The following is a 57,671-nucleotide window of genomic DNA, read 5'->3' as shown; positions in this document are numbered from 1 at the left end:
CATCAGCTTGTCCGCCACCGGGTCGAGGAAGGCGCCGAAGGGCGTGGCCTGGTCCCAGCGGCGTGCCAGGTAGCCGTCCAGCCAGTCAGTTACCGCCGCCAGGGCGAAAAGGCCGGCGGCTATCGGCATGCTCCAGGCGAAGGGCAGATAGAAGAACACCACCAGCAGCGGGATGAAGGCGATTCTAGCCAGCGTCAGGATGTTGGGGATGTTCATTGACAGGGGGATCCTTGCCTGAGGTCAGGGTTGCCGAGAAGGCCACCATTCTATCCGCAGTGGCCTCTTTCATCCATGCAGCGAGCGATGAATCGTCTCGGCCAGTGTGGCGCTGATGCCGGGTACCCTCTCCAGCTCCTCGCGGCTGGCCTGCTTGACGCCCTGTAGGCCGCCGAAGAAGCGCAGGAGTTCCCGTCGGCGCTTGGGCCCGATGCCTTCGATGTCTTCCAGTGTTGAGCTGCGCCTGGCCTTGTCGCGCCGGGTGCGGTGCCCGGTTATGGCGAAGCGGTGTGCTTCGTCACGCACATGCTGGATGAGATGCAGGGCCGGGGAGGCGCTATCCAGGTCGAGCGTGCGGTCGACGGTTTCCACGAACAGGGTCTCCAGGCCGGCCCGCCGCGTGGTGCCCTTGGCCACGCCAAGCAACAGAATATGCTCGAGCCCCAGCTCGGCCAGCACCTCACGGGCCTGGTTCAACTGTCCCTTGCCGCCATCCACCAGCAGGATGTCCGGCGCCACGCCTTCTCCCTCGGCGAGGCGACGAAAGCGACGGCTCAGGGCCTGGCGCATGGCGGCGTAATCGTCGCCGGCCGGCACGCCCTCGATATTGAAACGCCGGTAGTCCGATTTCCGTGGCCCGCTCAGGTCGAAGACCACGCAGGAGGCCACGGTGGCCTCTCCATGGCTGTGGCTGATGTCGAAGCACTCCAGCCGCTGCGGCGTCTGGGTCAGTGCCAGGGCGTCACGCAGTGCATCGAAACGGTGGGTGATCTGCGCCTGGCTGGCCAATTGCCCCGCCAATTGCTGCTCGGCGTTAGTGCGTGCGAGCTCGAGCCATTGCTGGCGATGGCCACGCACGCTGTGTGTCAGGCGAACGCGGCGCTCGGCGCGAGCCGCAAGCGCACTTTCCAGGATATCGGCATCGGCAAGCGCCAGGCTGGTGATCACTTCCCGGGGAATTTCCCGACCCTGGCCGAGGTAGTACTGGCTGACGAATTCAGCCAGCAGGTCGCAGGCCGCCAGGCCCAGGCTGTTGCCGGGCTTGTGATGGCGTGCCCCAAGCAGGCGCCCCTGGCGCACCGCCAGCACGGAGATGCACAGCGAGTCCTCGCGCTCCGCCAAGGCGAAGACATCGGCGTCGCCGCCCTCGGTATCGACGAACTGGCGCTGCTGAAGCTGGCGCAGGTGCTGGACCTGGTCGCGCAGGCGTGCGGCGTCCTCGAAGGCCAGCGCCCGGCTGGCGGCCTCCATGGCCTCGGTCAGCTCGCTGGTGACTTGCTCGCTACGGCCTTCCAGGCACATGACGGCATGCTCAAGATCGCGCCGATAGTCGGCTTCGCTGATATAGCCTACGCAGGGGGCGCTGCAGCGCTGGATCTGGTACTGCAGACAGGGACGTGTTCGATGCGCGAAGACACTGTCCTCACAGTTGCGGATGCGGAAGATTTTCTGCATCAGCGAAAGGCTTTCGCGTACCGCACCGCTGCTGGGGTAGGGGCCGAGATAGCGGCCATCCTCGTGACGCCTTCTGGCTCGCTTGTACTCGAGCGCCGGATAGGGGTGGCGATCGGTGACAAAGACGAAGGGATAGGACTTGTCGTCGCGAAGCAGGATGTTGTAGGGCGGCCGCAGCTCCTTGATCAAGGTTTGCTCGAGGAGCAGCGCTTCGATTTCGCTGCGGGTGACGGTGACCTGAACGTCTGCTATACGCCCTACCATGGCTTGCGTCTTGGCGTTGAGGGCGCCGCGGAAGTAGCTGGCCAGGCGGGCCTTGAGGCGCTTGGCCTTGCCCACGTAAAGGGTGTCGCCTTGCGCGTCGAGCATGCGATAGATGCCCGGTGCCTGGGTCAGGTGGGCGAGGAACTGCCGGGAGTCGAAGGTCATCTTGGGACTGGCTGGAGCGTGAGCCTCCAGCTTACCAGATCGTTCCCATCAGGTGGTGGTGTCGAATCCATCGACCAGGCCATGCTTCAGGCCCAGGTGGGTGAGCTCGACGTCGGTCTGCACACCCAGTTTCTCGAAGATCCGGTAGCGGTAGGTGTTCACGGTCTTCGGGCTGAGGAAGAGACGGTCGGATATCTCGGCGACACGCTGGCAATTGACGATCATCATTGCCACCTGCAGCTCGCGCTGGGAGAGCTGGTCGAAGGGGTTTTCTTCCGAGTCGAAGCGCGACAGTACCAGGCGCTGAGCGATGTCGGGGCTGATATAGCGATGGCCGGCGAATACGCTGCGGATCGCATCGACCATATCGGGCACCTGTGTGTCCTTGCTGATGAAGCCTCCGGCTCCCGCTTCCAACAGGCGCTGGGCGAAATTGTCTTCCATGAAGCCGGTCAGGGCCAGTACGCGGATGTCGGCGCTGTTGCGCATGATCTTGCGCGTGGCTTCCAGGCCGCCGATACCCGGCATGCGCAGGTCCATCAGCACCACATCGGGATCGAGCTTGCGGCTCAGGGTAATGGCTTCCTCTCCACTGGCTGCCTCCCCTACCACGTCGATGTCTTCCTCCTCCTCCAGCAGGCGAGCGAGACTGGTGCGAACCAGGTGATGGTCGTCGACAATGAGAACCTTGATCAAGGCTGACGTTCCTCGTCGTTGCTGTTGATCACGGGGGTGTCCGTGAAGAGAGCGGATGGTCTAGCAGCCACCAAGCTTGCCATACTCGTCGTCCAAGGGAAATTGGCTAAGTGCCGGTACTAAACGATATCGTCAACGGGGGGTGAAACCTTGTTGGTGATATTGACGGGCCAGGTGGGGGTCGGTATTATTCGCCTCGTTCTCGAAAGAGCAACAATGTGGGGCCTTAGCTCAGCTGGGAGAGCGCAACACTGGCAGTGTTGAGGTCAGCGGTTCGATCCCGCTAGGCTCCACCATCGAATTTCATGAAATGCCGCCTGGCGTAAAGCGCCAGGCGGCATTTTCGTATACCTGTGGTTCGTCGACGGCTATCCCCGCGCCGGTTGCCAGGCGTCGACGCCGCTAACTTGTCAGATGGCAGACATTTCCCACACTCTATACGGACTCACTGGAAAAATTGGAGGTCCGTGTGAGCGATACCGATCTGGGAACCATGGATGCCAGCCAGCTGCGAAAATTGTTCGAATCCCATGAGGCTTCCCCGCTGGAGGCCACGCGAGCCGCTCTCGACCGAATCGACCGCTTCGACGGCGAGGTCAATGCCTACGTCTACGTCGACCAGGAGGGCGCCGAAGCCGCCGCCCATGCATCGGCACGGCGCTGGGGGCAGGGGCGGGCGCTCAGCCCGATCGATGGCGTGCCGGTTTCATTGAAGGACCTGACTGAGGTCGCCGGCATGCCGGCCAGGAATGGCTCGTTGACCGCGTCCGCTGCCCCCTGCGAGAGTGATTCGCCTCCAGCTCGCCTGCTGAGGGAGGCCGGGGCCGTGATCCTCGGCAAGACCAATACGCCGGAGTTCGGCTGGAAGGCGGTCACTGACAACAGGGTGCATGGCGCGACGGCCAATCCCTGGGATACACGGCTGACGCCCGGTGGTTCTTCTGGGGGGGCCGCTGCCGCTGCCGCGCTCAATATGGGAGTGCTGCATCAGGGCGGGGATTCAGGAGGGTCGATCCGTATTCCCGCTGCCTTCACCGGTGTGTTCGGCTTCAAGCCGACCTTTGGGTGGACGCCTCAGTGGCCGCCTTCGAAGGAGCCAACCTTGTCGCACATCGGCCCCTTGACACGAAATGTCACCGATGCGGTGAGCATGCTCAACGTCATCGGGCGCTACGATTATCGCGACCCTTATGCCACGCGAGGTCAGCCCGATGACTGGGGCGAAGAGATGGGTCAGGGGCTTCAGGGGCTGCGAATCGCCTATTCGCCGGACCTGGGCTATGCCAGGGTGGATAGCCAGGTGGCGGAGAGGGTGCGTGCGGCTGCCCACAAGCTGGAGGCGCTGGGTGCCGTGGTGGAGGAGGTCGACCCCGGCTTCGAATCACCGTTGGAAATCTTCAATAAGCTCTGGTTCACGGCGTCGCTGGCGGTCTACTGCGAAATGGATGAGCGCAATCGTGAGCTGCTCGACCCGGGTATGGTGTCCGATGCCAGGCGGGCAGAGCAGTGGAGTGCACTGGACCTGTTCCGAGCGCTGCGTGGCCGAGCCCGCCTGACCCAGCAACTGGAACATTTCAACCAGCAGTACCATCTGGTGATGACCCCCTCGGTCGCCATCTCACCGTTCGAGATCCTTCACAATGTGCCGCCCGACAGCGATATGCGGGACTGGGAGGAGTGGGCACCGTTTTCTTATCCGTTCAACCTCAGCCAGCAGCCCGCAGCATCGGTGCCCTGTGGCTTCACCGATGCGGGCCTGCCCGTTGGTTTCCAACTGGCGGGTGGCAAGCATGACGACGCCCGCATACTGCGGGTCGCCCATGCCTTCATGGAGGCCTATCCGGCTCGCTATCCCGCCGTGCCTAACCCGTACCAGAGTGGATAGGTGTATCGCAGTGAATAGGGCGTCGAAGGGTGGCTAGCCGCGGGCTGCATGGCGCTCCGCAAGCCACCGATCCAGCTTCTCTGCCGGCAGAGCCGGGCAGTAATGGTCGCCCTGGACGCGCCTGAGGGAGAGGCCACTCACGGCGGATACCTGCGACGGATCGTCGATATCCGTGATGACCGGCTCGATATGGAGTGCCTGCAGCAGCTGGCATAGCGCATCCGCCAGGTTGCGCTCCTCCAGGAGGGGCGTCATGGCCAGGCTGACGCTGATTCTGGCCTTGTCGAAGGGCAGGCGTGACAGCCAGGTGAGGTCGATCGGGCTGGCCCCCAGATCATCGATGGCGAGCCGAACACCAAGTCGCTCGAGCCGCTTGAGCATATGGGAGGCGGCGTCCAGGTCGCTGGACAACCCCTGGCCAGGCACCTGCAGGGTTAGCCACGCCAGGTTGTCGAGGCTCTGAAGGCGCAGGAAATGGTCGAGAGGTCGGCGGTCGAGGGTGTCATTGACCAGGTGAGACTCGCAAAGGCGGATCGAGACCGGCAGTTTACCCAGCAGTGAACCGCTCTCCAACCAGCTCAAATGGTGGGCAATGACGGTCTGGATGGCCCAGCGATCGAGACGAATGCCAAGGCCCAGTCGGTCGATGGTGTCGAGCAAGGCAGCCGGCGGCTCCTGCCACTGCTTGGGCTGTTTCCAGCGCAATACGGCCTCCAGGCCGGTGCAGTGGCCGGTGTCGATATCGATTTCAGGCTGATAGTGGAGCTGGAAATGGCGCTCGGGGAGATGAATGGCTTCGCTTAGCCGGTTCTCGAGCCGATGTTTTTCCTTCAGCTTTGCCGTCAGGCGGTGATCGACAAAGGCCTGGCGTCCGGGGCCTTTCCTGCGAGCCGTATACATGGCGCTGCGTGCCGCAGTGATCAGTGTTTCCTCATCCTGTGCGTCGGCCGGGTAGAGCGCAATGCCGATGGAGGCCGTCAGCAACAGGTAGCGGTTCTCGGAGAGAAACGGCGGTTCCAGCGCCTCCTGAAGGCGCTCTGTCACGGCTTGTGCGGCTTCCGCTGTGCCATCCTTTTCCAGCAGGACGATAAACTGGTCGCCACCCAGCCTGGCCAGGGTATCTCGGCTGCGCAGGGCCTTCTGCAGGCGCTGGGCCAGCTCGCCCAGCAATCGATCGCCCTCCAGATGGCCGGCGGCATCGTTGACCGCCTTGAAACGGTCGATGTCGATGAACAGTACGGCGAGACCGTTATCGGCACGATCCGCTTGGGCCAAGGCGTGATTGAGGCGGTCGCGCAGCAGTAGCCAGTTGGGAAGGCCAGTCATTGGGTCGACGTGGACCCAGTGCCTGTCGCCGAACTGCTTGCCCTTGGGGGAGGCGAGGCTGATGAAGGTGCGCAGGTAGTGGTGAGGTCGCTGCTGGTCATCGAGCAGGGCGTCTACGGTCATCAGTACCGGCATTGACTCACCGTCGTTGCGTCGACACAGCACCTCCTGCTGCCAGGAAGTGGCGTCGTCGATGCTCGTGTCCGGGCCGGCCGGATTCGTTGCGGGCGTCCGCAGCGAAACAAAAAAGTGTTCGACTGGCCAGCCTGCGACCTCGCTGCGCTCGCAGCCGGCAATTTGGCAAAATGATTCATTGGCCAGGACGACGAGTCCGGCGGCATCGGTTATGACCATGCCGGTTTGCCCCTGCTCGAATGCGCTCAGGGTGAGCCGTGCGGGGTGCTGGTCCAGGGATTTGACCCTGTCGCCTGGTGGGCGTTTGCCGTGATGACTCATCGATTCGCTTGTGTAGCCCCTGCAACTTGGGTTGAAACGTCGAGATGGGTTTTGACGTTGACACTAGTGATTATCGACACAATCAGGCCGGACTTTAGCTCTGTGCAAGGTAAAATTCGGAACTGTCTCAAAATACGGGTCAATAAAGACATATTGACGCCTGGGCAAGCCTCAAGTTCGGAATTCTGATGCCGATTAAAGGGGGATAGGTAACGTTCCCTGAGGCAGGGTCGCCAAGGGTGGGGTTTCAGGCTTAGCGTCGTTCACGGTGGATGGATCGCTTTGCCCCCTGTTTTCACCAAAGGGGAATGCGTTGCGCACCTCGGTTCGGATAGAAGCATTGACTCGAGTCCTCTGCTCCCTGCAGGGGCGACTCCTCGCCGGTCTTGCCGCGACGTGGTTGGTCATCGTGGGTATTCTGCTGCTGCTGGCATGGCAATATGGAAAGGCGTTGGTGGATGAGGTCAACCTGGAGCACCTGCGCGACGAGTCACACTTGATTGCCGATGGCCTGACCGAAAAGGTGAATCGGCGCCTCAATGCCCTTGCACGGCTGGAAGTTGTCCTTCAGGGGGTGAGTCCGGAGCGGCTGGGAACCTTCCTCGAGAATAGCCAGGTCCTGATGGAGTGGTTCGAGGGTATCATGGTAACCGGCCCCGATGGCGTGGTGCTTGCCGACTGGCCGGTGGTGGAAGGCAGGGCCGGCCTCGAGACGGCTGAAACGGAGTATTTTCGCATGTTGCGCCGCTTGCGCCGGCCTTACGTCAGTGAGCCTTTCGTTGGCCGGGCCAGTGGCGATGACCTGGTGCTGATGCTGGTGCCACGGTTTGACGAGCAGGGGGCGTTCGCCGGGGTTGTCGGAGGGATGGTCAACCTGTCCCAGGGTGGCCTGTTCCAATGGCTGGAACGAAGTTGGCTGGGCGAGGAGGGGCGTATCTCGGTGCTGTCGGCATCGGGAGAGCTGCTCTTTCATCCCCGGCGTCCGCCCTCTGTGGCGAATGGTGAAGCTTACAATGGACTGCCTGCGCTCGATCGGGCCCTGGGAGGCTGGGAGGGAGAAACCGTGGCCCGTGGGGTTGATGGTGAGTCGATGCTGATGTCGTATCGTCAGATCCGGCCGGCGAACTGGGTCGTCAAGGTGGCGCTGCCCCGACAGCAGGTTCGTGCGCCACTGGGCGATTATCTCGTCACGCTGTGGTGGGCCTGGCTGGCGTTGGCAGTGCTGCTGATGTTCAGCATGCGTTGGCTTGTCAGGCGCCTGCTGGAGCCGCTGCATCGGCTGGAGCGTCAGATTGCTCAGGTGGGTGCGGGGGAGCGGCGCTACCTGGCGCTCTCGACCAATATGAATGAGTTGAGCCAGGTAGCCTGCAGTTTCAATCGCCTGGAGCATGAACGGCTCTTGGCGCTGGAGCACTTGCAGGATCGTCAGGCGTTTCTCGATGCCGTGCTGGGCTCCACGCCGGTAGGCATGTTTGTTGCCGATCTCAAGGGTCACGTCAACTACATGAACCCGGCGCTGTTGGAACTGCTTGGCCTTGATGCGTCGTGTGGCCCAAGCGAATGGTGGGAGCGGATCCATCCGGATGATCGGCAGGGCACCGAGGACATGTGGCGTCACTCGCTGAGGACCGGAAACGACTTCATGCGGCAGCTGCGATTCAACCACCCGGGCGGGATCACCTTGTGGGTGGAGGTGCATGCCAGCCAGGTGAGGGAGAGTGATGAGCCGCTCGGTTTCGTCGGTATGGTGAAGGACATCACTGAGCGCCGCCAGCAGGAGGCGCTGCAGCGCTGGGAGGCGGAGCACGATCCGTTGACCGGGCTGCTCAATCGTCGCGGCTTCCAGCGACGCCTCGAAGAGGCGCTGGCGGAATACTCCAAGACCGGCACGCCGTCGGTACTGATTCTGTTCGACCTCGACCATTTCAAGCCGATCAACGATGAGGGTGGGCACGCCCTGGGTGACGAGATGCTCAGGCGCATCGCCCAGGTAGTGGCGTGGGAGGTGCGGCGTAGCGATCATGTGGCCCGGCAGGGCGGAGACGAATTTGCCGTTCTGCTGCCGAGTTGTACCCTCAAGCAGGCCGGGGAAATTGCGGAATCGCTGCGTCAGGCGGTTTCCGAGGTCACCGTGGTCAATGAGAACAAGGTCTACAGCATCACCCTGAGCATGGGGGTGACCGCGTTCCAGGAAGGCGATGATGCCGTCGAAACCGTGCTGGAGCGTGCCGATGCCGCCAGCTACGAAGCGAAGGCCAAAGGTCGCAATACCGTAGTCATGGCCGCTCCCTACGATGAGAGTCTCATCGATTCGCCGTGGTAGGCCGGCTCGCCGGGGTAGGGGCTTTCCATGGCGGCATTATCGTAGCCTCAGCTCTGCTGGAGAGGCTGTTTTTTAGTGGGCGTCGTCTTTGTAGTAAATAGTGGTAGCAGTGGCAGTAATGATAGTAGTAGCGAGGTTTCTGGCGGAGACTGGCAGGTAAACGTCTAGACCGACGTATTGAAGCGTCCCGGCTGCGCTCTCACCCGACCGCTGGCGCCATAGGTCGTCTTTTCGGCGGCCTCATGAATGAACTCGAGCAGGCGCTTATTCTGGCCCATGCGCAGGCTGACAAGTTGGCCGTTCATGGTATTGAGCCGATGGGCCTTTCGGGTCCGCTCCAGGGTGTTCTCCCACTCATGGAGACAGCCGGCGTCGTCAGCCGCCTGGCGCGCACCGGCGGCACCCTCGGCGTAGCCCAGGCGGTGCTGGACGCTATGGCGCAGGGTCTCGGTGGCCTCCAGCTGCTGCAGTCGTCGCTGTTTGTGCTCGGCAATCGCGGCCAGCTGCCGCCCGTCGATATCGGCAGCGGCTAGCAGCTCGCGCTCTTGCTCAAGCAGCTCGATGACGCCGTCAAGGCGCAACTGTTGCTCCTGGAGAAGCTTCGCCAGACTCATTCCTTGCCTTTACCCATGGTCGGTTGGAGTGATTCAATCAGTCCATCGGCGATGCGGTCGGCGTGAATTTCCAAGCGACCCTCGCGAATGGCTTCACGGATCTCGTCGACCCTGGCGATATCGATGTCACGGGAGGTGTCTGCTGCGTTCTGGCGCAGGTGCGTCGTGGCCCCAGGGCCGGCATCCTGCTGGCTCGACTGGCTGGGCCCCTTGACAGGCTGAGACTCCTCGCGGGGCGTCGTCGGTGTCGGGCGCGGCAGGGGGTTCTGGCTGTTGATCTTCACTATAGTGGCCTCTTGACCGGTGCTTTTACACGCTATCGGCTGCCCCGGGGAAAACTTTAGGCATGATATAGCGAATGCGCACGCGACGCATCCGCTAGAGTCTAGCATGTGCTTGACGGTAGGTCGCTCGACATGACGTGTCGAACGTGCCCTCAGAAGTCGACGATCACGATTCCTTCGCCCGCCACTTGGCCGGTGACCACCTCGCGGGAATCGAATCGAATGCGGACGCGGTCGCCCATCCCGCCGGGCTCCAGTGCCTGCCCTTCCCGGGAGACCCGAAACCCCGCGCCTCTCGCCTCGACCACGACACGCTGGTTGCGCTCTACCAGCGGCAGGGAGCGGAACTGGTGGGCCTGCAGCGGCTGGCCGGCGCGTAGCGTACGAGTCGCGACCTGACCAATGATCTGCTCAGAATCGAGTAGCGCGTTGTTGGGTAGCTCGGCCAGATTGCCCTGCCTTTGCACCAGGTGCTCCTGGCGCACCGTATCGCCAGCATTGAGCGTGGCTGCCAGCACCGGATACTCCCCAAGAACGCCGATTTCAGCCTGCATATAGCGCACCTGGCGCCCATCGCTGCCGCAGCGTACCCCAACCGACACCCGTCCGAGAGGCAGCTCGCCTTCCCGGGTCATGAAAGGCTGGGGCGATACGCACTCCGGCAACCGGGCCGAAGGGGGGTGCAACTCAATGACGATCTCCTCGCCCAGGGACTGGGCCTCGCTGTACAGAAAACCATGCACGGCCTGAAGCAGGGCGTCGTCGTCGGCCTTGGCGATGCCGGGTAGCAGTACCAGGCTGGCGAGAAGCGGCCAGAGGGTGAGCGGAAGCTTGAAGGGGTGACGCTGCATGGCATTCGGCCGAGGTTGGTGATGGTGCCAGTGAATTCTAGCGCTCGGCGATCTCATGAAACAGTGGAAATGAATGCGGAAAACCGGCCTGTTCTTGCCATTGATGTGACACCACCCTGGCTATTCTTCAGTCTCAACAAGTTCCGCACACTGTTCATATGGGTTTCGACAACGGGGAGCGCCGGCATGATCGATCAGCTCGAGGCCGCCTTTAACTACCATCAGCAGGCGCTGGGCTTGCGCCAGGAGCGCCACAAGGTGCTGGCCAGCAATATCGCCAATGCCGATACGCCGAATTACAAGGCGCGCGACATGGATTTTGCCGGCGAGCTCAAGAAGGCGGTCGAGCATGGTCGCTCATCCGGTGGCGGTTTGTCACTGGCCAGGACGTCTGCGGGGCATCTTGCCGGTCAGGGCTTCGCGCCGCCGAGCCAAGGGCTGCTGTATCGGGTGCCGGATCAGCCGAGCCTGGACGGCAATACGGTGGACATGGACCGCGAGCGTACCCAGTTCGCCGACAATTCGGTGCGCTACCAGGCGGCGTTGACCATCCTCAACAGCCGTATCCAGGGGCTGAAGAACGCCATGCAGCCGGAGTAAGCACCCGGAACAACCAGAGAGAGATCGTTCCATGTCGATGTTTTCCGTTTTCGATATCGCCGGCTCGGCCATGAGCGCCCAGTCGCAGCGCATGAACGTCACGGCCAGCAACCTGGCCAATGCGGACAGCGTGGCGGGGCCGGATGGCGAGGCCTATCGCGCCAAGCAGGTGCTGTTCGAGTCGCGTCATCAGGGCACCCATGGCGTCGGTGGTGTGGGCGTGCGCAGCGTGGTGGAGGACACCTCGCCTATGCGCATGGAGTACCGCCCCGAGCACCCCCTGGCCAACGAAGAGGGCTATGTGACCATGCCCAACGTCGAGCCGGTGCACGAGATGGTCAACATGATCTCGGCCTCCCGCTCCTACCAGGCCAACGTCGAAGTCATGAACACGAGCAAGCAGATGATGCTCAAGACACTCACCCTGGGTGAAGGATAACCGCCATGTCCACGACCATTGATTCCAGTGTCGTCACACGCATGAACCAGGGTGGCCCGTCCAGTCGTGACGCCAGCCAGTCCGCCGAGCTGCGCAACAACTTCATGACCCTCCTGATTGCCCAGATGCAGCACCAGGACCCGCTCGAGCCCATGGACAACCATGAGATGACCTCCCAGCTGGCGCAGATCAACACCGTCAGCGGTATCGAGGATCTCAACAAGACCCTGAAAGGCATCACCAGCCAGATGAACGCCGGCCAGACGCTGCAGGCGGCTGGGCTGATCGGCCAGGGCGTCCTGGTGCCGGGTGATCGCGTGCTGATGGAGACCGATGACGACGGCAACGCCCACACCACGCCCTTCGGGATTGAGCTCGGCCAGTCCGCCGAGAACGTACGAGTGACGATCACCAATGCCAGTGGCCAGGTGGTCAATCGCTATGACATCGGCTCGGTCAAGGCCGGGGTCGAGTCCTTCACCTGGGATGGCAGGACCACCGAGGGCGAAACGGCGGCGCCGGGTGCCTATCGGGTTCGTGTCGAAGCGACCAGTGACGACAAGACACTGGATGCCTCCACGCTCAACTACGCCGTAGTGGGTGGGGTCACGCCGCCGGATGGCAATGGCGGTGTGAAGCTCGACCTCGGTGCCATCTATGGCCAGGTGGGCCTGGGTGACGTCAAGCAGATTCTTTGATTGGCAACATTGATTTCCATAATAGAACCGCGACAGCGGCATCTTCGGTAGGCAGAGGAACAAAACATGAGCTTTTCCCAAGCACTGAGTGGTTTGAATTCCCAGGCGCAGAAGCTGGGAACCATCGGTAACAACATTGCCAACTCCCAGACCGTGGGCTTCAAGAGCTCCAACGTGCAGTTCTCGGATGTGTTCGCCGGCTCGAAGGTTGGCCTGGGCACCCGGGTGGCGTCCGTGTTGCAGAACTTCAATGAAGGCAACGTCGAGTCCACCAACCGTAATCTGGATCTGGCGATCGCCGGCGATGGCTTCTTCCGATTCCAGGATCCCAGTGGCGAAGTGGTCTACTCGCGCAATGGCCAGCTTTCCATGACATCCGAGGGCAACCTCATCAATTCCCAGGGTGCGCAGATCATGGGCTTCGGGCTCAACGCCGCTGGCCAGGTGCAGGTAGGTGGCCAGCCGGTGCCATTGAACGTTTCCGCGGAAGAGCTGGATGCGAGCGCCACTACCCGGGTCGGTACCACGATCAATCTGGATGCCCGCAAGGCAATGGGTGAGGGTCTGAGTACGGTGGAAGCAACCGACTCGACGGGCAACCCGGCTATGATCGACTACCATTATTCCAATAATTTCACTGTGTTCGATTCGCTCGGTAATCCCCGCAACATCACTGTTTACTATGAAAAGACCGCGGCCAACGAGTGGACTGCCAAGATGACGCTCGACGGCACTACGCTGGACGATGGCGGGGCACCCGCTAACGTGACCGAGTATTCCGTTCGGTTCGACAGTAATGGCAAGCTAGTCAATGGTGGCGGCGACGTCGATGCCAACGGTGCAATCGCGGGTATAACGTTCGATGCAGCCGATTATCTCGGGGGCGAGCCTGAGAATCTCACCTTCGACCTTAATCTTGCCGGAACCACCCAGTTCGGCAATACCTCCACGGTCAGCAGCCTGAACCAGAACGGCTATACCTCGGGCACCCTGGTGGGCATCACCATCAACGATGATGGCACCATCATGCGCAACTACTCTAATGAGCAGTCCCGCCCGGCCGGCCAGGTCGCCCTGGTCAGTTTCCGCAACCCCGAGGGGCTGACGCCTGCCGGTGACAACGTCTGGTCGGCCAGTGCCACGTCAGGCCAGGAGTTGATCGGCGCGCCGGGCACCGGCCTGCTCGGCAGCGTGGTCTCCGGCGCTGTTGAGACATCAAACGTGGACATGGCCCGTGAGCTGGTGGACATGATCGTGGCGCAGCGGGCCTATCAGGCCAACTCCCAGACGATCAAGACCCAAGACGAGCTCCTGCAGACCGCCATCAACCTGCGCTAAGCGCCAATACCAAGCGCTAGGCTCTGTCTGAAAAGTCGGCGAGCGATGGCCAGACAAGGCAAAAATCGGCGAAAGGACGGACCGGGCTCGCGTTCGAGTTTACGAGCTGTAAATGAGTACTTTGAGCCGATTTTTAACGCCGTATGGCCGAGCGCAGGCACTTTTGAATAGAGCCTAAGGGAGTTGAGTCATGGATCGCATTCTCTACACCGCCATGAGCGGGGCCAAGCAGAGCATGGACCAGCAGGCGGTGGTCAGCCACAACCTGTCGAACGTGTCGACTGCCGGGTTTCGCGCCCAGCTGCATGCCATGCGCGCCGTGCCGGTGCAGGGCGAAGGCGCGCTGCCGACCCGGGTGTCGGTAGCGGCCACGACCCCAGGCAGCGATTTCTCGCCGGGCCCCATCAACCACACCGGACGGCCCATGGACGTGGCGTTGGAAGGCGACGCCTGGATCGCCGTGCAGGCTGACGACGGCACCGAAGCCTATACCCGCCGGGGCGATCTCGAAGTCGACGGTGACGGCCTGGTTACCCTGGTGGGGCGGCCGGTGATCGGCGACGGCGGGCCCATCGTCGTGCCGCTGGGTGCCAGCGTCTCGGTGGGTGCCGACGGCACCCTCAGCGGCATCGGTGAAGGAGAGAACCCCGAAGCGCTGGTGGATATGGGGCGCATCAAGTTGGTCACCCCAGAACAGACGCTGCTGCGTGGCGCTGACGGTCTCTTTCGTCCGGCTCCCGATGCAGACGGTGAAGTGGCAGCGCTGCCTGCCGACGAGAATGCCAGGGTTGCCAGCGGTGCGTTGGAGGGCAGCAACGTCAGCGCCATCGAGGCGATGGTCTCGATGATCGACGTGGCACGGCGCTATGAAATGCAGATGAAAGTGATCAGCACCGCTGATGAAAATGCCCAGCGGGCCAATAACCTGCTTTCTCTACAGGGCTGAAGGCTCTCTATCCGGGGCTGAAGGCTCTATTCAGGGCTCATGGTCTGACAGCTAGGCACTTTTCGAGTAGTGCCCGAGGAAACGAATATGATCAAGTCACTTTGGACGGCCAAGACCGGCCTGGAATCGCAGCAGGTCAAGCTGGATGTCATCTCCAACAACCTGGCCAACGTCAGCACCAACGGATTCAAGCGCTCGCGGGCGGTGTTCGAGGATCTGCTTTACCAGAACCTGCGTCAGCCCGGTGCCCAGAACGACGTGCAGAACCGCCTGCCCTCCGGCATGCAGGTAGGCTCTGGCGTTCGTCCGGTTGCCACCGAGCGCCTGCACACGCAGGGCGGGCTCGAACAAACCGAGAACTCCCGCGACCTGGCGATCAACGGCAATGGCTTCTTCCAGGTGCTGATGCCGGATGGCACCACCGCCTACACCCGTGACGGCAGCTTCCAGCTCAATGAAAACGGCCAGATGGTCAATGCCAATGGCTACCCGCTGGAGCCGGCCATCATCCTGCCGCCGACCACCCTGTCGGTCTCCATCGGCGAGGACGGCATTGTCTCGGTGACCCAGCCGGGCGACAACCAGGCGATGGAAGTTGGCCAGATCACCGTCTCGACCTTCGTCAACGCGACCGGGCTCGAGAGCATCGGCGGTAACCTCTACCGGGAAACCACGTCTTCCGGGCCCCGCAACGAGACCATGCCGGGCATGAACGGGGCCGGCCGCCTGTTCCAGGGCTATGTTGAAACCTCCAATGTCAACGTGGTGGAGGAGATGGTCAACATGATCCAGACCCAGCGTGCCTACGAGATCAATAGCCGCGCCGTGCAGACAAGCGACGAGATGCTCTCCCGCTTGAGCCAGCTCTGACAGACGACGGCATGACGATTTCCACTCCCTGCCATGGGAAGCGAGCAAGCATGAAAGGCGCGGGTTTTTCGATATCGAGGCTGGTTCTGGTCCTCCTCGCCCTGGCTGCGCTAGCCCTGAGCGGTTGCGCACAGGTTCCTCGTGCCTCCGTGGTGGGGGAGCAGGAGCAGATCGCCATTATGGAGCCGCCCCCTCGCCTGGCCAACGGCTCCATCTACCAGGCGCATCGCGGTTCCCAACCGCTGTTCGAGGATCGGCGGCCGCGCATGATCGGCGACATCCTTACCATCGTGCTGGACGAGCAGGTGAGTGCCAACAAGAACTCACAGTCCAACGCGAATCGCAGCGGTTCAGCAGGGCTCGATATTTCAGCGCTGCCTGATGTGCTGGAGCGGCTGGCTGAGCAAGGCATCGACCTGTCCGGCAATCTCTCCGGCAATAGCGACTTTGCCGGCGGCGGTGGTTCCCAGGCCAGCAACAGTATGACCGGCACCATCACCGTGTCGGTACTCGAGGTGATGCATAACGGCAACCTGCGAGTGCGTGGCGAGAAGCAGATCGCCATCAATCAGGGCGTGGAGTTCATCCGTTTCTCCGGCGTCGTGAATCCGCGCACCATCACCGGCCAGAATACCGTGCCCTCCACGGCGGTGGCCGACGCACGGATCGAGTACGTGGGCAGCGGCTACATCAATGAAGCGCAGCATATGGGCTGGCTGCAGCGGTTCTTCCTCAATATATCGCCATTCTAACGATGACCGAACACCGAGGCGCAGGCATGACGCTGTTCAAGACGCTAACCATGACGTTCACCTATCGGCATGCTCACCGCTTTGTGGTGAAACTAGCGCTACTGCTGTTGGCAAGCATGCTGGCACTGCCGGTACAGGCCGAGCGGATTCGCGAGCTCGCCAACTTCGCTGGCGTGCGTGACAACGTGCTGGTGGGCTATGGCCTGGTGGTCGGGCTCGACGGCACCGGCGACCAGACCATGCAGGCCCCCTTCACCGGACAGAGCCTATCCAACATGCTGTCGCAGCTCGGTATTACCGTGCCCCCGGGTACCAATATGCAGCTGCGTAACGTGGCGGCTGTCATGATCACCGCCGACCTGCCACCATTCTCGCGCCCCGGCCAGCGGTTGGACATTAATGTCTCTTCCATCGGCAACGCCCGCAGCCTGCGTGGCGGTACCCTGCTGATGACGCCACTCAAGGGCGCCGATGGCGACACCTACGCCATCGCCCAGGGCAACCTGCTAGTGGGCGGCATGGGCGCTGCCGCCGGTGGTGCCTCTGTTCAGGTCAATCAGCTGGCCGGTGGACGCATCGCCGGGGGCGCCATGGTGGAGCGGGAAGTGCCTCTCAACCTGGGGGCCGAGGCGGGGCTGCTCGAACTCGAGCTCAAGGAGGCCGACTTCGGCACTGCTCAGCGTGTGGTCAACGCCATCAACAGTGAGTTCGGCCGGCCGGTGGCCGCTGCCCGCAATTCCCGGGTGATCGCCCTTGATGGGCCCATGAACGACAACTCTCGGGTCAACTTCATGGCCCAGGTGGAGAACATTCGGGTCACGCCCATGGATGCACCGGCCAAGGTGGTCTTCAATGCCCGTACCGGATCGGTGGTGATGAACAGCGCGGTGACCCTGCGCCGTGCGGCCGTGGCTCATGGCAATCTGTCCATCGTCATCGATACCCGCTTCCTGGTCAGTCAGCCGCCGCCATTCGGTGATGGCGACACCGTGGTTGTGCCCGATACCGAGATCGAGGTCCAGGAGCAGGATGCCTATCTGCGCGTGGTCGAGGGCGCCGATCTGGTGGACGTCGTCAATGCGCTGAATGCACTGGGTGCCACGCCGAGTGACCTGATGTCCATCCTGGAAGCCCTCAAGGCCTCTGGCTCGCTGCGTGCCGAACTGGAGATCATCTGATGAGCATCCAGGACTTCAGCAGCCAGTTCGCCCTCGATGTGCAGGGACTCGAGCGCCTCAAGCAAACGGCGCGCAATGATGAGGCCGCCGGCCTGAAGGGGGCTGCCCAGCAGTTTGAGGCGCTCTTCCTGCAAATGATGCTCAAGAGCATGCGTGATGCCACACCGACCACAGGGCTGCTGGACAGCGAGCAGACCGAGTTCTACCAGTCGATGCTCGACCAGCAGTGGGCGCAGACCATGGCCGGGCGGGGCATCGGCCTGGCCGATCATCTTGTCGCCCAGCTGCAGAGCCAGGGAGTCGGGGCTGGGCGCCAGGCGCAGCAAGCCGATCGTGAACTGAATGAGCTGATTGCCGGCATTCCCCGCGGCACGCCGCGTGTCCTGAAGGATGCCCTGCAGCCCGCCGAAGGCGATAGCGCCGCAGAAGACAACGAAGGCGAGGGCCGTGTCGATAGCGTGGTCGAGGCACCACCCGCGAGCTTCCTGGAGGAACTGGTGACCGCCCGCGGGGACTTCATGTCCGCGGTGGAGGCCTTGCCTGCAACAGCAGCAGCAGCGGGGGCAGAGTCTCAGCGTAACGTCGCGGCCACTGTCGCCAGTTCGGCCGAATCACGCAGCCGTGGCCAGAGCGGCGAACACGTCAAGCGCTTCATGGACCAGCTGTCAGCGCCCGCCCAGGCGGCAAGTCGTCGCACCGGCGTGCCGGCCGAATTAATCCTGGCCCAGGCAGCGCTGGAAACCGGCTGGGGGCGTCACGAGATTGCCAAGGCAGACGGCGGGAATAGCCATAACCTCTTCGGCATCAAGGCCGGCAGCAGTTGGCGTGGCCCCACCACGGACGTGACGACCCACGAGTACATCAACGGCAAGCGAACCCGGATCGTCGATTCCTTCCGTGTCTACGGCTCCTTCGAAGAAGCCTTCACCGACTACGCACAGCTGATCGGCAACAACCCGCGCTATGCGGAAGTCACCCGGGCGGGGACTGCCGAGCAGGCGGCCAGGGCGCTGCAGGCCGGGGGCTATGCTACCGACCCGGCCTACGCCGACAAGCTGATTGCGATCATGAACACCATGGGGCCGCAGGTCGCCCAGGGTGGCAATGATTCGTTAGTCTTCCTGCGCTACTAAGGAAACACTGCCCAAATGCCTGCACGAGCGAATCGCTGCGTTGCGCGGTGCGCGGAATCCTCACATATACCCCATATGCTCCGGTTCCTATGCTCCGTGCGCCTTGCGCTTCATCTCGCTCGGCAATTTGTTCAGCGTTTCCCTAAGGCGCTAAAGTTTTTGTTCTAGGGGCCGATATTTCGGACATTGGCGAAAGGAAACAACACCATGAGCATGTTCTCTATCGGTCTCAGCGGCCTGAATGCCGCTCAGAATGCGCTGAATACCACCAGCAACAACATCAGCAACGTCTATACGCCGGGCTACAATCGCGAACTGACGATCCTTGGCCAGCAGGGTGCTACCGCGGGTGGCGTTCAAGTCAACGACATTCAGCGTCAGTTCAGCCAGTTCGTGGCCTCGCAGCTCAATGCAGCGACCAGCTCGTCGAGCGCGCTTGCGACCTACGAGAAGCAGATCAGCCAGATCGACAACCTGCTGGCCGACCGGGACGCCGGCCTGGCGCCGCTGATGCAGAACTTCTTCTCCTCTCTGGAGGATCTGGCTGGCAGTCCGTCCGATCCCGCCGCGCGTCAAGGCGTGCTGGGTACGGCCAACACGCTTACCGCCCAGTACCGCGCCTTCGACGGCTACCTGCAGGACATGCAGGAGGGGATCAACGGCCAGATCAGTGATGAAATCACCCAGATCAACAACATGAGTGAGCAGATGGCGACCCTCAATCGGGAGATCGCCCTGGCCCGGGCGCGGAGCGGCGAGGCGCCCAACAGCCTGCTCAACCAGCGCGACCAGCTGGTGCATGAGCTCAGCGAGCGCATGGATATCCGGCTCAACATCCAGGACGGCAAGTCCTACAATATTAGCCTGCCCAACGGGCAGCCGCTGGTGGCTGGCACCAATCACTATCGTCTCGAGGCCATGGATGCACCCAATGATCCGCAGCGCACCGTGCTCGGCTATCGGGACTCCGGCGGCAACCTGGTGGCCATGCCCGAGGACACCATCAAGGGTGGCACCCTGGGTGGCCTGATGACCTTCCGCTCCGAGACCCTGGACAAGACCCAGAACCAGATCGGCCAGCTGGCCGTATCGCTGGTGACTGGCTTTAATGAACAGCACCGCCTTGGCCAGGATCTCGATGGCAATCAGGGTGCAGATTTTTTCAGCATTGGCCAGCCACAAGCATATGCCCATGCGCGCAACACCGGCGGGGAGGACATTGTTGGGGCTAGTTTTGACGCGGTGAATATCGACCAGTTGCGAGCGACTGACTATACGGTGCGCTTTGGCAACGCAGGCGATCCGCCCCAGGTCTTCCGCAAGGACAACGGCCAGCAGTTGCCCGCGGATCAGATCGAGTGGGATGCTGGTGCCTCTACACTGGGCTTCGGGGGTATCAACCTGGAATTCAGTGGCACACCGGCCAATGGTGACCGGTTCGAAGTGCAGCCGTTACGTCGTGCCGCGGCCAATATGGAGTCGCAGATCATCGATCTGGATAAAATCGCCGCGGGCAGCTTCGTGGCGTCATCGGGTGACCTCGCCGTTTCGGGGTTGCGTGCCGAGCCGGGCGCTTTTGCCAACGGAACAGCGCATGACTTTACTTTGGAAACGGCGGGGGGGGTGACATCCGTCACGGCTCCGGCGGATCCCAACGAGTTCACCGTTAACGGTGAGCCCTACATTCCCGGTGTCGGCATCGTCGCGGGGGATCGCATCAACCTCGATGGCATCGAATTCGTTGTCGACAGTGTACCTGACGATGGTGAGAACGCGACCCTTTCTCTCTCCATCGCTGCGTCCGGCACCGGCGACAACCGCAACGCCCTGGCGCTGCAGAACCTGCAGAGCCAGGCGCTGGTGGCGGGGCGATCGTCGCTCAGCCAGGCATACGGCGGCATGGTCAGCGATGTGGGCAACCAGTCGAATATCGTCAAGGTCAACCTCGATGCGCGCCAGGGTCTGACCGCTCAGCTAAAGGCGGTGCAGCAGTCGGAGTCCGGGGTCAATCTGGATGAGGAAGCGGCCAATCTGATCCGCTATCAGCAGTACTATTCCGCCAACGCCCGCGTGATCGATACCGCTTCCACGGTTTTCGATACCATTCTCGGTCTGCGTAACTGATTCCAAGGAGTCCAGCGCGATGCGTATCAGCACCGTCACCATGTTCGATCAGAGCGTCTCGTCCATGAACCGTCAGCAGGGCGACTTCCTCAAGGTCGGTCAGCAGATCGCCAGCGGCCGTCGAGTGGTCAACCCCTCCGACGACCCCCAGGCCTCGTCCCGGGCAGTGGGTGTATCCCAGGCCAAGGCCATCACCGAACAATTCGCCGATGCGCGGGTCTCCGCCCGTAATACGCTGTCACAGTCGGAAAGCGTCCTCAACAGCGTCAGCGATGCGGTGACTAGCGCCAAAACGCTGTTGATCCAGGCCGCTAGCGACACCCTCAGCGATTCTGATCGCCAATCCGTAGCCTCCGAATTGCGCGGCATCTACGAGACGCTGCTGGGGCAGGCCAACGCCAGCGATGGTAACGGCCGTTATTTATTTGGCGGCTATCAGGATTCGAGTGCTCCCTTTGTTCGTAACGAAAACGGAGTCACTTATGTGGGCGATAACAATTCACGGGCTCAGCGCATCGACGCCTCTCGTGAGATGCCTGTAGCAGATAATGGAATCCGCATATTCAATAGCGTTGCGAGTGGCGCCGGTTACCTCTCGGAGGCAGGCAAGCTCGATGCAGATGGAAATATAGATGTTGGCAATGGAGGGAACGTTACGTTTTCCGGCCCGCAAGTTACGAATAACTCAGGCCCGGATTATGGCAATGCGTTTCGTGTCGATTTTTCCAGTGATGGTATAACGCATACTTATACCGTCAGAATGCAAGATGCTGATGGGACCTGGGTCGATACTACGCCGGCACAGAACGATGTACCTTATGATCCGGCTGGGCAGGCGATAAACGTAGGAGGTTTACGCCTAGAGTTGCAGGGCACCCCTGAGGATGGCGATGGCATCAGATTTGCCACTGCCGATAACATGAATCATGATCTTTTCAAGACCTTGGAAAAGGCACTCAACGTACTTGAGAATCCGGCCGCCACGCCCACAGAGAAAGCTGAGCTGAGGAACACACTTCGAACGACGATGCGCGAGCTCGACAATAGTCTCGACAACGTCCTCACCGTACGCGCCTCCATGGGTGCCCGCCTCAACGAACTGGATGTGGTGGATGCCGTCAGCGGCAATCGAATGATGAACTACGAGCAGACCCTCTCCGACCTGGTGGACCTCGACTACAGTGAAGCCATCGCCGAATACAGCTTGCGTCAGGTTGGGCTGCAGGCGGCCCAGAAGGCCTTCGTCGACGTAAAGGGACTGTCGCTGTTCAATTTTCTCTAGTTTCACCGACTCTAGCCCCGCTGGCTTGAGTCTCGTTAGCGCTAATCCCGCAGGTTGATTGCCTCTTTCCCTGAGACCGGGCACTTGCCCGGTCTTTTCGCCGCCTAGGCTCGCTTGGGCGGTTTTTTTTGCTGGTACGAAGTGCCGTGAAATCAGGTGCCCAGTGGGGCGAGCATATCGATGAGCTGGTACATGAACTGCAGGCCGTTGCTGAACAGCCGCTGCAGAAAGCGGCCCATGTCAGTCATCAGCACCATCAGCAGCGTCAGGCCCACAGTAAGGGAGGTCGGGAAGCCGATATTGAACACGGTCAGCTGCGGCGCGGAGCGGTTGAGGATGCCCATGGCCAGGTTGATGATCAACAGCGAGCCGACCAGCGGCAGGGCCAGCGACATGCCGGCTACGAAGATGGTGCCGCCGTAGCGCACCAGCATCTCGAAGGCCGCAGGATTGAAGACACCGATGCCGATCGGCAGGCTATGAAAGCTGGTTGCCAGTGCTTCCAGCACCATCAGGTGGCCGCCCATGGCCAGGAACATGAGCAACGTAATCATGAAGAAGATCCGCGACAGGATCATGGTATTGGTCCCGCTGCCGGTATCGAAGAAGGTGGCGAAGGCCAGGCCCATCTGCAGGCCGATGAACTCTCCCGCGGCCTGCACGACGGCGAATACCACGTGCATGACCAGGCCGATGGCGATGCCGATCAGTATCTGCTCCACCATCAAGCCGAAGCCGGCCCATGAGACGATCGGCACGTCGGGCATGGCAGGCAGTACCGGCGCGATGACAACAGTCACCAGGAACGCCAGGCCGATCTTGGCCTGGTTGGGTACGCTGGAATGGCCCCACAGCGGCGAGGCGACCAGAAAGGAAGTGATTCGCACGAAGGGCCAGAACAGTATCACCAGCCAGCCATGCAGCTGAGCAAAGGTCACCTCGACCATGGCGGTCTCACATCAACATGCTGGGGATGCTGGTGAACAGGTTGCGGGTGAAATCGGTGATCAATTTCAGCAGCCAGGGGCCGGCTAATACCAGTACGGTAAAGACGCCCAGGATCTTGGGGATGAACGAGAGGGTCATCTCGTTGATCTGGGTCGCGGCCTGGAAGAGGCTCACGGTCAGGCCGGTCAGCAGTGCGGTGATCAGCAGGGGGGCGGCCAGGAAGAGCGTGACGCGCATGCCCTGGTAGGCGATGCCCATTACCATTTCCGGTGTCATACTTCGCTCCTTGTCGACATCGTCGTGCCGACCCAAGTAGTTCCGCTAGATATAGAAACTTTCCGCCAGCGAGCCGATGATCAGCTGCCAGCCGTCCACCAGCACGAACAGCATGAGCTTGAAGGGCAGAGAGATCGTGGCGGGCGGGACCATCATCATGCCCAGTGCCATCAGGGTGCTGGCCACCACGAGGTCGATGATCAGAAAGGGAATGAAGATGGTGAAACCGATCTGAAAGGCCGTCTTCAGCTCACTGGTCACGAACGCCGGCACCAGGATGCGAAAGGGGACGTCTTCCGGTCCCTGCATGGGCCCGATATCACCCAGTCGCGCGAACAGTGCCAGGTCGGGTTCCCGGGTCTGGGCCAGCATGAATTCGCGGAACGGCAGCTGGGCCAACCCCAGAAACTCCTCGAAATTGATCTCTTCGGCGGTCAGGGGTGCCCAGGCCGTTTCGTAAACCATGCCGATTACCGGCGACATGATGAAGAAGGTCAGGAAAAGTGCCAGCCCGAGCAGCACCTGGTTGGGCGGCGTAGCCTGGGTTCCCATGGCGGTCCGCAGCAGGCTGAGCACGATGATGATCCGGGTGAAACTGGTCATCATCAGCAGCGCCGCCGGCAGGAAGGCCAGCGAGCTCAGCAGAAGCAGCGTCTGCAGCGATAGCGACCACTGCTGGCCGCCGTTTTCCAGCGGCTGGCTGACGATACCGGGCAGCTGCTGGGCGAGAGCCGCGACCGGCATGGCCAGCAACAGTAACGCCCCCAGCATGGCGAGCAGGGCCTTGGTCCGGGTCTTGGGCCGAGTCTTCGGTAAAGCAGGGTGAATCATGACGCTCCCCGGCCGGGGCCTCCGAGTCCGGCATTGTGCTTGAGGGCACGGGCAAAGCGGGTGGCGAAGCGCTCCCCCTGCAGGTCGGCGCTTTCAGGTTCGAGGGGACGTTCGGGCGCCTCCAGCTCATGCAGCTTGTTGATTTGTCCCCCGCCCACGCCGAGCAACAGCCAGGTACCTTCGACCTCCACGATCACCAGGCGCTCGCGGCTGCCCAGCGCGGTGCTGCCGACGATCTGAAGGTGACCACCGGCGGCATGACGCTGAGGCCCCCAGCGCTTGAGCAGCGCTGTGCAAACCAGGATGATGGCGATGACCAGGCCCAGGGCGGCAGCGGTCTTGCCCAGCGTCGCCATGCCAATCAGGGCATCGCCGCCGACAGCCAGTGCGTCGAGCCCTGTTGACTGAGCCTCGGAGGAGGGAGTGTCTCTCATCGGTTCAGTTTCTGGACCCGTTCGGAGGGTGTGATGATTTCGGTGATGCGGATACCGTACTTGTCTTCCACCACGACCACTTCGCCCTGGGCGATCAGGTAGCCGTTGATCAGGATGTCCATGGGCTCGCCGGCCAGGCCATCCAGCTCGATCACCGACCCCTGGGCGAGCTCCAGCAATTGCTTGATGGTGAGCTTGGTGCGGCCCAGTTCCACGGTCAGCTTGACCGGGATGTCCATGATCATTTCCAGATCGCGGGCCGTACCGCCTTCGCTACCCTTGTCCAGCGGACGAAAGATGCGGTCGCCGGCAGCCTGGGCCTCCGGTGCCGCCACGCTCCGGTCGGCCGCTGCTGACTCCTGTTGGCTGGACTCGGCGGCTTCCTGCTCGGCCAGCGCACCGGCCCAGGGGTCATCGTCGGCAGAGGTGCCGCCGGCCGCTTCCTGCTCGGCCATGGCTTCTGCCCAGGGATCGTCTTCGGCCTTGGCTTCCGCAGCCTCCTGTTCGGCCATGGCTTCTGCCCAGGGGTCATCGTCGGGAATATTCTGATCGGGCTTCTTGGGATCAGTCATGCTTGGATTCCTTGGCTTGAGGCACAGGGCCCTTCTTGAAGGCATCGGGTGAATTCTGCGCACCATGATCGATGATGCGGATGACACGCAGCGCGCGCTGTTCGTGCTGGCTGCCGTAGTCGCATTCCATGACCGGAACCCCGTCCACACTGGCGGTAACGGTTTCCGGAAGCTCCAACGTCAGTACATCCCCGACCTTCAACGCCATCACATGGGCGATGCGGCTGGGAACATCGGCAAAATTGGCGATAAGCTCCACCTCGGAGTGGCGGATCTCGCCGGCCATGCGTTTCGACCAGGTGCCGTCCTGATCGTGATGGCTGTCATTGAGCGGGTTGGCCAGCAGATCGCGCACTGGCTCCACCATCGAATAGGGAATGCAGATCTGGAAGTTGCTGGAGAGATTACCGACCTCGATATTGAAGCTGGTATTCACCACGATCTCGTTGGGCGAGTTGGTGATGTTGGCGAACTTCGACTGCATCTCCGAGCGCAGGTACTGGATTTCCAGCGGATAGACCGACTTCCACGATTCCTCATAGGCCTCGATGGCCAGCCGCAGCAGGCGCTGGATGATGCGCTGCTCGGTATTGGTGAACTCCCGACCCTCAGACTTGGTCAGGAAGCGTCCGTCGCCGCCGAACAGGTTGTCCACCACCATGAAAACCAGGTTTGGCGGGAACACGATCAGCGCCGACCCGCGCAAGGGCTTCATGGCGATGATGTTGATGTTGGTCGGCACAGGCACGTTTCGCGAGAAGTCGCTGTAGCTCTGGTAGCGTACCGAATCCACCGTGATGTCGGCGCTGCGACGCAACAGGTTGAACAGCCCCATGCGGAAGTGCCGCGCGAAGCGTTCGTTGATAATGTCCAGCGCCTGCAGGCGCTCGCGGATGACGCGATGCTGCGATGCGGGATCATAGGGACGGATGCGAGACGTCTCACCACTGCCTGCGGCAGGTTCGTCGTCTCCGCTGACCCCCTTCAGCAGGGCGTCGATCTCATCCTGTGACAGTAGATCGTCTTGGGACATGGCGGCCAGGGCACCCGGTTATTGCACGATGAACTCGGTGAACAGCACGTCCCGTATATCAAGAGGCGGCTGTGGCTCGGTCAAGGGGTCGGACAGAATGGCAATGACTTCCTCGCTCAGCCGACGCTTGCCTTCCGGTGAGGTGAGCTGACTGGCCTGCTTGCCGGAAAACAGCATCAACAGCCGGCTGCGAACCTGCGGCATGTGCTCGTGGAGGATCTCACGCGATACCTCGTCGCCGACCTTGAGCGACAGCCCGGCATACAGCAGGCGGGAACCGAAATCGTCATCGGCGAGGTTCACGGTAAAGGGGTCGATCTTGAGGAAGATCGGCGCCTGACGCTCGAGCTGCTGCTCCTGCATGTTGCCTGAGCTACCGTTACGGTCGTTCATGACCAGATAGATCGCTACCCCGGCTGCTGCCGTGGACATCAGTACCAGCAGTATCATCAGCCACAGCAGCTTGGATGAGCCACCCGTCGATTTCGCCATTGCCTTGCCTATCGTGAAGTGTTGGTCCAGCCGGAAAAGGGCAGTATGCAGAAATCGCGCGGGTCATGATGAAAGGAACAGACCGCGCGAACAGCCCTATCTTGGCAATTTGTCTCAGGCGTAGAGATTCACCCGACCATCCAGGCTGACGCCCGTTGTGTTCTCAGCCATGCCGATCTCGACGGCGGAAGGCAGCTTTCCTTCGCCCTCATTGGCGCCGTTGCCCCCCTGGCCGTCCTGGTTGGCGAAGGCCTGACCCTCCTGCTGACGCTGTTCGCCCACGGAGGTTTCACCCAGGGAGATCCCCTGTTCGGCTAGTGCCTCGCGTAGCTGTGGAATGGCCTGCTCGAGTACCTGGCGTACCTGAGCATGGGCGGAGAGAAACTGCGCCTGCGCGCCCTGTTCGGTCATCTTCAGGGTGACGGAGAGCGGGCCCAGTTCGGCAGGGTTCAGCTTCATTTCTATCTGCTGCTCGCCACCGTGACGCGCGAACTGAACCAGCTGCTGGCCAAGCTGGCTGGGCCAGGCTTGGGATTGCACCGGCGCGGGCAGGCTTGCCTGGGCTGCCATGGGCTGTGGTGCGGCCCCGGCGGGCTGGGTCGTCGCCTGCAGGCTCGGTGTGGTTGGCTCGATGGCCACAGGGCGATAAGTCTCTGACGCCATACCACGCAGTTCGCCGGCGTTCGGCTGCGGGGCCATCTCGGTCGAGCGAACGAACTCGGCGGCGCGCGGCGGCCGCTCGGCCGTATTGGTCTCCAGCTGTGCGAGCAGCGCCGCACGAGGCGTTGACTCCAGGGCATCGCGGCCGGCAGCTTGCTGGGGTTGCTGGGCAAGGGGTGCATTCAACGCAGCCTCGGGGGAGCTCGCAGGGCGTGTCTCAAGTGCGCGCATGGTTTCGCTGGCGGCCTGACGCAGGACATCGGCAGCGGCGAGGGCGGTCTCGGCACGTGCGGTGGGCTTGGAGGCCTGTTCCGCAACCGTCGCCTGAGGGGCAGCGAGATCGGCAAGCGGGCGAGCCTCGGCTTGCGCAGGGCCGTCGATCAACGCCAGGCGCTCCATGATCTCGGTAAGCGACAGCGAGTCGGGCAGGGGAGTTGCCTCCAGGTCCGCGGTGAGATCTGGGTCGTGGGCGCTCAAGGCCTGCAGCATCGCCTGCTGCGCCGCCATGGTCGGCGGCAGGTCGGGCTTGAACCCGTTTGTTAGCGGGGCTGGCAGCTGGACAGGCAGCTCGATCGGGGCGTCGGCCAGCGGCCGGCCTGCGCTGGCCAGGGCCAGAGCAAAGTGGCCATCGGATAGGTTGGTTCCTGGATCGGCCTTGCCCATCGGCTTGCCCGGCAGGGCGGACAGAATCATCTGTATATCCATTACGATCTCCTGGCTCGGATCACGAGTCGCGCTCGGGGCGCTGGCGAAGCAGCCGTCCGGCGGCCATTTCGTCACTGTTGCGTTGCTCGCGCCGCGCTTCGTGCTTCTGCAGTTCGGCGTTGCGGCGAGAGGAAAGGGTGTCGTAGGCCGAGAGGCGCTTCTGCTCCTGCTGCCACTGCTGTTGGCTCTGCTGGACACGGCGCTGCTGCGAGTCCAGCGCGTCCCTCGCGCGCTGGAGCGCGGCGTCCAGGGAGGCGAGGAACTGCTGGTAGTTGTGCATGCTGGCAGGATCGATACCATCGCGCATGGCGCTTTGCAGCCGCTCGGCGTATTCCAGGCGATATCGGCTGAGAGCGTCGAGCTGGGACGCTACCTGGCGTTCGCTGATGCGTTCCCCGGCCAGCAGCTGGCCAGCCTGGTCGCGGGCATCCCTGGCGAGATCGCCCAGCATGGCGAGTTGTGACGATGCACTCATTGCCTGGCTCCTAGGGTCTCGGAGAGAACCTGTCGAGAGGCCTCGATCGAGGCATTTTCGTGTATGCCCTGCTGGAGAAACTGCTCCAGCAGCGGATAGCGCTGGACGGCCTCGTCCAGTTGCGGGTCGTGGCCCGGACTGTAGGCCCCCACGCTGATCAGATCGCGGTTGCGCTGGTAGCGGGAGAACAGCCGCTTGAACGCCTGGGTCATGGCCAGCTGTTCGTCGTTGATGATGTGTGTCATGACGCGGCTGATCGAGGCTTCAATATCGATGGCCGGGTAGTGCCCCGCTTCCGCCAGTGTCCGGGACAGCACGATATGACCGTCGAGGATGGCGCGAGCCGAGTCGGCGATCGGGTCTTGTTGATCGTCGCCTTCGGTCAATACGGTATAGAAAGCGGTAATCGAGCCTCGTCCGCGTTCCGCATTGCCGGCACGCTCCACCAGGCTGGGAATCTTGGCGAAAACCGACGGCGGATAGCCTTTGGTCGCGGGCGGCTCGCCGATGGCCAGGGCGATCTCGCGCTGGGCCATGGCATAGCGCGTCAGCGAGTCCATGATCAACAGGACGTTCTTGCCCTCGTCGCGGAAGCCTTCCGCCAGGCGCGTGGCATAGGCGGCACCCTGAAGGCGCTGCAGCGGCGAGGTGTCGGCCGGGGCCGCCACCACCACGGCGCGACGTCGGCCCTCTTCTCCGAGAATATTGTCGATGAAGTCCTGGACCTCGCGCCCCCGCTCGCCGATCAGCCCGACGACGATCACGTCTGCGCCGGTATATCGCGCCATCATTCCCAGCAGCACCGACTTGCCCACACCGGAGCCGGCGAATAGCCCCATGCGCTGGCCGCGGCCGACGCTCAGCAGCGCGTTGATGGCGCGGATGCCGACATCGATCTGTTCATTGATCGGTGCACGGGCCAGCGGGTTGAGCGGCGGAGTGGAGAGCGGCGCCCTGGGGGCGCTGTCCAGCGGGCCGTAACCGTCAAGGGGGTCGCCATTGCCGTCCACCACACGGCCGAGCAGGGTTTCGCCCAGAGGAAAGCGGCGCGCGGTATGGTCGGGGCCGTCGCCCAGCGAATAGACGCGGGCGCCGGGCATCAGCCCTGTGATCTCCGACAGCGGCATGAGGAACAACCGCTCGCCGGCAAAGCCGACCACTTCGGCTTCGGCGAAGCGCGGCGCTTCGCTGCCGCCCGGCGAGACCAGCTCGATGCGACAAGCGTTGCCCAGGGCGACCCGCAGGCCGATCGCCTCGATCACCATGCCGGTGGCACGCAGCACACGGCCGCTGGCACGAAATCCTGGCACGGTTTCCACACGCTCGCGCACGTGCTGCAGCGTCTGCTGCCAGCGTGCCTGATGTGCATTGCGAGGCTGTGCCGGGGTTTCGGGCATCTCGTTCACTCCTGTACGTCTTCCGGATCGGGCGTGGAGGGGCGCCGCCGCCGCACCTGTGCCTTGACCGCCTGCCAGCGGCTTTCCCAGGTGGCATCGAGCTCGCCGCTGGCACTGGTGACGCGGCAGCCGCCGCGAGTGAGCTGATCATCGGGCTGTAACTTCCAGCCGGCGGCCCCCAGTTCCTGGCCGAGATGCTGCTCCACCAGCTTATGGTCAAGCGGATGCAACCACAGGCGCTGCTGCCCCGTCAGCGGCGGGTCGGTGTGCAATAGCGCCCTGACCAGTTCGAGAACTTGCCTGGGACGCGCCTTCAAGGCCTCGCTGGCCAGCTGGCGGCCGGTCGCGAGTGCCAGTTCGACCATCTCATTGGCCACTTCTTCATCGAGCACGGCCAGGGCTTCGGTAAACTGCTCCGCCAGCGGCTGTAGCGGCGCCAGTACTTCGCGGGTGCGTTGTTTCAGTTCTTCCTCGGCTTCGCTGCGTCCTTCCGCCAGGCCCTGGGCATGCCCTTGGCTGCGGCCCTCCTCGAAGCCGGCCTTGAAGCCCTCTTCACGCGCGTCGCGCAGGGTCTTTTCGCGTAGCGCCTTGAGTTCGGCCTGGCGTCGGAAGCGTTCCTGGCGTGCGGGGTCTTCTGCGGGCTTAGCCGCTCGCTCGGCCTCGTGGCGGCTTTCTGACTGCAGTTCTCCCATCTGCCAGCGACGCCAGGACGGCGACTGCTCGGGTTGGGAGGGTGAGCGATCAGACATAGGTATCGTCTCCGCCGCTCAGCACGATGTCGCCAGAGTCGGCGAGCCGGCGAACCACCTGCAGGATCGACTTCTGCTCCGCCTCCACCTGGGAGACCCGGATTGGTCCGCGAGCCTCCATGTCCTCGCGCATCAGGTCGGCGGCGCGACGGGACATGTTGCGCAGGAACTTCTCCATGAGCCCTTCCGGCGCTCCCTTGAGTGCCACCACCAGGGAGTTGGTGTCGATCTCCTTGAGCACCATCTGGATGCTGCGATCGTCCAGATCCATGAGGTTCTCGAACAGGAACATCTCGTCGATGATCTTCTGTGCCAAGTCCTCGCTGTGCGCCCGCACGGTCTCGATGGCCGTCTCTTCCTGAGTGGAATTCATCAGGTTGAGGATCTCGGCCGCGGTTCTTACGCCGCCCATCTTGCTGCGCTTGAGGTTCTGGCCGTCGAGCATCCCCGACAGCACTTCAGTCAGCTCTTGCAGGGCGGCCGGCTGCACGCCACTGAAGGTGGCGATACGCAACACCACGTCGTTGCGCAGTTTGTCGTCGAACAGCTCCAGCACGTCGGCGGCCTGATGGCGCTCCAGGTGAACCAGGATGGTGGCGATGATCTGCGGATGCTCGTCGCGGATCAGTTCCGCCACCATGGGCGCTTCCATGAGGTTGAGAGAATCGATGCCGCTGCTGCTGCCCGACGTCTCGAGGATGTCCTCGATCAGGCTGGTGGCACGCTCGCTGCCCAGTGCCTTGGTCAATACCGAGCGAATATGGTCGCTGGAGTTGAGGTTCAGCGCGATGAACTCTTCGGTCTCGTCGTTGAAGTCCTGCAAGACTTTCTGCATGTCTTCGTGAGAGACCTGGTCCATGTCGGCCATCTCCATGCTGAGCTGTTGGATCTCCTTTGGCGCCAGGAACTTGAACACCTCTGCGGCGCTGTCCTCGTCCAGGGCCAGCATCAGGATGGCGCTGCGGCGTACGCCGCTCATGGCTTTTGCGGTGCTCATTCTTTATTCATCCAGCTGCGAACGATCATGGCAATCATGCGCGGATCCTCCTGGGCCAATTCGCGTAGCTCGGCAAGGTGGTCCTCATAGGCCGACGACTTGCGCTTGCGCTTGGGCTTCTGGTAGGTCCGAGATGTCTCGATGTCCTCTTCCAGTTCGCCGTCGATACCTTCCGGGGTATCGTCGTCGACCCGGACCCGCAGGCCGGTGCCCGGCGCCGAGGCCAGCATCGGCTGCTGCGTATGCCGCTTGATCAGCGGGCGCAGGATCAACAGATAGGCGAGCAGGGCGGCCAGTGCCACCAGCAAATAGCGTCCGAAGGTCAGTGCCAGGCTGTGGATCTCGGGCGACTGCCACCACTCCAGGGTTTCCTCGTCGTCCGCGGGGCGGCTGAAGGGGCTGTTGACCACTTCGATTTCGTCGCCACGAGCCTGGGAGAAGCCCATGGCCTGGCGCACCAGTCGCTCGACCTGGGCGATTTCCACGTCGCTCAGCGGGACACGCTGCCACACCCCTTCTTCGTCGCGCTCTTCGCGATAGTCCACCACTACCGCGGCCGAAAGCCGCTGTACCTGTCCCTGGCGATGCTGGACATGCTCGATATTACGGTCGACTTCATAGTTGATCACGCCGTCCTGGCGCAGGTTGCTCAGCGCCAACAGCTCCTCTTCGGCTTCCTCGAGGAGCTCACCATCCTCGTCAACCGGCAGGTTGATGGGGGAGGGCGCGGTGCCGGGAGGTGTATTGCTCAGCGCGCCGGGAATGCCCATGGCCAGGTCGTCGCCGCCGCTGTACGTGACGCTGGACTGGCGGCTGCGCACCGCCGCTTCGTTGGGCGGCTGGTTGGGGCCGAAGCGTTCGTTGGTCTCCTCGCGGCGGGAGAAATCGATCTGGGCGGCGACCTGGGCGCGCACGTTCCGCTGGCCGAGGATCGGTGCCAGGATGTTCTCGATACGCTGCTGGAAGGAACGCTCGACCTCGGCGATATAGTCGAGCTGCGTGGCATCGAGGCCGCGGCGGTTGGCGCCGGGCATGGAGAGCAGGCGGCCGTTCTGGTCGACCACCGTGACGTCTTCGGCGGCGAGTTCCGACACGCTGCTGGAAACCATATGGATGATGGCGTTGACCTGTCCGTCGCCGATCACGCGGCCCGACTCCAGTGTCACGATGACCGAGGCCTTTGCCGGCTCCTGGTCCCGCACGAAGACCGATGATCGTGCCATGGCCAGGTGTACGCGTGCTCGGGACACAGGGCCGAGGGACTCGATAGAGCGGGACAGCTCCCCTTCGAGGCCGCGCTGGAAGTTGACCTGTTCGGCAAACTGGCTGACGCCGAATGCCTGGTTGTCCATCAGCTCGAAGCCCACGTTTCCGCCGCGTGGCAGGCCCTGTTCGGCCAGTTGCAGGCGCAGGCCGTGTACCGCATCGCCGGGTACCAGCAGCGCCGTGCCGCCTTCGCTGAAGCGATAGGGCACGCCGCGGCTGTCGAGTTCGTTGATGATGCGACCGCCATCGGCCTCGGTGAGGTTGCTGTAGAGCACACGGTAATCGGGCTCCCGCGCCCACATCAGCAATACCACTACGATCGCGATCGAGGCGGCACCGCCAATCAGGATCATGATCAGCGGGTTGCCACGCATCTGCTCTTGAACGCGCTGAAGTAGCGTGCCCCCGGGCTGGTTGGGAGTGGTCTCCTGACGACCAGGCGTAGCGGCGCCATTGCTCATGCGCACCTCCCTTGAGAGGCGTCGTTCGTCGCTTGAAAACTCTTACTCGAAGATGGCATTGAGTGCATCCGTCCACCGCATTCTGGCTACCCTATACGGGCGCAACTGTGATGAACGCTATTATGCGAACCCTCGTCGAGTCCAAAGGCGGGAAAAGCCCGCGTTTTTCATGCCATTTGGCAGTATGGTCGCGGGACAGCAGCTGATAGCCTTGGCAGCATTCCCAGAAACGACAGTTCCGTATGATTCTAGAAACGACAGTTCCGATCCAACAGAACGGGGGCCGCGAGCCATGAGTTCACCTGCCATCCAATCCGCGCTGGCCCAGATGCAGACCCTGGCGACACAGGCCGGCGGCCAGGCTGCCAAGGGGCAACAGGTCTCGACCATGGTGGGGCAGGGTGGCTTCGCCGGGGAGCTGCAAGCCTCCATTCAGCGCATCAACCGCCTGCAGCAAGCATCCAATGCCAAGGCGATGGCTTTCCAGGCCGGCGACCCCAATCTCGAACTCAACGACGTCATGGTCGACATGCAGAAGGCCAGCGTCGCCTTCCAGATGGGGCTGCAGGTACGCAACCGCCTTGTTACAGCCTACAAGGATGTCATGAATATGCAGGTCTAAGAGCCTGTCGGACTTAACGCTGATCTACTGCGAGATCCGGTCTTTCGGCCAATTTCATTCGATCAGATTCGTTCAATAGCGGGCTATTCGCCTCATCAGATCGATAGACTTGTCTCGAAATCCAAATTTCTCGTGACGATCGGTCAAATCCGACAGACTCCTAGGCTTCGAGGCGAATCAGGCGGCCTTGCAGCTCATCCAGCCTTTCAGCAATGGCCAGCACCTCCTCGGAGGGTATCTGGCGTAACACATCGCCGGTCTCGCGGTCCACGATACGCGTCACCACTCGTGATGGCATCTCGTTGAGCTCGAATTCCACGCCATACTGACGTAGCACTTCATTGATACGCTGAATCGGCTCGACCAGGTCCGCCTGAGCCGGCGAATGGCCGTGGCTCTCGGCCTGGCTCAGCATGGTGCCCGCGGTGGGCAGTGAAGCCAGTACGGTTTCCTTGCGCTGTCTCGGTGTCAGGTCGTGCAGCGCCGAAGCGCTCAAGCTGTTGGTGGCATCGGTTAGCGGTGAAGACATGGCCTGTTTTCCTTGTACGTTCCTTGGTAAGCACTCCACCATCAACCGCGTCATGGCCCGGCTTTCCGGCCCGGACGTGATTCATGGTCGGTGCACCCCCGAAGCCGGCCATCGAGCCGGCTTGTTCCCCGTCGTGCGATTTTGTTACGAGCTATGCACTCTTCCTATCGGCAAGATCGGGTCGAAACTTTAGCAACAATGTCATCGAGCACTCAGAGACGGCGTCAGGATGCCGTATAGGCCAGCCTTCCTGGTGACTCGGCCTCTGTCGGCAGAGCCTCACCTTCCCAGACGTTGCCGACTGCCAGCCTTTCGCCGACCTTGAACCGGGCGATCAACCGGGTCATGTCGGCAGCCTGTCCATCCAGCGAGTGGCTGGCCGCCGCTACCTGCTCGACCAGGGTGGCGTTGTGCTGTGTCATCTCCTCCAGCTGGCTGATCGCCTGGTTGATCTGCTCGATGCCGGCCGACTGCTCGGTTGCCGCCGTCGACATCTCGGTGATCAGGCCGGCTACCTGGCCGATGCCCTTGGCGATTGTCTCCAGCGTCTCGCTGGTGGCGTTGACCAGCTTCTCTCCTTCGTCGATACGCGCCACATTGATGCCGACCACTCGGCGTATCTGTTCGGCTTCCTCGGCGCTGCGGCTGGCCAGATTGCGTACTTCCGCGGCGACGACGGCGAAGCCGCGGCCCTGCTCGCCGGCCCTGGCGGCCTCCACCGAAGCATTCAGCGCCAACAGGTTGGTCTGGAAGGCGATGCTGTCGATCGCCTCGACGATGCGCGTGACCTCGCGATTGGCTTCATGAATCTGGCGCATGGCGCCGCGGGCCTCGCTGGCCACTCCCTTGCCCTGATCCGCATGGCTCACGGCTTCGCGGGAAAGCGCCTGGGCCTGGCGGGCGTTGTCGGCGGTCTGGCGCACGCTGGCCGTCATCTGCTCCATGCTGGAGGCGGTCTGCACCAGGGAGGAGGACTGCTCCTCGGTGCGCTGGGCGAGATCCTGGTTCCCTTCGTTGATCTGACTGCTGGCCACGCCAACCGACATGGCCCCCTGTTTGATATTGGCCACCAGCACCTCGGAATCGGCGGTCGAGTCATTGAACGCACGATAGAGATGGGCCAGTTCGTCGTTGCCCTGGGCGTCCAATCGCAGGGTGAGATCCCCGCTGCTGCGCTGGATCGATGCGAGGGTGGCACGCAGTGGCAGCACGATACTGCGTACGATCGTGGCGGCAAGCAACAGTGCCAGGCCAGTGGCTGCGGCTGCCACGACGAGGTGCCCGATCAGGTCTCCGCGCGCCTCGGCCCTCAGCATCGAGGCCGTGGCCAGTACGTCCTCCGCCACGGCGTCTTCCACGTCCTTGAGCCGGTCGATCTTGTCGGTCTGCCAGTCGAACCACTGCTGTGCATCGATACCGTAGCCACCTGCTGTGCCTCGTTCGATGGCGACGCTGCGCAATGATTCCAGTCGTTCGGCTGCTGGGCTCTCGCTCACCGCTTGGAAACGCTGATGCATCTCGGGGGTGGAAAGCGTAGTGAAGGCCTCCTGGAAGGCATCCTGCCTGCCCAGCAGTTTCAGCAATTGCTCATAGCCTGCCGGTGTCATGCTGTCGGAACCGAAGGCGCCGGCGAGCACGGCACGCTCGATGCCGGCCAATTCCTTGGTCTGCAACAGGTTGTAGTAGGCTGCCATGCGGGTGGCTACGCTGCCTTCTTTCTTGGCCAGTGCCATGCGCCCTACGGCAGTGATCAGGCCGCTGTTAATTTGCGTGTAATGGCCGATAGCTTCGCCGCTTTCGACCGTCAACTGGTCGATGCGCTGGCGCAGTTGCGGTGTTTGCTGCATTCGTTCCAGGACCGCATCGATGCGGTCGGCAAGCGCCGGATCCAGCGCGGTCAGGTCGACGTTAGCGAGATAGTGCTGGAAGGTATCGAGCTGGTTGTCCGAGGTACGACGCTGATCGGGCAGCGCATCACGAAAACTCTGACCCTCGCTGGCCAGGAAGCCGGCAGTCATTCCCCGCTCCCGTTGCAGCTCATGGATCAGGCTGCCTGCCTGCTGGGACAGGCGTGTCATCTCCTGCAGGTCGGTCATGTCAGACGTGACTTGCTGGCGCTCGAGAACGCCGGAGGCGGCAAACCAGGTCATGGCCAGCAGCGGTAGCAACAGGGCAAGAAAGAACTTCCAACCCATGTCCATACGGTGAAGGATTCGGTTCATCGTAGCCATTCCTTTGCGAGTGCGGGGATTGCCGTGTGCAGGGCGATAGGCATTTATTGCTGCCGTTAGGCTGACATATCGGCGATGGGAAAGGCTGGCTTTAGCGATTCGGGCGGGGATCGGAGGCGTTGTTGATGTGGGTCATGAATTCGTCGATCTGAGTGTTTTCATGCTGGAAAATGGGGTGGGTCCCTGACAGGTAGTGATCCCGTTGATTGTAAGTTAATCGTTGCGGTTAGTTATTTAATACGAGATTATTGTATGTATAGTAAAGAATAATCAGGGTTGTTCTTGAGTCCTGTTCCGTTTTCCTGCAGGAGAGGGTGTTTCAAGCAGGATTTTTCAAGCAGGATTTTTCAAGCAGGGTCTTTCAAGCACACCCCCTCAGTGAGGCGTCATGAATCACGAGCTTCCCATCGAGCGCATCATGCAGGCCGGTCTGCTGACCTGTGAAGTCGATACGCCGCTCTGTACCGCCGCCCAGCGAATGGCAGAACGCCAATGCAGCTCGATCATCGTGGTAACCCGGGAGGGCAAGGCGAAGGGAATCTGGACCGAGCATGATGCCTTGGCGGTCAACTTTGCCGACTCCGAGGCGGGGCGTACTCGTATCGGTGAGGTGATGAGTCAGCCGGTTGCGAGCCTGCATCTCGAGACGCCGATCAGCGAGGCCGCACTGCGCTTCAGCGCCGAAGGTCGACGCCATTTTGTCGTGGTCGATGGTGATGGCCTGCCAAGGGGCATCCTCTCCCAGACCGACATGGCCATAAACCAGGGCATCGAACCCTACCTGCGTCTGCGGGAGGTTCGATCCGCCATGCGCCAGCGGGCGCTGGTGCTTCAGGGAACGCAGCTACTGGCCGAGGCGGCCCGGTCCATGCGCCTTTCCAGCTGCGATGCTGTCGTGGTGAAGTGCAACGAGCAGGCGCTGGGCATTCTGACCGAGCGTGACATGGTGCGCTTCGTTGCCCATCATCCGGGCAATACCCCCATTGCTGAACTGGCGAGTCGACCATTGCTCACCGCTCGCCAGAACGAGCCCCTGATATCTGCCCGGGACAGGCTGCTTGAGCAGCGGGTGCGCCACCTGGCCGTAGTGGACGATGACGACAATGTGATTGGCCTGATCGGTTTTCGTGACATGCTGGCCGGTGCCGAACAGCACTTCATGCAGGATCTGCGTGACGCGCTGGAGCAGCGTGACCGTGCCCTCGCCAGCTCCCGCGTGAACCTGCAGATGGCCGAGCGGATCATCGAATCTTCGCTTGAAGGGATCATTGTCACCGACCCGAACAATCGCATCGAATTCGTCAATCCCGCCTTTACCCGCATGACCGGCTACACGGCCGAAGAAGCGATCGGCCGGACTCCCGAGATACTCGCGTCGGGGCGCCACGATGCAACCTTCTACCGCCAGATGTGGGATGCGTTGAAGCAGCACGGTTACTGGCGCGGCGAGATATGGAACCGCCGCAAGAATGGCGAACTCTACCTCGAGCTGCTGACCATCACCGCGATCACCGGCGATGACGGCGAAGTGACCCACTACGCGGCGCTGTTCAACGACATCACCCATGTTCGCGAGAAAGAAGATCGGATTCGCAAGCTGGCTTACTACGATCCCCTGACGGCGCTTCCCAACCGGCGCCTGCTGGAGGATCGGCTGCAGTTGGCGATTCGGCATGCGCATCGCAACCAGTCCCGGCTGGCGGTGGTCTTCGTCGACCTGGACCATTTCAAGCGGATAAACGACACCCTGGGCCATGCGGTAGGCGACGAGCTGCTGGTCATGATCGCCGATCGGCTGCAGAGTCGGTTGAGGGAGGACGATACCCTGGCTCGGCTGGGTGGCGACGAGTTCCTGATCCTGCTGCCAGACCTGGAAGAAGTCGAGGAGGTGACCCGTGTTGCCCGTCGGCTGGTCGAGGCAGTGGGCGAGCCCTGTATCATCGATGGCCACGAGTTCAGCATTGGCTGCAGCCTGGGGATCAGCCTCTATCCGGACGATGCCGCCAGCGCCGAGGCGCTGATCCATGATGCCGATGTGGCCATGTATCGAGCCAAGCAGGAAGGGCGCAACTCCTACCGGCTCTATCGCACCGAAATGAACATGCAGGACGATCGCCAGCGGGCGCTGGAGGCCGCGCTGCGTGAGGCTATCGAGAGCGGCGAAGGTCTCGAGGTTCACTTTCAACCGCTCTTCGAACGGGAGAGCGGCACCCTGCACAGTGCCGAAGCCTTGATGTGCTGGCACCACCCGGTGCTGGGCAGCATTCCTCCCGGTGAGGTCATTCCGCTGGCCGAGCGTGCCGGGCTTATCGTGGCACTGGGCGAGCGGATGATGCGTATGGTCTGCGTCCAGCTCAGCGAATGGCATCAGGCGTCTGCCGATCCGGTGCCGGTGAGCATCAACCTCTCTCCACGGCAGTTCTGGCAGAAGGACCTTCCGGGAAAGATTGCCGGCATGCTGGTCGAGTATGCCTTGCCGCCGGGGCTGGTGGGCTTCGAGCTGTCCGAAAGTACACTGCTCGACAAGCCGTTGCAGGCCGCTGCCATTTTGAAGCAGCTACGCGACCTGGGTGGCGATATCACCATCGACGACTTCGGAACCGGTTACGCCTCGCTGAGCTATCTGGAGGAGCTGCCGGTCACTACGCTGAAGATCGACCGCCGCTTCATTCAGCGGCTCGATGGCCAACAGCGCGGCAGTGCGGCCATCGTGGCAGCCGTCTGTGGCCTGGCCAGGGAACTGGGGCTGCGGGTAGTCGCAGTCGGGGTGGAGACCGAAGCACAGCAGGATGCGTTACTACGCCACAACATGGATCTGATCCAGGGATTTCTCACCGGAAGGCCCGTCTCGGCGCCTCACTTTGCCAGCAGTTATCTCGTTTCCCCCAGTGACGACGTTACCGAGAAGCCTGAGCGGGTCGACCCACCGCAAGTTGCGCCCACCAAATAGCGGCCAGCAAGTAACGGCCACAAGGTGGCGCTTTTCCCGGTTTCATCTCCCCTCCGCTGCGGGTAGGCTAGGCGGCTGTTCGTGGCGAACCGGCGGCCCAGATGACTCGATTGACCCCCAGCGGTGGCAGCGACCATCGTGGCGCCATGCGCCATGAGTTGCTGACGCCGACACATACCGATCCCGACCAGGACAGCACCTGGATGATCGGCTATCTGGACATCATGACGCTGTTGGTCGCCCTGATGGTGTTGCTGTTCACCCTCACCTATGCCAGCGATCGTGACGACGATGTGACTGCTGCCAGCGACGCACTGCAACCCATTGCCATTCCGCTGCCCGACGAACTGCAGCGGGCAATGGCGGCCCACCCATCGCAGGTACCGTTACCGGTTGGCCGGTTGAGCCCCTCGGCGCTCTCCGCTGCCCTGGGCGTTGCCGGCCTGCCGCGCAGGGCGGCAAGGGTTCCCGCCACGCCCGCACTGCTGGCATTTCAGGCTGCCGAGCCCGAGCGGGAAGTCTCCACGGCATTCGTCACACCGCAGGCCCCGCTGGCAATGCTATCGCAACGCCCGGCGTTGACACAGGCCAGCTCGGTCGAAGGGCGACGGCTGCCGCAGCTACTGCTCTCCGACGACGACGAGCTGCCGGCTGGGCCGGCGGACTTCATGCTGGTACTGACCGACCGCCCCCCGGCGCGGGTGCGTGAAGTGGCACCAGAGGCCATCGTCGGCTCGCTGGCGCTGCAGCAGGCGCTGGACGAACGCCTGGAGGCATCCCCCTACCTGCCGGATCTGGAGGGGGTAGAGGTTTCTCGGGTGGCCGAGGGCATCAAGCTGCGCGTTGAAGACCAGTGGCTCTTTCCCACCGCTGAAGCCGAGCTGACGGAAGACGGCCAGGCGCTGGTGCAGCGACTGGTCGAAGTGATCCAGCGCCATGACGGCGACGTGGCGGTGGAAGGACACACCGACAGCCGATCGATCCAGACCCCGGAATTCCCCTCCAACTGGGTGCTCTCCAGTGCCCGTGCCATTGCCATCGTGCATGCTCTGCAGCAGGCCGGTGTAAACGCCCAGCGCCTGCGCGCGGTGGGCCTGGCCGATACGCGCCCGCTGGCGCCTAACGACAACGCTGAGGGGCGAGCACAGAACCGGCGCGTCGAGGTGATCATTCATTCACGGTGATCTTCAGCCCTTGCGCCGCAAAGGGGCGAATATCGCCTAAAGTCGCATGGTCTTTGGCCGATATGGGGATAAGTCCAAGCACAGGAAGTGCTCTCTTTCCCATCCCTGTTTATCGCGAGAACCTAGATGCTCTCTTCCTTTAGATTTCGCCTCTTGCTGGCCACGGCAACAATCATTGCGCTTGCCTTGATCGTCAATGCCGGTGTCAGCTATTTCACGATTCAGCGCCATAACGACCAACAGGTCTCACGCAACCTGTCTGACGTAGCACAAGGCAACGGCCGTGCCATCAGCGAATGGGTGGCTTCCCATGCCGGCATGCTCGAGGCAATGGAGAACAGCGTTCGTGCCGACCACCTGGACCCTGTGCTCAAGGCAATACAGGCTTCCGGTAGTTTCCTCGCCACCTATATGGCGTATCAGGATACCGGCGAAACCATCTTCTACGACGGCTGGGAGCCTCCTGCTGACTTCGATCCCCGCATGCGGCCGTGGTACGAACGGGCAGCCACTGCTGGTGAAAGCATTGTCACGCTGCCCTACGTCGATACCGTTACCGGCGGACTGGTGGTGACCATCGCCAGCCCTTTCGAGCGAAATGGCAGCTTGGCCGCCGTGGCCGGCGGTGATGTGGCGATCGATGAAGTGGTGGCGATCGTCGAGGGAATCGCGCCAACGCCAAGGAGCTTCGCTTTTCTGGTGGCTGCCGATGGCACTTTGGTCGCCCATCCGGATCCTGATCTGAGCCTCGAGCCCATCACGCGTCTCTCCCCTCAGCTTGATGCCGCGTTTCTCTCCAGACTCAAGCAGGCGAGCGAGCCGGAACTGATGATGCTGGCAGAACGGCCACGTCTACTGCAGAGTCAGCCCATTGCCGGTACTGACTGGCAGCTGGTCATTGCGCTGGACGAGCGTGAGGCCACCGCCGGCCTGCGTGCTGTGTTGGGCAGTTCGGCCCTTGCCCTGGTGCTGGTGGTATTGGGTGCCGTACTGGTATTGGGCGCGCTGCTCACGATCATGTTCCGGCGACTGCAGCAGGTAAGAGACGCCATGGCGGGTATCGCCAGCGGTAGCGGCGACCTGACCCAGCGTCTTCCGGAAGGCGGCAGCGATGAGGTGGCGCAGATCGCGACCGCCTTCAACCGCTTCGTCAGCCGTATCGAAAGCGTGATGCTGACCATTCGCGAGGCCAGTGAATCCGTCACCGTGGCCGCTGGCGAGATCGCCACTGGCGGTCAGGACCTGTCCCGGCGCACGGAAAACGCGGCATCGAGCCTGCAACAGAGCTCTGCCTCCATCGAGCAGATCACCAGCACGATTGAACATACCGCCGACTCCTCCCGGCAGGCCAACGAGCTTTCCCAGTCCGCCTCGGACATGGCGACGAGGGGGGGCGAGGTGGTAGGCCGGGTCGTCACCACCATGGAGGAGATCACGGCGTCTTCCGAGAAGATCGGCAACATCGTCAAGGTCATGGACGGCATCGCCTTCCAGACCAACCTACTGGCGCTCAATGCTTCGGTGGAGGCCGCCAGGGCCGGCGAGCATGGCCGTGGCTTTGCCGTTGTGGCAAGCGAAGTGCGCCAGTTGGCCACTCGCAGCGCGGATGCCTCCCGAGAGATCCGTGGCCTGATCGATGCCTCCGGGGAGAAGGTCACCACCGGCACCGAACTGGTACGCCGTGCGGGTACTACCATGGAAGAGCTGGTCGGTGGGGTAGGCCGGGTCGCGAAAATGCTTGGTGAGATCAGCGCGGCGGCAGGCGAACAGAGCGACGGTATTGGTCAGGTCAACGTGGCCGTGGCAGAGCTGGATCGCATGACCCAGCAGAATGCCGCCTTGGTTGAAGAGTCCACCGTGGCCGCGGAGCAGCTCAAGGAGCAGGCCGATCGGCTATCCGAAGCGGTGGGTGGCTTCAAGCTCAGCGATAGGTCGCTGGTTGTTAGCTGATAAAAATTGTCACATTGGCTAAAGTTCGTTCATGAAGCGCCGAAGACAAGGTTAAGGCAGTACATTCACCGGATAGTGAAGGCGGTACCATGGCATCGATTTCCTCCCTCGGCGTCGGCTCCGGCCTGGACCTCAATGGGCTGCTGGAGCAGCTCAATCAGGCCGAGCGCGCCAAGCTTCAACCCATAGCGCAGCAGGTTCAGGCACAGGAAGTGCAGATATCAGCCTATGGCGAAATTCAGAGTGCGCTTGCCGCCTTCGACGACACCGTCACTAACCTCAATGATCCTTCGCTCTTCCAGAGTGTGACGACGGATGTGACTGGCAGTGCCCTACAGGCTGCTGCCAGCGCCGATGCCAGCCCGGGGAGTTATAGTGTCGAAGTGCGACAGATCGCCACCGCCGGCAACCTGGCTACCGAGCGGGTCGCCGATCTGGATACCATCGTTACCGAATCTGGTGGCGAACTAGAGCTGACCTTTACCGACGATGCTCTCAACCATGGGGTGGCCATTGCTGCAGACAGCACGCTGGAAGACGTGCGCGACGCCATCAACGCCGATCCCGATGCAGCGGTGAATGCCTCCATCGTGTTTGACGGGGAAGGCCACCGCCTGGCGCTGATGTCGGCGGAGACCGGTGAGCAGGCCTCGATTACCGGCACCAACTTCGATCAGCTGGCAGCCGGCAATCTGGCTGCTGAGCCGGGCGGCATGGTGAGCCAGGTCGGGCAGGATGCGGATTTCTCGGTCAACGGCATCGACATCGTCAGTGCTACCAACCAGATAGACGATGCCATTCAGGGTGTGACCCTGGACCTGCAGGAGGCTGGTAGTAGTACCGTGGTGGTTCAGCGCGACAACGATATCATTCGCGAAAGCATCCTCGGTTTCGTGGATGCTTACAACGAGCTGAAAGGCACCACCGGGCAGCTCACCGCCTTCAATGGTGAGCAAGGGGAGGCTGGGCCACTGATCGGCGATAGCGCCGTGCGTGGTATTGAGTCCAGCCTGCGCAGCGACCTGGCCGCCGGTGTGACCCAGGATGGCGAGCTCTCGCTGCTCTCTGATATGGGGCTTTCGCTTAGCGTTGATGGCCGTCTGGAGCTGGATGAGCAGCAACTGGATATCGCGCTGGCAGATAACCCGGATGGCGTAGCCAGCTTTTTCGCGGGTGATGGCGACACCGCCGGCCTGGCAGGGCGACTGGCTGGCACCACCGAGCAGCTTCTGGGCAGCAACAGTGCCCTGGAAGGCTCCATCAATAGCGCCGAGAATCGCATCGACAGCCTGGGGGATCGCTTCGAGCGCACCGAGCGGAGCATCGAACAGACCATCGATCGCTACCGTACTCAGTTTGCCCAGCTTGACGGCATGCTGGCCCAGATGAACCAGACCAGCGCCTACTTGACGCAGCAGCTCGGCATGCTCGATGCTCAAATGCAGGAGGGGTAGTGTCGGCTGAGGAAGATTGCGATGTGAATGACGTGGCCTAAAGTTCTCTGCGTTACTGCCGATAAGACCATTAATGATGTCATGTCACTCAGGGAAGTGAAGCAAAATGGCTACGATAAGCTCTCTCGGCGTGGGCTCTGGGCTGGATCTTACCGGCCTGCTTAATCAATTGAATGCGGCCGAACGGCAGAAGCTGCAGCCGATTACGGCGCAGAGGACTCAGGAGCAGGCCAAGATATCCGCCTTTGGCAGGTTGCAGTCGGCGCTGAGCAAGTTTCAGGACACTGTGACCAAACTCAATGACCCCAAGCTCCATCAGAGCCTGACGACCAGCGTGTTGGGTCAAGGGGTCGCCGCGACGGCTGGAGCAGACGCGAGCGCGGGGCGTTATGAGGTCACTGTGAACCATGTCGCCAAGGCGGGCAGCATTGCCAGCGAGGGGGTGGCAAGCACGACCGATGCACTGGTGGGCGCTGGCGGCGATACGCTGACGCTCAGTTTCCAAGGCAAGGCTGACGTTACGGTTGGCCTTGCCGAGGGTGGCACCCTCGAGGATGTCCGCGATGCCATCAATGCGCATCCCGATGCTGGCGTTACCGCTTCGATCGTCAACGACGGCAGCGCGAATGGCTACCGTCTGGTGATGAGTTCCAAGGAGACAGGGTTGGCGGAAAGTGTGACAGGCATGACCTTCGCCAATACCGCACTGGCTGAAGATGCGGCCGTCAAGGTAGCCGGGAACGATGCTGAACTCTTGATCAACAATATCACCATCAGCAGCAGCTCCAACCGGGTAGAGGGAGCGATCCAGGGCGTGACGCTGGAATTGGATGCGCAAGCAGCGGGCAAGACATCCACTATTGTTGTGGAGCGTGATAATAATGCATTACGCGAGGCCGTCACCGATTTCGTAGCTGCTTACAACGAGATGAAATCCAGTATCGGTCGTATGACAGCGGCGACCGGCGATGTGGACAAGGCGGGGGAATTGGTGGGTGACCGTACTGTCCGAACCATTGAGTCGCGGCTCAGTCGCAACCTTGTAGACCTGGTGCCCGGCGGCGAGCTGACAATGATGTCCCAGCTCGGTATTTCCCTTCGTCCCAATGGCCGGCTCGAACTGGACGAGGCAAAGCTCGACGGCGTGATTGCGAACAATCCACAGGCGCTTGCCGATTTCTTCGCCGGTAATGCTGAGGAAGCCGGCATGGCAGGTCGACTGAAGGGCACCCTTGAGCAGGTGCTTGGTGAGAACGGCCTGGTAACAAACTCGATCAAGAGTGCGGAAACGAAGGTAGGCAGTCTGGAGGAGCGCTTTCAGCGCACGGAGCTCTCCATCGAGCGGACCATCGAACGTTATCGGAAGCAGTTTGGCCAGCTCGACCTCATGGTCGCCCGGATGAATTCTACCGGCTCCTACTTGATGCAACAGCTTGATATGCTGAATGCGCAAATGGCACCAAAGAAGAAATAAGGCATGGCGGCACGCCAGGCTCCCTTGGACAAAGGAAGTCGGGCTCCCTGCATTAGAACTTGGGCCCGGCGAGATGCCGGGCCCAAGCCATTTCAGGTCATACCATTTCGCCCTCGCCCAATCCCCCGTGGCAGCACTTGAGGCAGGCATCCAAAAAGAAAGATAAAAATTTTTCTACAGCCCCTAAAGTTCCTGCTCGAGAAGCCGTTAATTAGGGTAACGGCCAACGGCGCCGTTGAGACAGGCCCGAGATGCTGGGCCGCAGGAAAGGTTCAGTGGGCCCGTCAATGGAGCCCTCAACATAGAGAAGGAATGACACCATGTCCGTGATCAATACCAACATCACCGCCCTGATCGGCCAGAACAACCTGAGGTCTTCCCAGGCCATGCTGGCACAGGCACAAGAGCGCCTCTCCTCCGGCCTGCGTATCAACAGCGCAGCCGACGATGCCGCCGGCCAGGCCATCGCCAACCGCATGTCTGCCCAGATTACCGGCATGGGCCAGGCCCAGCGCAACGCAAACGACGGCATCTCTCTTGTACAGACCATGGAAGGTGGCCTGAACCAGATCAGCGACAACCTGCAGCGTATCCGCGAGCTGGCGGTGCAGGCGGCCAACGATACCAACTCCGCTGAAGATCGTGACTCCATCCAGTTGGAGATCGGTGAGCGTATTGCTGAAATCGATCGTATCGCTGGCGCCACTACCTTCAATGGTACCAGCCTCTTGGATGACACTGTATCTCTGAATATCCAAGTGGGTGCTAATACCACAGCAGGTGTTGACGATATTACAGTTAATACCGCTGATATGCAGTCGACTGCGATTGGTAATGGTGCCACTATGGTTTCTGCCATTGATGTTTCCGGTGGTTTCGATGACGCGCAAACTGCCATTGATACCGTTGATGCCGCACTGCAGATGATCGACGACCAGCGGGCGACACTGGGTGCCACCTTGAACCGATTCGACTCGGTGGTGGAGAACCTGACCACGAATATCACCAACCTGTCCGAGGCTCGCTCTCGTATCGAGGATGCCGACTACGCGGTCGAGGTCTCCAACATGACTCGTGCCAATATCCTCCAGCAGGCGGGCACCTCCATGCTGGCCCAGGCCAACCAGACCCCGCAGAGCGTGCTCTCTCTGCTGGGCTAAGGTCTGCATCAGTAGCAACCTGGGTTGCACCTTGCAATCTTTCATCTCGAGGCTGGCCGATTGGCCAGCCTCGTTTCGTTGTCGGTGTTTGCTGAGAAGACGACCTGCCTAAGAGAAGAAAAAGGTGGGATTGGTGGGCCTTTTGCTCGTATCCCGGCATGCTGGAGACAGTATCATTTGCGGTTAACATCGTATTCGACTGTCAAGGTGCCCAGGCCATGGCCAAGAAAAGAGCTCTCCACCGCAAAGCTTCTCGCGCTCCACAAGCGGAAAATACGCTGCCCGCTACTCAACTCTCTCGCTACGATGCAGCCATCCAAATGGGCGACTATTCCCATGCGCTGGAACTTGCTCAAGATCTGATAAAGCGGTATCCACAGGTTGCCAAGCCGCATGAGCTGCATGCCAACGCCTTGGGCCGGCAGGAGCGGTTTGCCGATGCCGTTGCCTCCATGCAGAGAATGCTGAGCCTCCTAGAGCAACCCGACCCGCTTCACTGGCTCAAGCTGGCGCAATACCACGTGCTGGCCGGGCAAGCATCGTCCGCGGTCGGCAATCTCGAGAGGGTCGTTGAGGCCAAGCCTGATAATCTCATGGCACAGGTGTGGCTGAGCAGGGCGTTGCACCAGTTGGGGGATAATCGTCGAGCGCTGGCGGTCAGCGACCGAATTCTGGAACAGGACTCAGAGCATGAAGAAGCCCTCCTCTGGAGGGCGAGGGTTCTGGATAGACTCAATCGCCATGACGAAACCCTGGAAGTGCTTGAGAGACTGTTGAAAGTCAACCCCTCAAGGAAAGAGGTTCATAACCATATTGCCAGCCTGTATGTAAAAGAAAGTGACTACGAAAGTGCAGAATATCATTACAGGAAAGAACTGGATCTGGACCCCGATAATAGAAAGGTAATGGCGAACTTGTTTTCCGCGAGCCATTACAATCCCGGCTACACAGCGCAGGAGCTGTTTGAACAGGCACAGGAGTGGAATAAGAGGTATTCACCCCAGCAGTTTTCGCCGGCTGAGACGGCTCGTATAGCTGACAGGAGGCTGAGGGTGGCCCTGCTGTCCGGCGGATTCAGGATGCACCCGGTGGGCCAGCTGATTCTACCGGCGATAAAGGCGCTCCCCAAGAGTCAGTTTGAGCTTATCGTCTACAGTACCAGCCAAGCCTCCGATTTTCTTACAGATGAGTTCCGGACCATTGCCGATCGCTGGGATATCATTGAAGGGGTGACGGATACCCATCTGGATCGCAAGATCCGTGACGATGCCATCGATATCCTGATTGATATGAACGGCGCTGGTGATGGATCCCGCTACGAGGTGCTGGTCAACAAACCTGCACCCTTGATGATCAAGTGGGTGGGCAGCATGATCAACACGACGGGGTTGGAATGCTTCGACTACCTACTGAGTGATGCGGTCGAAACGCCGGAGGGTGTCGACGACCGCTATACCGAGAAGCTGATCCGCTTGCCGGATGACTATATCTGTTACCACATGCCCCGGCATGCGCCACTAGGGAGCGCGCTGCCGGCACTGAAGAACGGCTATATTACCTTTGGCTGCTTGAACAACCCCGCCAAATTGTCACCGCCCATGCTGGCGGAGTGGGCGGTTCTGATGAACGAGCTGCCAAACAGCAGACTGCTACTGCGCGGTGTGCAGTTCGAAAGTCCTCGCTTCCGCAGCAAGATAGCGGCGACCTTGGCTGAACGCGGCATTGCCGAAGAGCGTGTCCTGATGGAGGGACCCGGCCAGCATCAGGAGTTCTTGGCCACCTACCAGCGCATCGATATCGCCCTAGATAGTTGGCCCTACTCCGGCGGCCTGACCACATGCGAGGCCCTGATGATGGGGGTGCCGGTAGTGACCCGGGTGGGACCGACCTTCGCAGGTCGTCATAGCGCCAGTCACCTGATAAATGCAGGTCTTTCCGAGCTTGTTACCGATAGCTGGGAGTCGTTCCGCCGGCGTGTCAAGGAGCTCGCCAATGATCTGCCCAATCTCGCGGTGATCCGCGCTGCCCTGCGGACTATTCTGATCGACTCCCCCATCTGCGACGGCCCTCGCTTCGCAAATAATCTGACGACGGCACTGCGCGCCATCTGGCAGCGCCATTGTGAAGGCAAGGCCCCCGAGGCCCTGACCTTCAGCAAGAGCGGGGCGGCCCGTTTTGCCGATGAGGATTCCCCGGTCAAGTTGGCCTTGGCGCTGCCCTGCGACAGTTTCGACTGGCAGCTTGAGAGCCCGGTCCTCGCCGTGGACAATGGCGCGGTTCTTGCCTCACGTCCGGATGCAAGAGAGTTGCTTGGGAGCGGGCGCGTCGTGATGCTGAGCTTTGACCCAGGTGGCAAACTGGAGACGGTGGATCATCTGGCGCAATATGGTGAGATTCAACATTTCCCACTAACCAGCCTAGGTGATGGCCAGCCTGCCACCTTGCATATCACCGAAGGAGCGGAGGCCGTTTCTCTTGCTCCTCTGGTCAACATTGCCAACCTGGAGCAGCAGCCAATCCCAACGGTCGCTCTGGATAGTATTGAGGGGCTGCCTGACATTGACCTGCTGGCTCTCGATGCCAATCATGACACCCTCAAAGTATTGGAGAATGCGACGCAAGCGCTGCGTAACACCCTGCTGATTCAGGCGCGAGTCAAGTTTCAGTTTACTCACGACTGTCAACCGAGCCTCGCGGGCCTTCATCAGTGGGGAACTAGTCATGGCTTCCGTTTCTATCGCTTCCACAATGAGAGCTACTGTAGCTATTTCCCTGATAGCGTACCTGAAGAAAAACGCCAGGCGACTGAACTGGTAAGTGCTGATGCGATTTTCCTACCAAGCCATAAACGCACCGCACAGCTCAGTGACGAACAGCGCACTAAGCTCGCATTTCTACTGCATGCTGTATTTGGTGCGAAGGATATAGCGTATAAGTTGCTTGCAGAGATGGACCAGAGAAAGGCGGAAGAGTACTTGATTGAAGAAGAGATGGTTGAGGCTGAGTCAATGCCTGTTGAGAAGCGACAGGTAACATATGATCCCGCTCAGCTTGAGTGCAATCAACGTGAATTCACTCTTTGCGTAGGTGTGCCCGTCTATAACGAGGAAAAATTTATACGTGAAACTCTTCAGTCTCTGAAGCGCCAAGATTTTAATAATGTCAAGTTCTTGATTTCGGACAATTGCTCAATAGATGGAACTCTTGAAATCGTCCGCGAAGAAACAGCCGATGATGAACGTTTTGAAATATTCCAGCAGCATGAAAATATAGGTTCATATGATAACTTTGAGTTTGTTTTTAAGAATAGTAAATCTAAATATTTTATGTGGTTAGGGGCTCACGACTATTTGTCAGATAATTACCTTAGCTCAATGGTCGGGGAGATTAAAAAAACCTCGTCGACCACTATGGTGATGGGTGTGCCAATGGCAATTGACGAACAATCGGTCGTTAAAGGTATCGTTGAAGACGCTATATATGATTTTTCTGAAAGCAATAATTTGGGAAGATATATTAATTCAGTTGCCAAGCTTGCTAACTGCACAGTATTTCATTCTGTTTTTCGTCGCTCTTGTTTGGATAGGTTTGAATTTAGGAGAACTATCTCGCCTGATCATGTGCTGATTAGCCATTTGCTGTGGAGTGGCAAACTGGTCAATTTAAGCGATGTTACCTATTTTAGACGCTATTTTTCTTTAAGAAAAGAAAGCACAGAGGAGCGCTTGCTTGGTAGTCAAGGATCATTGGACAGAGAAGATTTTTATCAATACTACATTGATGATTTGGCAAAGCTGACTAGTGATATGCCAGACGAAAAATCTAGTAAAATTATTGAAGTTTCTGAGAGTCTGCTCAGAGAACGTTTTGGCTAATAAGGTGATTACATGAAATGTGTCATATTGGCGGGTGGGTACGGAACACGAATTTCGGAAGAAACTCATCTTAAACCTAAGCCAATGATCCAAGTCGGTGGTCGGCCGATCCTCTGGCACATTATGAAAATTTATTCCAAGCACGGAGTAAATGATTTTGTGATCTGCTGTGGTTATAAGGGTTATGTAATTAAAGAGTATTTTGCTAATTATTTTTTGCATATGTCCGATGTCACCTTTGACATGTCCAACAATGAGATGGAAGTTCATCACAAGATGGCGGAGCCTTGGCGGGTAACGCTAGTTGATACCGGTGAAGAAACCTTGACTGGTGGTCGGCTCAAGCGAGTTGCTGACTATTTGCGAGATGAGCAAGCCTTCTGCTTCACCTATGGTGATGGGGTGGCAAATATCGATATCACCTCCCAACTGGCTTTCCACCATCAGCATGGTAAGCTCGCTACCGTGGCCGCGGTGCAACCACCAGGTCGCTATGGGGCACTGCTTCGCGAGGGGACCTCAGTACACGGTTTTCAGGAGAAGCCCCCGGGTGATGGCGCCTGGATCAATGGTGGTTTTTTCGTCCTCAATCCCCAGGTACTTGATTTTATTGATGACGATCAAAGTTCATGGGAAGGTCATCCCCTACAAACGATCGCCAACAAAGGGCAACTGGAGGCTTTTGAGCATCGAGGATTTTGGCAGCCTATGGACACCCTGCGCGACAAGAACCTCTTGGAGAGGCTCTGGGATTCCGGCGATGCCCCGTGGAGGTGTTGGACATGAAACTGTTTGATGAAGCCTATCGTGGGCGGCGGGTGCTGATTACCGGCCACACAGGCTTCAAGGGCAGCTGGCTCGCCCTCTGGTTACACGAACTGGGGGCCGAAATTACCGGTATCGGCCTCACTCCGGCGACAACTCCCAATCATTGGGACCTGCTCCAGCTTCCCATTCAGGATCATCGTGTCGACATCCGCGACCGGCAAGCTGTGCGCAGTGTCATTCAAAAAAGCCAGCCGGAAATCGTCTTTCATCTGGCAGCGCAGCCACTGGTCAGGCGATCTTATCGCGACCCGCTGGAGAGCTGGTCTACCAACGTCATGGGCACCGCCCATGTTCTGGAGGCCTGTCGCGAGCAAGACAGCGTGCGGGCTATCGTCGCCATCACCACCGACAAGTGCTATGAGAACCGCGAGTGGACCTGGGGGTATCGCGAGATCGACCTGCTGGGCGGCCACGACCCCTATAGCGCCTCCAAGGCCGGTTCGGAGCTTGTGGCTGCCAGCTACCGCAGCGCTTTCTTTGCCTCCCGGGGCGCCCCCCAGCTGGCAACCGCTAGGGCGGGCAACGTCATTGGCGGCGGCGACTGGTCGGAAGACCGGCTCATTCCCGATCTGATCCGTGCGCTCGAAGCTGATCAATCGCTGGAGATCCGCTCCCCGGCAGCAACCCGGCCATGGCAGCATGTCCTGGAATCCCTGAGTGGCTACCTGATGCTCGGGCAACGACTGCTTTCGGGCGACAGCCGCTTTGCCGAAGCGTGGAACTTCGGACCGGAGCCGGAGGGCAACCGCCCGGTTGCCGAAGTGCTCGAACGGCTCGCTCATCACTGGAGCCAAATGCGTTGGCACATCACCCAAGAGCCCCAGCCCCACGAGGCTGCGCTGCTCTACCTCGACAGCGCCAAGGCACGCAGCCGGCTCAACTGGCAGCCGGTCTGGAACCTTGAGGCGACCTTGGCGCAGACGGCCCACTGGTATCGCACCTGGATGGAGTCGCAGGAAGTCACCAGCCGTCAACAGCTCCTCGACTATGTTGATTCTGCGGCCAATGCCGGGCATGAATGGACTGGCCAATGAAGATTAACACCACACCCATTTCCGACTTGATGGTGATTGAATCTACGCCCCACACTGACTTACGTGGGGCATTCGCCCGCCTCTTCTGTGATAACGAGCTGGCTCCTGTCATCGGCAGGCGCCGAATCGTACAGATCAACCACTCAACCACAAGCACTGTAGGCACCATTCGCGGACTCCATTTCCAGCACCCCCCCCATGCCGAAATGAAGCTGGTGCGATGCCTGAAAGGGCGGGTATGGGATGTTGCCATCGACTTGCGTCGTGACTCTCCCACTTTTTTGAACTGGTATGCCCAAGAACTGGCGGCGGACAACCATCGGATGATGGTAATCCCCGAGGGGTTTGCTCACGGTTTCCAGACCCTGGAGCCGGACAGCGAGGTGTTTTACCTGACCACAGCTCACTATATGCCCAACGCAGAGGGAGGCGTTCGCTTTGACGACCCTCGTCTTGGTGTCAAGTGGCCCCTTAAAGCAGGCTGCCTGTCCGTAAAGGACGCAGCCCACCCGCTGCTTGATGAAGGCTTCCACGGTATATTCTTATGAATTCCCGGCATTATGGGGCTCTATTGAATAACACTTTTCTTCATTTAGGCTTCGCCTTGCCCTCCAGCGCTTATCCCATGGCGGCAGAGGCGCAGGGCATCCCAGTGCTGCGTGAGTTCTTCGGCGAGGCCTTGGGTCGGCAACTCGCGGGTGAAGGACGGCAGGCCGACCTGATTATCGGTAACAACGTATATGCCCATGTGTCGGACATCAACGACTTCACTCGGGGCTTCAAGGCTACCCTCAAGCCGGGCGGCACTATCATCCTGAAATTTCCTCACCTGATGCGCTTATTCGAGTACAACCAGTTCGACACCAGCTATCATGAGCGCATCTCTTATCTCTCGCTCTACACCGTTAGCCGCCTCTTTCAGGCCGCCGGGCAGCGCGTTTGGCAGGTCGAGGAGTTCCCCACCCATGGCGGTAGCTTGCGCGTCTATGATTGCCACGCCGATGACCCGAAAGCTGACCATGCTTCAGTTGCGGCACTGCTGAATGAAGAAGCGGGCAGGGGTCCGCAGCGGCTGGAAACCTGCCAGTCTCATCCCGATCGCATCAAGAACGACCTGCTCGCCTTTCTGGTCGAGCAACAGCGCAATGGGAAAAAGGTCACGGCCTATGGCGCCGCTAACAAGGGAAATACACTATTCAACTATGCGGTCGTCAAGCCGGATCTACTGGCATACGTCTGCGATGCAGCGCCGGCCAAGAAGGGTAAGTACATGCCGGGCAGCCACATTCCCATCCTGACGCCGGAATATATCTTGGAAATAAGGCCCGATTACGTCTTGATCCTGTATTGGAGTATTGCTGAAGAGATCGGGAAGCTGAGTGTCGATCTAGTAGCGGACAGCATCCGTTTTGCGACCGCCGTTCCGGAGTCTTCTATTCAATGAAAAAGGTGCTTGTAACGGGAGTCACTGGCTTTGTGGGGCGGCAGGTGATGCGGGCACTCTCCAGCCCGGCAGTGAAACTGGTGCCCGTGGTGCGTGAAGGGAAAGAGGACTTGGTCAATACGTTGCCCAATGTGGAAAGGGTTGTGACGACTGCCGACCTCTTTGCAGAGGATGTGGCATGGTGGACGCAACAATGTCAGGGTGTGGATGTCGTGGTCCATGTGGCATGGTATGCCGAACCGGGAAAGTACCTGCAGGCAAGTCAGAACATGGATTGCCTGATCGGCTCGCTCAACCTTGCCAAAGGTGCGTCAAATGCCGGTGTGAAGCGCATGGTAGGGGTTGGAACATGCTTTGAGTACGATCTCACGTGTTGTATATTGCCGGTGGATACGCCGCTGAAGCCGTTGACGCCTTATGCGGCTTCCAAGGCTGCGCTGTATCTGAATTTGTCGCAATGGTTGCCCGCCCAATCCATCCAGTTCGCCTGGTGTAGGCTCTTTTATCTCTACGGCGAGGGTGAGGATGAACGCAGACTCGTGCCTTATCTTCGCAAGCAACTCGAGAAAGGTGAGCCGGCCGAGTTAACCAGCGGAAGACAGATTCGTGACTTCCTTGACGTGAGAGAGGCAGGCAAGAAAATTGCCGATATTGCGCAGGGTGGCTATGTAGGCCCGGTTAATATTTGCTCAGGTGTTCCGATAACAGTGCGGCAACTTGCTCAGCAGATTGCGGATGAATATGGAAGTAGAGATCTTCTGAAATTCGGTGCGCGCCCAGACAACCTGGTTGACCCCTCATGTGTCCTTGGTATCCCCAATGAATGAAGTAGAAAGACGAGACAGAAAAAAAACGCTTTATCGCCAATGCCGATTCCCAGTGCTGCAAAATCGTGTTTATGATTCGATGGAAGAGGCCCAGCAGTGTTTGAAGGGGGATATCGAGATTGTTGAGGATCAAGTTACGGGCCTGATTTATAACGATGCATTTAGGCCTGAGTTGGTGGTCTATGACGCCAGCTATAATAACGAGCAAGGCGTGAGCTGGCACTTTCGTCAGCACTTGGAGCAAGTGGCCACCTTGATAGAAGAGACCCTAGGCAAGGAGAAGCTTGTTGAAGTTGGCTGTGGTAAAGGCTTCTTTCTGGAAATGCTGCTTCAGCGCGGAGTGGATGTGACGGGTTTTGACTCCGTCTACGATGGAGATAATCCGCGCATTGTTAAGTCATATTTTGAGCCAGGAATTATCGCTAAGCCTGCAAAAGGTCTCATTTTAAGGCATGTGTTGGAACATGTTTCGAATCCTGTTGATTTTCTGTTTCAGCTCAAGAAGGCCAATGGGGGGCAGGGGCTGATTTACATTGAGGTACCATGTTTTGAATGGATTTGTGAGAGGCGCGCTTGGTTTGATATATTTTATGAGCATGTGAATTATTTTCGTTTAATTGATTTCAATAGAATATTTGGAAGCATCGTTAAAAGCGGTCGTTTTTTTGGCCAACAGTATCTGTACGTGGTGGCCGATTTGTCATCGCTTAGGGAGCCTGTGATAGGTGAATCCATCGATTTCCCAACAGACTTTACTTTTTATGCGCACCCTGCAGAGCAGAACAGAATAGAACAGAATAGAACAGAACATCCCACTTGCGTTTGGGGCGGTGGTTCAAAGGGCGTCATATTTTCCTTGTTGCGCGAGCGTGCTGGTCGGCCGGTCGATATCGTCATCGATGTCAATCCTGAAAAGCAAGGTAAGTATCTACCTGGAACTGGACTGCTGGTGCAGTCTCCAGAGGTGGCAATAAAGAACTTGCCACCTGGGGCCGCAATTTATGTCATGAACTCGAACTATCTTGAGGAAATAAAAAGGATGTCAAATTATAATTTTAGATATATTGGGGTCGATCAATGAACGATTTTTATGTAGAGGTAATGGCTCGTATTGATGTGAATAGTAAGAATCCAAAGCTGATAGAAGCAGCAAACCAGTTCACGCTTGCGTCAATATTACCCAAGTACTCCTACAACTTTTCTGCGCTTGGCCGACCCATCATCCAGTATCCTCAGGACATGGTGGCGATGCAGGAACTGATCTGGCAAGTCAAGCCGGATCTCATCATCGAGACCGGTATTGCTCACGGTGGTTCGCTGATTCTGAGTGCCTCCATGCTTGCGCTGCTGGATATGTGCGAAGCCATTGAGTCAGGTGCAACCTTAGACCCCAGACAGTCGCGGCGTAAGGTGCTGGGCATCGATATCGACATCCGAGCCCACAACCGTGAGGCGATCGAGGCACATCCCATGGCTTCTCGCATCGAGATGATTCAGGGTTCCAGTATCGCGCCCGAGATTATCGAACAGGCCCACCAGTTTGCTAGAGGTTACCAGCGTGTACTGGTCTGTCTCGATTCCAACCACACCCACGACCACGTACTCGCGGAACTGGAAGCCTACGCGCCACTGACCAGTGTGGACAGCTACTGCGTGGTTTTCGACACCATCGTCGAAGACCTGCCAGACGACATGTTCCCCGACCGCCCCTGGGGGACAGGTAACAATCCCAAGACTGCAGTGTGGGAATACCTTAAAAACCATCAGCAATTTATGATCGACAAGAGCATCCAACATAAGCTTTTGATCACTGTTGCACCAGACGGTTATTTGAAACGTATAAAGTAATAGGGTAACAACCTTGGTGTGCGGCTAATGCAGCCCCTGCTGGGCTTTATGGCCTCTAGGGATGCAGCCAACGACCAGCGAGCCTATACGCCGGCGATGCTCGATCTTCCAGCGGAAGGTTTAATGGAAGAGGAGGGGGAATGAATGAAGCGCAACGTATCACCTTGCAGGAACTGCTGTATGACATACTACCGAAGCTGAAGGCGGCAGAGGTGATGATTCAGAACACCCTGCTGGCGATACTTGAGGCGACGGAGCAGCCGTTGGAACAGGTGCGGCGTCAGGAGCAGCAGGAAGCGCTGGAGCTCGAGCTGTTTACTATTCGCCTGCATATCAAGCATCTGCTTACCCGATATTCGCAAGATGTACAGGCGATGCGGGAAAGCGAGCGGAACGGTACTGCCGTTGGCGATGGGCCGGTGCTGACGCTGGATGACGGCGAGGCTCAGGCCATCGAGAAGGCGAAGATGTTGCACGAGCGGCTGGTGGCGATGCAGAAGGCGTTGGCGAAAGGGTAGCATCCAACCTTGCGGCCGCCGGTCTCCTGTCGGCGCCAGACGGAATCAAGTTCAGAATCGTGCGCTCTCCATTCGAAATGTCTGATCAAGAAGTTTGACATTTGTCAAATTTCTTACTTCCTTGCCCTCAATCTTCACCTGTCCAGGCCGATAACGGGGAGAGGCAGGCAACATCTGCTTGCGTTGACAACAACGATAACGATGGCCTCACCGCTGGCCTGGTGTGCCAGGGTGGCTGAATGGCAGGAGAGCAACAATGAATTCCATAACGCTGGGCCGTTTTCCCGACGATGCCGAGGCTGTGCCGGTGGCAGTGCAAACCTCCGGTTCGCCACAGCAGCAACGCTCACGGCTGGGCTTCAGCAGCCGCTTGACGCTGATGATCGTCTCGTTGGTGCTGATCTCGGTAATGCTGGTCGCGGGGCTGGTCTATGCCCAGTATCGCCAGTCCTTTACCCAGGCGACGGTGGACCAGCTGCAGGGCACGGGTGAGATGATGGCCGGTTCCTTTACCCAGTGGCTGGATGCACGCCAGGACGAAATCGGCTATGT

52 protein-coding genes and 1 tRNA gene (2 of these 53 cut by a window edge) are annotated in these 57,671 nt (G+C 60.4%); 31 read left to right on the top strand and 22 right to left on the bottom strand.

The window, feature by feature from the left end; genetic code table 11:
• From pgsA to uvrY, 3 genes are all read right to left on the bottom strand, one after another.
• Positions 1-216 carry the 5' portion of a CDP-diacylglycerol--glycerol-3-phosphate 3-phosphatidyltransferase gene (gene pgsA / locus DU505_RS03405; RefSeq protein WP_114477598.1) on the bottom strand. The gene continues 333 nt to the left of window position 1, outside the view, so 216 of the gene's 549 nt are visible here — the first part of the coding sequence; the start codon lies at positions 214-216; its stop codon lies off the left edge, out of view.
• A 69-nt stretch (positions 217-285) separates the two neighbouring features.
• Complete coding sequence (gene uvrC / locus DU505_RS03400) at positions 286-2,100, bottom strand: excinuclease ABC subunit UvrC (protein ID WP_114477597.1); 1,815 nt, start codon at positions 2,098-2,100, stop codon at positions 286-288.
• 48 nt (positions 2,101-2,148) lie between these two features.
• Positions 2,149-2,796 carry a UvrY/SirA/GacA family response regulator transcription factor gene (uvrY, locus tag DU505_RS03395; protein WP_114477596.1) on the bottom strand — a complete coding sequence of 216 codons (648 nt, stop codon included), beginning with the start codon at positions 2,794-2,796 and terminating at the stop codon, positions 2,149-2,151.
• Between the two features lie 220 nt (positions 2,797-3,016).
• On the opposite strand from uvrY, the gene DU505_RS03390 reads away from it, so the two are divergent.
• Positions 3,017-3,092 (top strand) — tRNA-Ala (locus DU505_RS03390).
• Between the two features lie 173 nt (positions 3,093-3,265).
• Positions 3,266-4,681, top strand: a complete 1,416-nt coding sequence (locus DU505_RS03385) for an amidase (RefSeq protein WP_114477595.1) — start codon at positions 3,266-3,268, stop codon at positions 4,679-4,681.
• A 33-nt stretch (positions 4,682-4,714) separates the two neighbouring features.
• On the opposite strand, the gene DU505_RS03380 is transcribed toward DU505_RS03385, so the two are convergent.
• Positions 4,715-6,463: a putative bifunctional diguanylate cyclase/phosphodiesterase gene (locus DU505_RS03380; protein WP_114477594.1), complete on the bottom strand. Its 1,749-nt coding sequence runs from the start codon at positions 6,461-6,463 to the stop codon at positions 4,715-4,717.
• Positions 6,464-6,803: 340 nt separating this feature from the next.
• On the opposite strand from DU505_RS03380, the gene DU505_RS03375 reads away from it, so the two are divergent.
• The gene (locus DU505_RS03375) at positions 6,804-8,786 is read left to right on the top strand and encodes a sensor domain-containing diguanylate cyclase (RefSeq protein ID WP_245947761.1); all 1,983 of its coding nucleotides are present in this window, start codon (positions 6,804-6,806) and stop codon (positions 8,784-8,786) included.
• A 164-nt stretch (positions 8,787-8,950) separates the two neighbouring features.
• Here DU505_RS03375 and DU505_RS03370 read toward each other — a convergent pair whose 3' ends face one another.
• The 3 genes from DU505_RS03370 to flgA form a co-directional block, all read right to left on the bottom strand.
• Positions 8,951-9,400: a flagella synthesis protein FlgN gene (locus DU505_RS03370; RefSeq protein ID WP_114477592.1), complete on the bottom strand. Its 450-nt coding sequence runs from the start codon at positions 9,398-9,400 to the stop codon at positions 8,951-8,953.
• Entirely contained in the window at positions 9,397-9,684 is a 288-nt protein-coding gene (flgM, locus tag DU505_RS03365; RefSeq protein ID WP_114477591.1) for a flagellar biosynthesis anti-sigma factor FlgM, read from the bottom strand. Before flgM ends, DU505_RS03370 begins: the two co-directional genes overlap by 4 nt.
• A 152-nt stretch (positions 9,685-9,836) precedes the next feature.
• Positions 9,837-10,535: a flagellar basal body P-ring formation chaperone FlgA gene (gene flgA, locus DU505_RS03360; RefSeq protein WP_114477590.1), complete on the bottom strand. Its 699-nt coding sequence runs from the start codon at positions 10,533-10,535 to the stop codon at positions 9,837-9,839.
• 186 nt (positions 10,536-10,721) lie between these two features.
• Between flgA and flgB the strand changes: the two genes are divergently transcribed.
• From flgB to flgL, 11 genes are all read left to right on the top strand, one after another.
• Entirely contained in the window at positions 10,722-11,135 is a 414-nt protein-coding gene (gene flgB / locus DU505_RS03355) for a flagellar basal body rod protein FlgB (RefSeq protein ID WP_114477947.1), read from the top strand.
• A gap of 31 nt (positions 11,136-11,166) precedes the next feature.
• Positions 11,167-11,574 carry a flagellar basal body rod protein FlgC gene (flgC, locus tag DU505_RS03350; RefSeq protein WP_114477589.1) on the top strand — a complete coding sequence of 136 codons (408 nt, stop codon included), beginning with the start codon at positions 11,167-11,169 and terminating at the stop codon, positions 11,572-11,574.
• A 5-nt stretch (positions 11,575-11,579) separates the two neighbouring features.
• Positions 11,580-12,272 (top strand): flagellar hook assembly protein FlgD, encoded by a 693-nt coding sequence (gene flgD / locus DU505_RS03345; RefSeq protein WP_114477588.1) that lies wholly within the window; start codon positions 11,580-11,582, stop codon positions 12,270-12,272.
• Between the two features lie 66 nt (positions 12,273-12,338).
• Positions 12,339-13,610, top strand: a complete 1,272-nt coding sequence (gene flgE, locus DU505_RS03340; protein WP_114477587.1) for a flagellar hook protein FlgE — start codon at positions 12,339-12,341, stop codon at positions 13,608-13,610.
• A gap of 190 nt (positions 13,611-13,800) precedes the next feature.
• The gene (locus DU505_RS03335; RefSeq protein ID WP_114477586.1) at positions 13,801-14,556 is read left to right on the top strand and encodes a flagellar basal body rod protein FlgF; all 756 of its coding nucleotides are present in this window, start codon (positions 13,801-13,803) and stop codon (positions 14,554-14,556) included.
• An 87-nt stretch (positions 14,557-14,643) separates the two neighbouring features.
• Complete coding sequence (gene flgG / locus DU505_RS03330; RefSeq protein WP_114477585.1) at positions 14,644-15,426, top strand: flagellar basal-body rod protein FlgG; 783 nt, start codon at positions 14,644-14,646, stop codon at positions 15,424-15,426.
• A 50-nt stretch (positions 15,427-15,476) separates the two neighbouring features.
• Positions 15,477-16,178 (top strand): flagellar basal body L-ring protein FlgH, encoded by a 702-nt coding sequence (locus DU505_RS03325; protein WP_114477584.1) that lies wholly within the window; start codon positions 15,477-15,479, stop codon positions 16,176-16,178.
• A gap of 116 nt (positions 16,179-16,294) precedes the next feature.
• On the top strand, positions 16,295-17,356 hold the full coding sequence (locus tag DU505_RS03320) for a flagellar basal body P-ring protein FlgI (RefSeq protein ID WP_245947773.1): 1,062 nt from the start codon (positions 16,295-16,297) through the stop codon (positions 17,354-17,356).
• Entirely contained in the window at positions 17,356-18,489 is a 1,134-nt protein-coding gene (flgJ, locus tag DU505_RS03315) for a flagellar assembly peptidoglycan hydrolase FlgJ (RefSeq protein ID WP_114477583.1), read from the top strand. Before DU505_RS03320 ends, flgJ begins: the two co-directional genes overlap by 1 nt.
• A gap of 207 nt (positions 18,490-18,696) precedes the next feature.
• Positions 18,697-20,613 carry a flagellar hook-associated protein FlgK gene (gene flgK, locus DU505_RS03310; protein ID WP_114477582.1) on the top strand — a complete coding sequence of 639 codons (1,917 nt, stop codon included), beginning with the start codon at positions 18,697-18,699 and terminating at the stop codon, positions 20,611-20,613.
• A gap of 19 nt (positions 20,614-20,632) precedes the next feature.
• On the top strand, positions 20,633-21,895 hold the full coding sequence (flgL, locus tag DU505_RS03305) for a flagellar hook-associated protein FlgL (protein WP_114477581.1): 1,263 nt from the start codon (positions 20,633-20,635) through the stop codon (positions 21,893-21,895).
• Positions 21,896-22,047: 152 nt separating this feature from the next.
• On the opposite strand, the gene fliR is transcribed toward flgL, so the two are convergent.
• The 13 genes from fliR to fliF form a co-directional block, all read right to left on the bottom strand.
• Entirely contained in the window at positions 22,048-22,842 is a 795-nt protein-coding gene (fliR, locus tag DU505_RS03300) for a flagellar biosynthetic protein FliR (RefSeq protein ID WP_114477580.1), read from the bottom strand.
• A gap of 7 nt (positions 22,843-22,849) precedes the next feature.
• Complete coding sequence (gene fliQ, locus DU505_RS03295; protein ID WP_114477579.1) at positions 22,850-23,119, bottom strand: flagellar biosynthesis protein FliQ; 270 nt, start codon at positions 23,117-23,119, stop codon at positions 22,850-22,852.
• A 45-nt stretch (positions 23,120-23,164) separates the two neighbouring features.
• Positions 23,165-23,890: a flagellar type III secretion system pore protein FliP gene (gene fliP, locus DU505_RS03290; RefSeq protein ID WP_114477945.1), complete on the bottom strand. Its 726-nt coding sequence runs from the start codon at positions 23,888-23,890 to the stop codon at positions 23,165-23,167.
• 56 nt (positions 23,891-23,946) lie between these two features.
• Positions 23,947-24,384, bottom strand: a complete 438-nt coding sequence (fliO, locus tag DU505_RS03285) for a flagellar biosynthetic protein FliO (protein ID WP_114477578.1) — start codon at positions 24,382-24,384, stop codon at positions 23,947-23,949.
• A complete protein-coding gene (gene fliN, locus DU505_RS03280) occupies positions 24,381-24,956 on the bottom strand; it encodes a flagellar motor switch protein FliN (RefSeq protein ID WP_114477577.1) in 576 nt (191 codons plus the stop codon). The genes fliO and fliN overlap by 4 nt, the downstream gene beginning before the upstream one ends.
• Positions 24,949-25,989, bottom strand: a complete 1,041-nt coding sequence (fliM, locus tag DU505_RS03275) for a flagellar motor switch protein FliM (RefSeq protein ID WP_114477576.1) — start codon at positions 25,987-25,989, stop codon at positions 24,949-24,951. Before fliM ends, fliN begins: the two co-directional genes overlap by 8 nt.
• A gap of 18 nt (positions 25,990-26,007) precedes the next feature.
• Entirely contained in the window at positions 26,008-26,481 is a 474-nt protein-coding gene (gene fliL, locus DU505_RS03270) for a flagellar basal body-associated protein FliL (protein ID WP_114477575.1), read from the bottom strand.
• A gap of 114 nt (positions 26,482-26,595) precedes the next feature.
• A complete protein-coding gene (locus tag DU505_RS03265) occupies positions 26,596-27,846 on the bottom strand; it encodes a flagellar hook-length control protein FliK (protein WP_114477574.1) in 1,251 nt (416 codons plus the stop codon).
• Positions 27,847-27,865: 19 nt separating this feature from the next.
• Positions 27,866-28,321: a flagellar export protein FliJ gene (gene fliJ, locus DU505_RS03260; RefSeq protein WP_114477573.1), complete on the bottom strand. Its 456-nt coding sequence runs from the start codon at positions 28,319-28,321 to the stop codon at positions 27,866-27,868.
• Positions 28,318-29,718: a flagellar protein export ATPase FliI gene (fliI, locus tag DU505_RS03255; RefSeq protein WP_245947759.1), complete on the bottom strand. Its 1,401-nt coding sequence runs from the start codon at positions 29,716-29,718 to the stop codon at positions 28,318-28,320. The genes fliJ and fliI overlap by 4 nt, the downstream gene beginning before the upstream one ends.
• 5 nt (positions 29,719-29,723) lie before the next feature.
• Positions 29,724-30,467: a flagellar assembly protein FliH gene (locus DU505_RS03250; protein ID WP_114477572.1), complete on the bottom strand. Its 744-nt coding sequence runs from the start codon at positions 30,465-30,467 to the stop codon at positions 29,724-29,726.
• Entirely contained in the window at positions 30,460-31,464 is a 1,005-nt protein-coding gene (gene fliG / locus DU505_RS03245; RefSeq protein WP_114477571.1) for a flagellar motor switch protein FliG, read from the bottom strand. Before fliG ends, DU505_RS03250 begins: the two co-directional genes overlap by 8 nt.
• Positions 31,461-33,191 (bottom strand): flagellar basal-body MS-ring/collar protein FliF, encoded by a 1,731-nt coding sequence (gene fliF / locus DU505_RS03240; RefSeq protein WP_114477570.1) that lies wholly within the window; start codon positions 33,189-33,191, stop codon positions 31,461-31,463. The genes fliG and fliF overlap by 4 nt, the downstream gene beginning before the upstream one ends.
• A gap of 292 nt (positions 33,192-33,483) precedes the next feature.
• Here fliF and fliE point away from each other — a divergent pair, with 292 nt between their 5' ends.
• A complete protein-coding gene (fliE, locus tag DU505_RS03235) occupies positions 33,484-33,813 on the top strand; it encodes a flagellar hook-basal body complex protein FliE (protein WP_114477569.1) in 330 nt (109 codons plus the stop codon).
• 160 nt (positions 33,814-33,973) lie between these two features.
• On the opposite strand, the gene DU505_RS03230 is transcribed toward fliE, so the two are convergent.
• Together DU505_RS03230 and DU505_RS03225 are read right to left on the bottom strand one after the other, a co-directional pair.
• Positions 33,974-34,342, bottom strand: a complete 369-nt coding sequence (locus tag DU505_RS03230) for a flagellar protein FlaG (RefSeq protein ID WP_114477568.1) — start codon at positions 34,340-34,342, stop codon at positions 33,974-33,976.
• A gap of 224 nt (positions 34,343-34,566) precedes the next feature.
• On the bottom strand, positions 34,567-36,564 hold the full coding sequence (locus tag DU505_RS03225) for a methyl-accepting chemotaxis protein (RefSeq protein WP_245947758.1): 1,998 nt from the start codon (positions 36,562-36,564) through the stop codon (positions 34,567-34,569).
• 397 nt (positions 36,565-36,961) lie between these two features.
• Here DU505_RS03225 and DU505_RS03220 point away from each other — a divergent pair, with 397 nt between their 5' ends.
• The 16 genes from DU505_RS03220 to DU505_RS03145 all read left to right on the top strand — a co-directional run.
• Positions 36,962-39,523, top strand: a complete 2,562-nt coding sequence (locus tag DU505_RS03220; RefSeq protein ID WP_114477567.1) for an EAL domain-containing protein — start codon at positions 36,962-36,964, stop codon at positions 39,521-39,523.
• A 101-nt stretch (positions 39,524-39,624) separates the two neighbouring features.
• Entirely contained in the window at positions 39,625-40,707 is a 1,083-nt protein-coding gene (locus DU505_RS03215; RefSeq protein ID WP_114477566.1) for an OmpA family protein, read from the top strand.
• 126 nt (positions 40,708-40,833) lie between these two features.
• Entirely contained in the window at positions 40,834-42,657 is a 1,824-nt protein-coding gene (locus DU505_RS03210; RefSeq protein ID WP_114477565.1) for a methyl-accepting chemotaxis protein, read from the top strand.
• An 89-nt stretch (positions 42,658-42,746) separates the two neighbouring features.
• Complete coding sequence (fliD, locus tag DU505_RS03205; protein ID WP_114477564.1) at positions 42,747-44,111, top strand: flagellar filament capping protein FliD; 1,365 nt, start codon at positions 42,747-42,749, stop codon at positions 44,109-44,111.
• 106 nt (positions 44,112-44,217) lie between these two features.
• Positions 44,218-45,585 carry a flagellar filament capping protein FliD gene (gene fliD, locus DU505_RS03200; protein WP_114477563.1) on the top strand — a complete coding sequence of 456 codons (1,368 nt, stop codon included), beginning with the start codon at positions 44,218-44,220 and terminating at the stop codon, positions 45,583-45,585.
• 320 nt (positions 45,586-45,905) lie between these two features.
• Positions 45,906-46,745: a flagellin N-terminal helical domain-containing protein gene (locus DU505_RS03195; RefSeq protein ID WP_114477562.1), complete on the top strand. Its 840-nt coding sequence runs from the start codon at positions 45,906-45,908 to the stop codon at positions 46,743-46,745.
• Positions 46,746-46,963: 218 nt separating this feature from the next.
• Entirely contained in the window at positions 46,964-50,620 is a 3,657-nt protein-coding gene (locus DU505_RS03190; protein ID WP_181872713.1) for an O-linked N-acetylglucosamine transferase family protein, read from the top strand.
• Positions 50,621-50,632: 12 nt separating this feature from the next.
• Positions 50,633-51,406 (top strand): glucose-1-phosphate cytidylyltransferase, encoded by a 774-nt coding sequence (gene rfbF, locus DU505_RS03185; RefSeq protein WP_114477560.1) that lies wholly within the window; start codon positions 50,633-50,635, stop codon positions 51,404-51,406.
• Positions 51,403-52,482 (top strand): CDP-glucose 4,6-dehydratase, encoded by a 1,080-nt coding sequence (rfbG, locus tag DU505_RS03180; RefSeq protein WP_181872712.1) that lies wholly within the window; start codon positions 51,403-51,405, stop codon positions 52,480-52,482. Before rfbF ends, rfbG begins: the two co-directional genes overlap by 4 nt.
• Complete coding sequence (rfbC, locus tag DU505_RS03175; RefSeq protein ID WP_114477558.1) at positions 52,479-53,030, top strand: dTDP-4-dehydrorhamnose 3,5-epimerase; 552 nt, start codon at positions 52,479-52,481, stop codon at positions 53,028-53,030. Before rfbG ends, rfbC begins: the two co-directional genes overlap by 4 nt.
• Complete coding sequence (locus DU505_RS03170) at positions 53,027-53,926, top strand: class I SAM-dependent methyltransferase (protein ID WP_114477557.1); 900 nt, start codon at positions 53,027-53,029, stop codon at positions 53,924-53,926. Before rfbC ends, DU505_RS03170 begins: the two co-directional genes overlap by 4 nt.
• Positions 53,923-54,753 (top strand): NAD-dependent epimerase/dehydratase family protein, encoded by an 831-nt coding sequence (locus DU505_RS03165; RefSeq protein WP_114477556.1) that lies wholly within the window; start codon positions 53,923-53,925, stop codon positions 54,751-54,753. Before DU505_RS03170 ends, DU505_RS03165 begins: the two co-directional genes overlap by 4 nt.
• The gene (locus DU505_RS03160; protein WP_114477555.1) at positions 54,746-55,834 is read left to right on the top strand and encodes a class I SAM-dependent methyltransferase; all 1,089 of its coding nucleotides are present in this window, start codon (positions 54,746-54,748) and stop codon (positions 55,832-55,834) included. The genes DU505_RS03165 and DU505_RS03160 overlap by 8 nt, the downstream gene beginning before the upstream one ends.
• On the top strand, positions 55,831-56,601 hold the full coding sequence (locus DU505_RS03155) for a cephalosporin hydroxylase family protein (RefSeq protein WP_114477554.1): 771 nt from the start codon (positions 55,831-55,833) through the stop codon (positions 56,599-56,601). Before DU505_RS03160 ends, DU505_RS03155 begins: the two co-directional genes overlap by 4 nt.
• 140 nt (positions 56,602-56,741) lie before the next feature.
• Positions 56,742-57,119, top strand: a complete 378-nt coding sequence (locus tag DU505_RS03150; protein ID WP_114477553.1) for a hypothetical protein — start codon at positions 56,742-56,744, stop codon at positions 57,117-57,119.
• A gap of 256 nt (positions 57,120-57,375) precedes the next feature.
• Positions 57,376-57,671 carry the 5' portion of a methyl-accepting chemotaxis protein gene (locus tag DU505_RS03145; protein WP_114477552.1) on the top strand. 1,642 nt of this gene lie beyond the right edge of the window, so only the first 296 of its 1,938 coding nucleotides appear in the window; the start codon lies at positions 57,376-57,378; its stop codon lies off the right edge, out of view.

The organism is Billgrantia montanilacus (assembly GCF_003336675.1).
GTDB lineage: Bacteria > Pseudomonadota > Gammaproteobacteria > Pseudomonadales > Halomonadaceae > Halomonas > Halomonas montanilacus.
This window is presented reverse-complemented; position numbering and strand designations above follow the sequence as displayed.

What these genes read in the sequence shown, in the direction of transcription:
- rfbG (WP_181872712.1), top strand. Translation starts at nt 51,403, where the DNA reads ATGAAACTGTTTGATGAAGCCTATCGTGGGCGGCGGGTGCTGATTACC.
- fliL (WP_114477575.1), bottom strand. Translation starts at nt 26,481, where the DNA reads ATGGCGAAATCGACGGGTGGCTCATCCAAGCTGCTGTGGCTGATGATA.
- flgK (WP_114477582.1), top strand. Translation starts at nt 18,697, where the DNA reads ATGAGCATGTTCTCTATCGGTCTCAGCGGCCTGAATGCCGCTCAGAAT.
- DU505_RS03150 (WP_114477553.1), top strand. Translation starts at nt 56,742, where the DNA reads ATGAATGAAGCGCAACGTATCACCTTGCAGGAACTGCTGTATGACATA.
- flgC (WP_114477589.1), top strand. Translation starts at nt 11,167, where the DNA reads ATGTCGATGTTTTCCGTTTTCGATATCGCCGGCTCGGCCATGAGCGCC.
- DU505_RS03225 (WP_245947758.1), bottom strand. Translation starts at nt 36,564, where the DNA reads ATGAACCGAATCCTTCACCGTATGGACATGGGTTGGAAGTTCTTTCTT.
- DU505_RS03250 (WP_114477572.1), bottom strand. Translation starts at nt 30,467, where the DNA reads ATGTCTGATCGCTCACCCTCCCAACCCGAGCAGTCGCCGTCCTGGCGT.
- DU505_RS03155 (WP_114477554.1), top strand. Translation starts at nt 55,831, where the DNA reads ATGAACGATTTTTATGTAGAGGTAATGGCTCGTATTGATGTGAATAGT.
- DU505_RS03210 (WP_114477565.1), top strand. Translation starts at nt 40,834, where the DNA reads ATGCTCTCTTCCTTTAGATTTCGCCTCTTGCTGGCCACGGCAACAATC.
- DU505_RS03160 (WP_114477555.1), top strand. Translation starts at nt 54,746, where the DNA reads ATGAATGAAGTAGAAAGACGAGACAGAAAAAAAACGCTTTATCGCCAA.
- flgB (WP_114477947.1), top strand. Translation starts at nt 10,722, where the DNA reads ATGATCGATCAGCTCGAGGCCGCCTTTAACTACCATCAGCAGGCGCTG.
- fliM (WP_114477576.1), bottom strand. Translation starts at nt 25,989, where the DNA reads ATGTCCCAAGACGATCTACTGTCACAGGATGAGATCGACGCCCTGCTG.
- DU505_RS03170 (WP_114477557.1), top strand. Translation starts at nt 53,027, where the DNA reads ATGAATTCCCGGCATTATGGGGCTCTATTGAATAACACTTTTCTTCAT.
- fliN (WP_114477577.1), bottom strand. Translation starts at nt 24,956, where the DNA reads ATGACTGATCCCAAGAAGCCCGATCAGAATATTCCCGACGATGACCCC.
- fliJ (WP_114477573.1), bottom strand. Translation starts at nt 28,321, where the DNA reads ATGAGTGCATCGTCACAACTCGCCATGCTGGGCGATCTCGCCAGGGAT.
- DU505_RS03320 (WP_245947773.1), top strand. Translation starts at nt 16,295, where the DNA reads ATGCTGGCACTGCCGGTACAGGCCGAGCGGATTCGCGAGCTCGCCAAC.
- DU505_RS03335 (WP_114477586.1), top strand. Translation starts at nt 13,801, where the DNA reads ATGGATCGCATTCTCTACACCGCCATGAGCGGGGCCAAGCAGAGCATG.
- DU505_RS03380 (WP_114477594.1), bottom strand. Translation starts at nt 6,463, where the DNA reads ATGAGTCATCACGGCAAACGCCCACCAGGCGACAGGGTCAAATCCCTG.
- flgJ (WP_114477583.1), top strand. Translation starts at nt 17,356, where the DNA reads ATGAGCATCCAGGACTTCAGCAGCCAGTTCGCCCTCGATGTGCAGGGA.
- DU505_RS03215 (WP_114477566.1), top strand. Translation starts at nt 39,625, where the DNA reads ATGACTCGATTGACCCCCAGCGGTGGCAGCGACCATCGTGGCGCCATG.
- DU505_RS03265 (WP_114477574.1), bottom strand. Translation starts at nt 27,846, where the DNA reads ATGGATATACAGATGATTCTGTCCGCCCTGCCGGGCAAGCCGATGGGC.
- DU505_RS03220 (WP_114477567.1), top strand. Translation starts at nt 36,962, where the DNA reads ATGAATCACGAGCTTCCCATCGAGCGCATCATGCAGGCCGGTCTGCTG.
- DU505_RS03165 (WP_114477556.1), top strand. Translation starts at nt 53,923, where the DNA reads ATGAAAAAGGTGCTTGTAACGGGAGTCACTGGCTTTGTGGGGCGGCAG.
- fliI (WP_245947759.1), bottom strand. Translation starts at nt 29,718, where the DNA reads ATGCCCGAAACCCCGGCACAGCCTCGCAATGCACATCAGGCACGCTGG.
- fliQ (WP_114477579.1), bottom strand. Translation starts at nt 23,119, where the DNA reads ATGACACCGGAAATGGTAATGGGCATCGCCTACCAGGGCATGCGCGTC.
- fliP (WP_114477945.1), bottom strand. Translation starts at nt 23,890, where the DNA reads ATGCTGGGGGCGTTACTGTTGCTGGCCATGCCGGTCGCGGCTCTCGCC.
- flgG (WP_114477585.1), top strand. Translation starts at nt 14,644, where the DNA reads ATGATCAAGTCACTTTGGACGGCCAAGACCGGCCTGGAATCGCAGCAG.
- flgE (WP_114477587.1), top strand. Translation starts at nt 12,339, where the DNA reads ATGAGCTTTTCCCAAGCACTGAGTGGTTTGAATTCCCAGGCGCAGAAG.
- flgA (WP_114477590.1), bottom strand. Translation starts at nt 10,535, where the DNA reads ATGCAGCGTCACCCCTTCAAGCTTCCGCTCACCCTCTGGCCGCTTCTC.
- flgD (WP_114477588.1), top strand. Translation starts at nt 11,580, where the DNA reads ATGTCCACGACCATTGATTCCAGTGTCGTCACACGCATGAACCAGGGT.
- DU505_RS03230 (WP_114477568.1), bottom strand. Translation starts at nt 34,342, where the DNA reads ATGTCTTCACCGCTAACCGATGCCACCAACAGCTTGAGCGCTTCGGCG.
- fliD (WP_114477563.1), top strand. Translation starts at nt 44,218, where the DNA reads ATGGCTACGATAAGCTCTCTCGGCGTGGGCTCTGGGCTGGATCTTACC.
- fliG (WP_114477571.1), bottom strand. Translation starts at nt 31,464, where the DNA reads ATGAGCACCGCAAAAGCCATGAGCGGCGTACGCCGCAGCGCCATCCTG.
- fliR (WP_114477580.1), bottom strand. Translation starts at nt 22,842, where the DNA reads ATGGTCGAGGTGACCTTTGCTCAGCTGCATGGCTGGCTGGTGATACTG.
- flgL (WP_114477581.1), top strand. Translation starts at nt 20,633, where the DNA reads ATGCGTATCAGCACCGTCACCATGTTCGATCAGAGCGTCTCGTCCATG.
- DU505_RS03190 (WP_181872713.1), top strand. Translation starts at nt 46,964, where the DNA reads ATGGCCAAGAAAAGAGCTCTCCACCGCAAAGCTTCTCGCGCTCCACAA.
- rfbC (WP_114477558.1), top strand. Translation starts at nt 52,479, where the DNA reads ATGAAGATTAACACCACACCCATTTCCGACTTGATGGTGATTGAATCT.
- fliE (WP_114477569.1), top strand. Translation starts at nt 33,484, where the DNA reads ATGAGTTCACCTGCCATCCAATCCGCGCTGGCCCAGATGCAGACCCTG.
- DU505_RS03325 (WP_114477584.1), top strand. Translation starts at nt 15,477, where the DNA reads ATGAAAGGCGCGGGTTTTTCGATATCGAGGCTGGTTCTGGTCCTCCTC.
- DU505_RS03195 (WP_114477562.1), top strand. Translation starts at nt 45,906, where the DNA reads ATGTCCGTGATCAATACCAACATCACCGCCCTGATCGGCCAGAACAAC.
- fliF (WP_114477570.1), bottom strand. Translation starts at nt 33,191, where the DNA reads ATGAGCAATGGCGCCGCTACGCCTGGTCGTCAGGAGACCACTCCCAAC.
- fliD (WP_114477564.1), top strand. Translation starts at nt 42,747, where the DNA reads ATGGCATCGATTTCCTCCCTCGGCGTCGGCTCCGGCCTGGACCTCAAT.
- DU505_RS03370 (WP_114477592.1), bottom strand. Translation starts at nt 9,400, where the DNA reads ATGAGTCTGGCGAAGCTTCTCCAGGAGCAACAGTTGCGCCTTGACGGC.
- fliO (WP_114477578.1), bottom strand. Translation starts at nt 24,384, where the DNA reads ATGAGAGACACTCCCTCCTCCGAGGCTCAGTCAACAGGGCTCGACGCA.
- uvrC (WP_114477597.1), bottom strand. Translation starts at nt 2,100, where the DNA reads ATGACCTTCGACTCCCGGCAGTTCCTCGCCCACCTGACCCAGGCACCG.
- rfbF (WP_114477560.1), top strand. Translation starts at nt 50,633, where the DNA reads ATGAAATGTGTCATATTGGCGGGTGGGTACGGAACACGAATTTCGGAA.